Here is a 57,671-nt window from a genome sequence, read left to right on the forward strand (position 1 = left end):
GAGTCCATATAAATATAGAACTCAGGTTACTTAGTTGTGCTTTTTGAATACAGTCTACTTGACAGGGGTCACTTCAAAAGTAGGGGATTTTCTTATTTTTTCATTGTTTACGTCTTTTTCGTACATATGGTTGTCAAGGAGAACAAGGAGAGGGAAAAGGTGGGGGCTTGCTGCCTGCAGATAGCGGGATAAATTGGATGTTCAATACCTTTGTTGTAATAGAAACAAGAGGTTCACCTAGTAATAATATAAAATCACTATTTATTTGGGTTAGTGCCAGATACTGCCGTAGTAAAACGATTTATAAAAGGAAACGTATTATTTTAGTAGATAGAGAATATTAGAAGTCTGGGAATTTATATTTTTATAATATGTAAAAAACACAATTCTTTATTAATATCATTCGGTTATCATATAATAATGCTTGATAGATAAATAGATAAAGAGAAGGGGAAAGTGAATCTATGAAAAAGAATATGAAAGTTTTAGCGATGGCAGTTGGTCTAACAATTATGGGATCAACGACAGCTGCTTATGCAAGCCCTGGTGGATTGGACAAAAATGGTGGACATACTTGCCGAACAAACTGTGGGAAATATGGGCTTGAAACAGGAGAATACCATTATCATAACAATTGGAAACAAGATAATGGAAAGTGGTATTTCTATGATCAAAATGGAACGAAAGCGAAAGGTTGGAAGGAAATTAAGGGTACATGGTACTATTTTTATGGTAATGGCCAAATGGCAGCTAATACAACGATTGACGGTTACAGACTTGGTGCTAACGGTGCGATGCAACAAGGTCAAACAGTGCAAACAGGTTGGAAACAAAATGGATCTGTATGGAATTACTACAATACAAACGGCGTGAAGCAAACGGGTTGGCAACAAGTAGGAGGCGTATGGTACTACTTCAACGGAAGCGGAGCAATGCAAACAGGCTGGCAGTCAATTAACGGTGCTTGGTACTACTTCAACGGAAGCGGAGCAATGCAAACAGGCTGGCAAGCAATTAGCGGCACATGGTACTACTTCAACGGAAGCGGAGCAATGCAAACAGGTTGGCAAGCAATTGATGGAAAATGGTACTACTTCAACGGAAGTGGGGCAATGCAAACAGGTTGGCAACTCATTAAAGGAGTAAAGTACTATTTCGAAAGTAATGGTGCTTGGAATCCGAATAAATAGTAAAATGAATATGGAAGATTAACGGAAAAATAAAATAGCACCTATCTTATTTTTATAAGATAGGTGCTATTTTTTATTGGATTTTTGCTTTTTCAGATTCAATAGGTTGTCTTTTTCGATAAATAACATAGCTACGGCGTAAATATTTTACTGGAACGCTAAAGACATGTACAAGTCTTGTAAATGGCCATGTTGCAAAGAGCCCCATCGCTGCAATGATATGGATTTTAAACCAAATAGGTACTTCTGCCATATATTCTGCTTTCGGCTGGAAAACAAAGAGGCTGCGGAACCATGGGCCAATTGTTGTTCGATAATCAAATCCTTTTGCATCAATATTGAAAAATGTAGAGGATAGACCTGCTAACATTACAATGAACAAGAGGACGAGGGCGACATAATCTCCTTTTGTACTTGTTGCGATAATGCGTTTTACTGTAAAGCGACGATACATTAAAATCACTAAACCAACAATTGAAGCAATTCCTGCAGGAAGACCGAAGCCGATAGCGACCATATGATACATATGCTCAGAAATACCGAAAGAGGTATATACAGATTCTGGTATTAATATTCCCATGATGTGTCCACCGATTACGAACATAATGCCAAAGTGAAAGAGTAAACTTCCGATTCGGAGCATTTTCTTCTCTAATAGTTCGCTAGATTTTGATGTCCAGCCAAATTGATCATAGTTGTATCTGAAAATGTGTCCACCGATAAAGATTGCGAAAATGATATAGGGGAACAGCACCCATAAAAATTGATCCATCATTTTGACGACACTCCTTTCTAATTCGCTTGTACTCCCCAGGCATCGATGGCGAGGAGAATGGCAGCAAGAATTGGTTCGTACATACAATTTGCTTCTTTTAACTGTCCGTGTAATGCTTGTATATCTTTCGTGTATCTACTCATAATTGGTTCGCTATCTTCTTCATTTGCGTTTGCGAGAAACTCAAGTAGAAGCGGTAGATAATCAGGTAGTTCTTTATCTGTTACCGCAAAGCCAGCTTTTTGATAGTGTTGTTTTAGCTCTAATAATTCAATTCCACGCTCTCTTTGTTCACCTGTGTTCATGTAAGTGAGATACATATTTGTTTTCTTTCCAAAGTCGAATGTATATACGTAAGAATCAATGAGTTGATCGTTTGTTTTTTCTTGAGCTTGTTTGATGAAAGCTGTAAGCAACGTGTGAATTTCTTCATGTGTAATCGTATCAATTGTTTCTTGTAGTTCTGGTAAAGCTTCTCTCCATCCTGTTTCAGGATAGGAGAGAAGGAAGGAAGCACAAGAAAAAGCAGTTTGTAAACCTTGTTTCATAGCTATTACCTCCTTAGTTTAAGAGAGTGTCATACAAGAACCTGGGCCGCCTGTGAAGGAAAGGCCGCAGCTTCCTTGTTCACTATATAAATCTGCAACTTGTTCACGGTGAGATGTAGGGATAACGAAACGGTCTTTATATTTTGCAATCGCAAGAAGGCGATACATATCTTCTACATCTTCTTTCGTTAAACCGAGTTCTTTTAATACAGCTTCATCTGGTTCTTTATTAATTTGCAGTGCTCTCATATGAGTTCGCATAACAGCCATTTTTTTCAATGTAAGACGAATATGTGATTCATCTCCTGCAGTAAGTAAGTTAGCTAAATATTGAATTGGAATACGCATATTATCAATAGCAGGGAAAATTTCTTCTGCTTGCCAGTTGCTTCCTTTCCCTTCCACCATATTCATAATCGGGCTAAGCGGTGGAATATACCAAACCATCGGCATTGTCCGGTACTCTGGGTGAAGAGGAAGGGCGATTTTCCAATCAATAATCATTTTATAAATTGGTGATTCTTGAGCCGCTTTAATCCATTCTTCAGGAATACCTTGTTTTTTTGCTTCCGCAGCTACTTCTGGATCATTTGGATCTAAGAAGACAGTAAGCTGAGATTCATATAAATCTTTTTCGTTTGGTGCAGAAGCGGCTTCCTTTACTTTGTCAGCGTCATATAACATTACCCCAATATAACGAATACGTCCTACGCATGTTTCAGAGCAAATCGTTGGCATACCAGCTTCGATACGCGGGAAGCACATTGTACATTTTTCTGCTTTATTTGTTTGCCAGTTAAAATATACTTTTTTATATGGACAAGAAGAAACGCAGAATCGCCAAGCGCGGCATGCATTTTGATCAACAAGGACAATCCCGTCTTCTTCACGTTTATACATCGCTCCAGATGGGCAAGAAGAAACGCAAGATGGATTCATACAATGTTCGCAAATGCGAGGCAGATACATCATAAAGACATTCTCGAAATCTGTTTTAATATCTTCTTCCATTTTCTTGACGTTCGGATCTTGCAAGCCTGTTATATGTCCGCCTGCTAAATCGTCTTCCCAGTTTGGGCCCCATTCAATTTTGTCGATAAACTCTCCAGTAATTGCTGATTTTGGGCGAGCTACCGGTTGATGTTTTCGCTGCGGACTATTTGTTAATGTTTCATAATCATAGTTCCAAGGTTCAAAGTAATCATCGATTGTAGGTTGATCTGGGTTATGAAAAATGTTCATGAGACGTTTCATTTTCGAACCGGATTTTAGCTGGATTTCACCGTTTTTTAATTCCCAGCCGCCTTTATATTTTTCTTGATCTTCCCACTGTTTTGGATAACCAATCCCAGGTTTTGTTTCCACGTTGTTGAAATACATATATTCAGCACCTGGACGATTCGTCCAGGTGTTTTTGCACGTTACGCTACAAGTATGGCAGCCGATGCATTTATCTAGGTTCATTACCATTCCGACTTGCGCTTTAATCTTCAAGCCAATCTACCTCCTTCAGTTTGCGGATCACGACGTTTAAGTCACGCTGGTTACCAGTTGGACCGTAGTAGTTAAATCCATAGCTTAATTGACCGTATCCACCAATCATATGTGTTGGTTTTACATGAATGCGGGTTGGGCTATTATGCGTTCCTCCGCGGTTGCTCGTTAATTTTGTACCAGGCACGTTAATATGACGGTCTTGTGCGTGGTGCATAAAGGCCATTCCTCTTGGTATGCGGTGCGTTACAACGGCACGTGCTACGACAACGCCGTTACGGTTAAAGCATTCGATCCAGTCATTATCACTAACACCAGCTTCGGCGGCGTCATCTTTGTTCATCCAAACAGTTGGACCACCACGGAACAGCGTTAACATCGGTAAGGAATCGAAGTACATACTATGAATCGACCACTTATTATGCGGTGTTAAATAGTTTAGTGTAATTTCTTTTCCTTCTACCTCAGGGCGTGATTTACGGAACGGTTTATGTTGCAAGATTGGCTTGAATGTTGCCATTGTTTCACCGAATTCCTTCATCATATCGTGATCTAAGTAGAACGATTGTCGTCCAGTTATCGTTCTCCAAGGGATAAGGCGCTCAACATTTGTTGTAAATGGTGAGTAACGGCGTCCCCCTTTTTCAGAACCAGTAAAGGCAGGGGAAGTAATCACCGTTTTTGGCTGCGCAGTAATTTGTTCGAATGTAAAGCATTCTTCTTCGCGTTCTTCTGCTAAATCGCGCAGATGTAAATCTGTTTGTTTTTCAAGAGCTTCCCATGCTTTTACAGCCATATGACCGTTCGTTGTAGAAGAAAGGGTTAACACCGCTTCAGCAGCATTGATTGCTTCTGTTATATCAGGGCATCCTTTGGCGATAGAGTCAGTGCGAATAACGCCTAATCGACTCTTTAATTGTTCATATTCTTTTTCTGCAGACCAAGAAATCCCTTTCGTACCAATTGGCTGCTTCCCAGTGTTTGGTCCAAGCGCTGTCATCTTGTCATAAATTGTTTTATAATCTCGTTCTACAACATGAATTTGCGGCATTGTCTTTCCTGGTATTGGTTCACACTCACCTTTGCTCCAATCTTTAATCTTGCCAAGCGGCTGTGCCAATTCTTGCGGTGTATCATGAAGAAGTGGTGTTGCCACAACTTCTTTCATCGGATCAAGATCAAGTTCTGTTGCTAAATCAGAGACTGCTTTAGAAAGGGAACAGAAAATATCCCAGTCAGAGCGTGCTTCCCACGGTGAACCGATTGCCGGATTAAATGGATGTACGAACGGATGCATATCTGTACTACTTAAATCGTGTTTTTCATACCAAGTTGAGGCAGGAAGGACGATATCAGAATAAAGTGCTGTTCCAGCCATACGGAAATCTAAGTTAATCAGTAGATCAAGCTTTCCTTCAGGTGCTTCTTCATGCCACTTTATTTCTTCTGGTCGTAATGAATCGCTATCGTCATTCATTAATCCGTTTGTTGTACCTAATAAATGTTTTAAGAAATACTCGTGCCCTTTACCAGAACTTGAGATTAAGTTTGCGCGCCATACGAATAAATTGCGCGGGAAGTTATTTTTGTTATCTGGGTCTTCAATTGCAAATTTAAGTTCTTTTTCTTTTAGCTTTTGCGCAACATATTTTCCGATTTCTTCTCCCGTTGTTGCGCCACTAGCGACAGCTTCTTTATATAGTTCAATTCCATTCTTCTCGAATGTTGGATAAGAAGGTAACCAACCAAGACGAGCAGCTAACACATTGTAATCACCGTGATGTTGATAGCGTGAGTTGCCGACAACTGGCGATGCTAAATGGCCAACTGGTGTATCTTCATAGCGCCACTGATCTGTTACAAAATAGAAGAAGGATGTACTGTTTTGTAATTTCGGCGGACCTTGCCAGTCTTTTGCCATTGCAATTGTTTGCCAGCCTTCTGCCGGACGTAATTTTTCTTGCCCAACATAATGCGCCCAACCGCCACCGTTTACACCTTGTGCACCAACGAGAAGAACAAGATTTAGAACCGCGCGATAAATCGTATCAGAGTTAAACCAATGGTTAATACCAGCGCCGACAATAATCATCGAGCGTCCATTTGTATCAACAGCATTTTGAGCAAACTCACGAGCGATTTGAATAATCAGTTCTCGTTTTACTCCGGTCACTTTTTCTTGCCATGCTGGTGTAAATGGAACATCATCATTGAAGTCTTTCGGTTCTTGCCCGCCAAGTCCGCGGTTGACACCGTAGTTTGCTAACGTTAAGTCGTACACAGTTGTAACGAAAATGTCGCCTTTTTTTGTTGCAATTTTTTTCACTGGAATTGTTCGCTCTAATATTTTGTTTCCGTCATCGGAGAAGTATGGAATTTGTACAGTTTCAACTGCATCTTCCATGCCAAGTAAAGAAAGGCGTGGATCAATTTTTTCGCCTGTTTGCTCGTCTTCTAAACGTAAGTTCCATTTCTTTTCGTTATCCCAGCGTGACCCCATTGTGCCATGAGGCGTTGCAAAATTATTGGTGTTTTCGTTCCAAAGAACAGGTTTCCATTCGCCAAGCTTTGTTTCACGACCAATATCATTCGCGTTTAAGAAACGATCTGCAACAAATTGGTCTCCTTGTTGTTTTAATGTGACAAAGAACGGAAAATCAGTATATTGTTTTGCATAATTTGTGAAGTATTCCACTTGGTTGTCTACGTAAAACTCTTGTAAGATGACGTGTCCCATTGCCATCGCAAGCGCACCGTCTGTACCTTGTTTTACGCTAATCCAATCATCAGCAAATTTTGTGGATTCAGCAAAGTCAGGACTTACGGAAACGACTTTCGTTCCTTTATAACGTACCTCCGCTAAGAAATGGGCATCTGGTGTTCTTGTCATTGGTACGTTTGAACCCCATGTCATAATGTAACCAGAGTTGTACCAATCACTACTTTCAGGTACATCTGTTTGATCACCCCAAATTTGCGGAGAAGCTGGTGGTAAGTCAGCGTACCAATCGTAGAAGCTGAGCATAGGTCCACCCATGAGCTGCATAAAGCGGCTACCAGCAGCGTGACTTAACATCGACATAGCTGGAATTGGTGAGAAACCAACATTTCGGTCTGGACCATATTTGATCACTGTGTATAGTAAGGAAGCAGCGACTAGTTGTAATACTTCATCCCAACTAGCACGAATGAATCCGCCTTTACCACGCGCCTCTTTATAAGTACGTGCTTTTTCAGGGTTTTCCACAATGCTTTTCCAAGCGTCTAGCGGTGATTTGTGATTTTGAAGTTCCTCTTGCCACATATTCCAAAGGACACCACGTACATATGGATATTTCACGCGAAGTGGACTATAAATGTACCAAGAAAAACTTGCTCCACGCGGACATCCACGCGGTTCAAAATCTGGCATATCAGGGCCGGTAGAAGGATAGTTCAGTTCTTGACCTTCCCAAGTTACAATTCCATCTTTCACATAAATATTCCAGCTGCAAGAACCAGTGCAGTTAACGCCGTGTGTAGAGCGGATTACTTTATCGTGTTGCCATCGTTTTCTATACACGTTTTCCCATTCACGGTCTTCATATGTTTCTTGTGTATGATTGTCGTTATAGCGATCTATCGGAGAAAAATATTTTAAACGTTTCATTAATGCTGAAGGTTTCTTTTTCATACTGTTCACTCCTTTATTGCGTCTCTCTTGCTTATTTTCACTATAAGAGAGCATGCAAAATAGAGATGTGATATCTATCACAGTTCAACAGATTGTCAAAAATCAGATTGATATTAAAAAAAATTCCGAAAAGTTGTGACATTTTGCACAGTACAGAGAGAGTTTTTTATGTAGAGTAAAGGAGAAAGAAAAAAGAGTAGCATCTCAAATAGAGAGGCTACTCAATGCTACAAATAGAGGTAGGGCAATCTTCACAAGCAATTTCACATTTTAAAAATTGTAAATTATGAATGGTAATCTTTCCTTTATGGATAGAAATAATTCCTTGTTTTTTTAAATCGTTTAACATACGGTTTACACTTTCACGTGAGGTTGCACAGAAATTCGCAAGCTCTTGATTTGTTAAAGGTAGATCGATAAGAATACCATTCTCTTTTAATATGCCATAACTGTTTGTCATGCGAATGAGCGTGGAATAAAGAGCTCCTTTTTTTCCATGTAACACTAAATCACGGAATTTTGTTTGCATTCTTCGTAAATGTTCACTAATCCATTTCATAAATTCAAATGCAAGAGCAGGTTTTTCAAGCAATGCCTTTTCTAAAGCATCTCGTTTAATGACTCCAACTTCAACATCTTCCAGGCATTTCGAATTTAATAAATATTTTGCATTGTCCGTAAATAATGTCAACTCCCCGATAATATCGTGTTTTGAACAAATGCGAAGTGTTAACTCTTGTCCGTCAGCACTAATTTTACTAATCTGTACTTTTCCAGAGCGGACGATATAGAGTTCTTTTGCCTCCACACCTTCTTGGAAAATATAACTTCCTTTATTAATCTGCATTTTATATTCAACAGATGCAAGTAATTCCTTTAAGTCTTCCGATAATGCCGTACGGTTTGTCACAGCAATCACCTTTCTTTTTAAAGCAGTCTATTTCTTATTTTGGATGTAAATATGGTGAAAATGCAAGAAATATCTTTTTATTATAAGTAATAAGTTTATTTTTAGCAGTGAACAAGCGCACTTTTCACAATGAAAAAAAGAGTGTCCTTTGTAGACACTCTTTTCTTTTACATTACTTAATCCATTCAACAACCATATCCATTGTTTGACGAGTTTTATCACGTTTTGGTTCTTCCGCTCGATAACCAAAAGCAACTAAAACAGACACACCAAATGTATCACCTGAAACAATTCCCTCTTCTTTTAAAATCGCTTCTACTTTTTCTTGATGGAACCCTTCAATTGGGCAAGAATCAATGCCGATTTGGGCAGCTGCAGTCATCATATTACCAAGAGCGATGTATGTTTGTTTAGAAGCCCAATCAAACATGGCACGGTCGCTTTCTAATAATTGAAAATCAGTTTCTTGAAACGCCTTATAAAAACCAAGCTTCATCGTTACGACTTCCTCGGGAAGCTGCTGAATATTTTTCATGAAGTTAGAAATATAGGAAGAGTCATAAATCATATCTTCTTTTTTACGAGCTAATATAACGACAAAATGGCTCGCTGTTGGTAATTGTTTTTGAGCTCCCCAAGCCACAGGGAGAAGTTTGTTGCGAATATCTTGATTTTGAATCACAACAAATTTCCAAGGTTCAAAACCAAATGAACTTGGAGAAAGTCGACCAGTTTCTAAAATAAAATGAAAATCTTCATCAGAGACTTTTTTATTTACATCAAATTCTTTACATGCATGTCTAAATTGATAAGCTTTTAAAATTTCTTCTTTTGTATGTTCCATTTAAATAACCACCTTTTAATTATTTACTTTTTTATAGTAAGTTGATTACAAAATCGATTCTACAATAGTACAATGAATGATATAAGTACGCACATTTTTAGCATATAGTATCAATTTGTATACTAATGGAGAGTGATAAAATGGAACAGAAAGATATAAATCGTTGTTCAGTGGAAGTAACGTTAGATGTAATCGGTGGAAAATGGAAAGGAGTTATCTTATTTCATTTAATGAATACCAAAGAGATTCGCTTTAATCAATTTTTGCGATTGATGCCTGGCATTACGCAGCGTATGTTAACAAGGCAGTTAAGAGAACTTGAGGCCGCTGGAGTAATCCACCGGGAAGTATATAAAGAAGTTCCGCCAAAAGTGGAGTATTCTTTAACGAAATTCGGAAAATCTCTTACACCAATTATTACACTTATGCGTGAGTGGGGAGAGGAATATCGGACACAAATAAAGTAATTTTAACTGAAATGTGAACAAAATTCGAACGGATTTGTGAAGAATTTTTGAATGGCAGGTACGATGTGAGAAATATCACAACGTATATCCTGCTTCTTTTTTATGATGGAGGCAAATAAAAAACATGGAAAATCAATAAAGAGCTCGAGCAAAAACATCGCAGTTTAAAAATATATTATAATAGAATGAAGACAGATAGAATTTAGCAGAAAAGGAGGGGTGACGATGCGCGAGAAGATTAGAGATTCTTTAGGGCGTCCGCTTCAAGATTTACGCATCTCTGTCATTGATCGTTGTAACTTTCGGTGCACATATTGTATGCCGGCAGAAGTATTCGGGCCTGATTATGCATTTTTACAAGAAGAATTTTTGCTTACATTTGATGAAATTGAAAGATTAGCAAAATTGTTTGTAGGTATGGGTGTAAAAAAAATTAGGCTTACAGGCGGTGAACCATTACTACGTAAAGAGTTGCCAAAGCTTATTGAACGGCTCGCGAAGCTGGATGGCTTAACAGATATTGGACTAACGACAAATGGCATTCACTTAACAAAGCAAGCAAAGGCGTTAAAAGAAGCAGGGTTACACCGAGTGAATGTTAGTTTAGATGCGATAGAGGACGATGTGTTTCGCAAAATTAATGGCCGGAATATTAGTACAAAACCTGTGCTAAAAGGGATTACGGCAGCAAAAGAAGCTGGACTTGATGTGAAAGTGAATATGGTTGTGAAAAAAGGGATGAATGATAGTCAAATTATTCCAATGGTTGCTTATTTCAAAGAACAGGAAATTCCGCTTCGCTTTATCGAGTTTATGGACGTCGGCAGTACGAACGGATGGAATTTTGAACAAGTAATTAAGAAACAAGAATTGATTGAGAAGATTAGCGGAGTATATTCGATTGAGCCTGTAGATCCTCATTATTTTGGAGAGGTTGCTAAGCGTTATCGTTACGTGGACAGTGATGCGGAAGTTGGATTTATCACTTCAGTTTCTGAATCTTTCTGTTCTTCTTGTACAAGAGCACGGATTTCGGCAGATGGTAAATTTTATACGTGTTTGTTTGCAACGAAAGGAACGGATTTACGGAAGCTCCTTCGAGAAGGTATTTCTGATCCCGATTTATTAAAGGTAGTGCAAGATGTATGGGAATATCGAGAAGACCGGTATTCTGATGAGCGGACTGAAGAAAGTGCAAATAACCGTCCGAAAATTGAAATGTCTTATATCGGAGGGTAAGAAGGGGGGATGTCGCGTGCAGGAGCGTTATTCAAGACAAATGTTATTTTCCGGGGTTAGCGAAGCAGGCCAAAGGAAAATAAGAGAAAAGCATGTACTCATTATAGGTGCCGGTGCACTAGGAGCAGCAAGTGCAGAGGCGATTGTCAGAGCGGGAATTGGAAAACTGACGATTGCTGACCGTGATTATGTCGAGTGGAGTAACTTACAGCGGCAGCAGTTATATACAGAAGAAGATGCAAAGCAGTATAAGCCGAAAGCAGTCGCAGCATTCGAGCGTTTAAGGCAGATTAATTCTGAAGTAGAAATTGTACCAGTTGTAACAGATGTAGCGGTGCAAGAAATGGAAGAGTTAATTAAGAATGTGGATTTAATATTAGATGCGACTGACAATTTTGAAGCGCGTCTTCTTATTAATGACATTTCGCAAAAATACAATATTCCTTGGATATATGGAGGATGCGTTGGAAGCTATGGCGTCACATATACAATTCTTCCGGGAAAAACACCATGTTTTCGCTGTTTGATGGAGCATCCATCTAGTGGTGCAACGTGTGATACGGCAGGAATTATACAGCCAGCTGTACAATTGGTTGTTGCGCATCAAGTGACAGAAGCACTTAAAATATTGGTAGAAGATTTTGGAGCGCTTCGTGAAACGATGCTGTCATTTGATCTTTGGAACAATCAGCACATGGCGTTTAAAGTGAATAGGCAGAAAAAAGACAAATGTCCATCTTGCGGAAAACTGCGCACGTACCCAAGTTTAACGTTTGAATCACAGATGAAAACAGAGGTTCTATGTGGGCGAAATACAGTTCAAATCCGTCCAGGGGCGCCGCAACTTCTTAATTTAGAAGAAATTAAAAAGCGCTTACAAAAAAGTGTGGATGTGCAAACGACACCATATTTACTATCGTTTCGTGTTGATGAATATCGTTTCGTGTTATTTACAGATGGCAGGGCATTTATTCATGGGACAAATGATATGAAAGTGGCGAAGCGATTATATGCAAGATATATAGGCTGAACCTAAAGGTTGTCCTTTAGGTTCAGGGGACTAAATTAGGATTGTGAATTTCTAATATAATCTCCACTTTTTCCGCCTGTTTTTTCAAGTAAATATGTTTCGCCGATAATCATACCTTTGTCAACAGCTTTACACATATCATACACGGTAAGAGCGGTCGCAGAAGCTGCTGTTAAGGCTTCCATTTCAACGCCAGTGCTACCTTCTGTTTTTACTTTTACTTCAATTCGTAAACGGTATTGCCCTTTCGCCGTTTCCCAATCGAATGAAACATCTACTCCTTTTAGAAGTAAAGGGTGGCACATCGGAATAATATCAGAAGTGCGTTTAGCAGCCATAATACCGGCGATTTGTGCGACGGCTAATACATCGCCTTTCCCAATTTCATTATGAGAGATTTTATCATAAATTTCTTTCGTAACAAGGATGCTAGAGCAAGCAATTGCTGTTCGCACTGTCACTTTTTTATCGCTAATGTCGACCATTTTGGCACGGCCTTGGTCGTTAAAGTGAGTGAATGAAGACATGGAATTCCTCCTTGAAGTAATTGCTATTATAATTAGCATTGTACAATATAAAGTGTAATCAAGATGTGATATTTTGCAAATATGGGGTGAAAACAATGTTAGAAAAACGAGTACCAATTCCAGTTGCTGAAGCAGTGGCGCGAGTTATGACATATGCACACCAAGGTGGAATGGAAAAAGTTTCTATTACCGAAAGCTACGGAAGAATTCTTGGAGAAGATGTTGTGGCAGATCACGATGTTCCGCATTTTGACCGCTCTCCATATGACGGATTTGCGATTCGGGCAGAAGATACGAAAGAGGCGGGGAACGAGCATCCAATTGAGTTTGAAGTGATAGGAGAAATAGGAGCTGGTTCTGTTTTTACAGACGAGGTAAAGGCCTTCGAAGCGGTTCGAATTATGACAGGAGCAGCGATTCCAAAAGATTGTGATGCGGTAGTTATGTTAGAGCTTACGGAAGGATTTGAAAGAAACGGAAGAACGTATATGAAGTTAAAGCGTTCTTTTCAAGTAGGTGATAATGTTTCATTCAAAGGTGAAGATGTAAAACAAAATCAAATACTTGTGAAAAAAGGTACGAAGATTAATCCAGGTGTAGCAGCACTTCTGGCGACATTTGGCTACAGTTCAGTAAACGTTATGAAACAGCCTATTGTCGGGATTGTAACGACGGGAAGTGAGTTGTTAGAAGTACATGAACCACTTGAACCAGGAAAAATTAGAAATAGTAATTCCTATATGATCGCAGCTCAAATTGTTAGAGCTGGCGGGAAAGTACGATATTATGGACAACTTGCTGACGATTTAGAAGCTTGCTATGAAGCAGTGAAAGCCGCGGTGGATGAAGTAGACATTTTAATCACAACTGGTGGTGTTTCGGTAGGTGATTACGATTATTTGCCTGCTATTTATAAAAAATTAAATGCCAATGTTCTTTTTAATAAAATAGCGATGCGACCAGGTAGTGTCACAACTGTAGCTGAAGTAAACGGGAAGCTGTTGTTTGGGTTATCTGGTAACCCGTCTGCTTGTTATGTCGGATTTGAATTACTCGTTTATCCAGTTATTCAAGCATTCCTTCATGCGAAAGAACCACATGCATATCGTACAGATGCTATATTGCAGAAAGATTTTCCAAAGGCAAACCCATTTACACGATTTGTAAGGGGGAAAGCAACGTTTATCAATGGTCAGCTGCAAGTTATACCAGTAGGGCTCGATAAATCAAGTGCGATTTCTTCTCTTGCAGATAGCAATGCTTTGATTGTATTGCCAGGAGGAACAAGAGGATTTGAAGCAGGAATGACAGTTTCGGTGTTATTACTAGAATCAAGCCAAGGAAGTGAGTGGCCGTGGGCAGAACCGCTCCAATCTTACAAATAGTTGGCTATCAAAATAGCGGAAAAACGACGCTCACGGAGAAGATGATTCAAGCTTTTTCGGATGAAGGTATGAAAGTTGCCACAATTAAGCATCACGGACATGGTGGCTACCCGGAAGTACCTCAAAAGGATAGTGAACGTCATAGGCGAGCAGGCGCTGCCGTAAGTGCTGTAGAAGGAGCAGGATTATTATCACTTTCTTCTCTTCGGGATGAATGGTCTTTACAGGAAATCATTCGACTATATGAATTTTTTGAAGTAGATCTCATTTTGATTGAAGGATATAAAAAAGAAAACTATCCAAAAGTGGTTTTGCTTCGGAGAAATGAAGATATTGCTTTACTAGATAAAATGGAGAATGTAATAGCGGTCATTATATGGAAAGAGGTTACACAAAGTTTACCAAAAGCGTATAAAACATTTCATATAACAGAGGAAGACGCATACATGGATTGGTTTACACAAACGATGAGAGGTGCACGATGACAATTTCACATTATGAAGTAGTAGATACACCAATTTCGATTGAAGAGGTTACAAATAAAGTGATTCGCCGTGAATGTGGTGCTGTGACAACTTTCACTGGTACTGTAAGAGAATTTACGAAAGGGCGTCGCACGTTATATTTAGAGTACGCAGCCTATAAGACAATGGCTGAAAAAATGCTTGCGAAGATTGGAGATGAAGTGAAAGAGAAGTGGCCTGGGACACACGTTGCGATTACACATCGCATCGGTACACTTCAAATTTCTGATATTGCCGTTGTTGTTGCTGTATCAACACCACACCGAAAATCGGCATATGAAGCAAATGAATATATTATGGAGCGCATCAAACAAATTGTTCCGATTTGGAAAAAAGAGTTTTGGGAAGATGGTGACTCATGGATTGGTGATCAATTAGAAAAAATACCGTATCCAGACGGGGAGCCTGGAAGGGAGATGAAAAAATGATTCGGGTGTTATTATTTGCGCATTTACAAGAAGATGCGGGGACAAATGAGTTAAAAGTAGATTGTGAAAATATTACTGTTGCAGAATTAAAAAATATTATTACGAAAGAACATCATATCGCAGTTTCAGAGCAGATTATGGTCGCTATCAATGAAGAATATGCAAATGAAGATGACAAAATAAAATCTGGTGATATTGTGGCATTGATTCCCCCAGTGAGCGGTGGTTGATTTTTTCCAGTCTAATCACGGAAGTACGTGATTAGACTGGAGGGAATTAATATACATTGTGAAAAAATGAACAAAATAGGAGGCGAAAAGGATGAAAAGTCAGAATTTTCAGTTATGTTTACAAACTTCTAATCTTATTATTGGTTTTATGGTGTGGGTGATTTTATCTTCACTAATGCCATTTATTAAAGTAGACATTGCGTTAACAGCAGGACAAATTTCCCTTGTCACAGCAGTACCTGTTATTTTAGGGTCGGTGCTTCGAATACCAATTGGTTATTGGACTAATCGTTACGGAGCGAGAAAATTATTCTTTATAAGCTTTATTATGTTATTATTCCCTGTCTTTTATATTAGTATTGCGAATTCTATGATGGATTTAATTATCGGCGGTTTATTTGCAGGGATTGGCGGAGCTGTATTCTCTGTAGGTGTAACGTCTCTGCCGAAATATTATCCGAAAGAGCGTCACGGTTTTGTAAATGGTATTTACGGTGTAGGTAATGCAGGAACAGCAGTTACATCTTTCTTAGCACCTGTGATCGCGACTTCATTTGGCTGGAGAGCAACTGTGCAATCCTTTTTAATCTTACTTGCTATTTTCGCACTTCTAAACTTTTTACTAGGTGATCGTAATGAGCGAAAAGTGAATACACCATTAATGGAACAGTTAAAAGGTGTATACAAAAATGAAAAACTTTGGTTCTTATGTATTTTCTATTTCTTAACTTTTGGATCGTTTGTTGCATTTACAGTATACTTACCAAACTTCTTAGTATCTCACTTTGGATTAGAAAAAGTAGATGCAGGTATGCGAACAGCTGGATTTATCGTCTTAGCAACAGTTATGCGCCCAATTGGTGGGTGGCTTGGTGATAAATTTAATCCATTTAAAATTTTAATCTTTGTATTCATCGGTTTAACACTATCTGGTATTATTTTATCGTTTATGCCAAGTATGAACGTGTATACATTTGGTTGCTTACTAGTCGCATTTTGCGCTGGAATTGGAAATGGAACAATCTTCAAACTTGTACCGATGTACTTTTCTGAGCAAGCAGGGATTGTAAACGGACTTGTTGCAGCTTTAGGCGGCTTAGGGGGCTTTTTCCCACCGTTAATTTTAACGTTACTATTCCAACTAACTGGTCATTATGCAATTGGATTTATGGCACTTTCAGAAGTAGCGCTTGCTTGTTTAATTATTACAGTGTGGATGTATAGTCAAGAAAAGTTGTTAGTGATGTTAAATAACAAATAGAGGGAACAATTACACTGTTTCTTAAAACAATCGAAAAATAAAGCAGCATGATTCTAGTTCTTGTACTGGAGTCATGTTGCTATTTGTATTGGTTTGAAGGGAAGAGTACAAGGTGACCGTTACTTGTTTTCTCCTTTTGTTTTTACTTGGCATGGGGCAGGCAGAGGGTCTGACCGCTTCTATGCATGGCTCCGGATGCATTCTCTCACCAAAAAAGAAAGGTTGTATGTCAGTTTTTCAATTTGTATTTATGCAAAAAAAAAATAGCGGTCAGCTATTTTCAATTTGAATATATATTTTTAGATTAATGATTGATGGTATCTTGTAGGATATAAGTTGCTTGATTTTCTGAAACATTTTGCACAAGTGCAACTTCACTAATTAAAATTCTGCGCGCGTTGTCTAGCATCTGTTTTTCACTCGCATTTAATGCTCTTTCTTTATTGCGGCGAATTAAATCGCGAACAACTTCAGCGCCGTCTAGAAGATTCCCGTTTTTCATTTTCTCCATGTTCATGGTATATCTTTGTTTCCATGAGAGTGAGTGGTCAGCTTCACCATTATGAATGTCAACTAATACATCGTTTAATGTATTTTTGTCAACAACATAACGTATGCCTGAATTTTCTACTTTATCCATAGGAATCATCACTTGCATATCGCTAATAACCATGTGTATTACACAATACTGACGTATTTTTCCTAACACTTCTTTATCCTCAATCGCTTCGATTATTCCTGCTCCGTGCATAGGGTAAACAATTTTATCACCAATTTGAAACAAATCATCCACCTCCATATGTGGTAACTATATGTAATGATAACACATATGGATAAAAATATCAAATTTATTATATTACCATATGTTATCTATCTGTGTCAATGATTTTAGTTCGTTTTTTAAATCTTGTTTTTAGTTGAAAAATCACAACATTTTTTTGAAAGAACTGCAAGTGAAAAGGGATAATATTCTGAGGAACTCTCACAGAAAAATACAAGGCATATCCACTCTTTTTTAATCATAAAATACAAAATCGTTAATACAATATACCTAAATCCGTTCTTTTTAAAGGAGGGAGAGATGGTGGGACGCACAATTAAAATTGATATTACGAATAAGGTAGTAGCAAGATTTAAATCGAATTATTTAGAATTATATACAAGTAAATTTATGATAGGTAAGTTTTATGTCTATACTGAAGATAAGCAATATGTGTTAGAAGACGGATATGTATATGAAGATGGTAAGTTTTATCGCATCATAGATACGCACCGTGGCAATAATCGAGCGGCGGAGAGCTGTGATCTAGGATGGTGTTAACATGATTCGTGTTAAGGTGTTTGATGAAAGTCATGAAAAGGACTTGGAAGACTCCGTAAATGTGTTTCTAAAGAAGCTGAATGACGAACAGCTTGTAGATATTAAATATCAAGTTGGTGTATCCATTAATGACGATGAAAATCAAATTTATTGTTTTTCGGCGATGGTTATCTATAAAACATAAAAAAGAGCTGGGGAACCAGCTCTTTTTTATGTTTTTAAGTAGAAATTATATGAGTTGGTAAAGCATTCATAATGGATTGTGGTGCCAGGTTTTCTTTTGTAGATAGAACTTTTTCACCAGTGGTAGCATCTTTACACATACCGAGATGGTAGCGTTCACCTAGGAATGGATCAATATAAAAACCATTTTTGAAGACTCGATCAGTCAAACCTCTTTCATGATGAATTTCAGAGCAATGAATGCAGTAATACATATCTTTCATCTCCTTTTATTGTTAAAAATTTTTAAAGAAAAAGAGTGAGTAGGTAGTCAGTTTATTGTTTTTGAAAATCGCCACCTGCTCAAATTACATTGCGTATACATATCTCGTTTATATCAATGTGTTTTTTAAATAAATCCCAAGGGAAGGAGGGAGGCTAAGGATTGAGATGTGTTTGCTTTTGTGAATATATTATGACGAAATGTTGCACTGGTGTTTGTCCTGTTGAAAAAATGTTGAGAATTTCTCAACAGGCAAATGGAGATTTCTTGACGTGAAACCAAAAGGTGTTATATTATAAAACAAAACCAAAAGGTGTTACATTGTAACGGCCTATATAAAGGAGAAATAGTATGGATCAGCAAAATACATTACAAGATATTAAACAAACAGTTATTTTTGAAGCGCCTATTCAAAAAGTATGGAATGCAGTATCGACTTCAGAAGGGATTGCATCTTGGTTTATGCCAAATGACTTTGAACCTAAGGTAGGGCATAAGTTTCATGTGCAATCACCTTTTGGACCATCTCCGTGTAAAGTGTTAGAAATTGATGAGCCTCATCGTTTATCTTTTTCATGGGATACAGATGGTTGGGTCGTTTCATTTATTTTGAAAGATTTAGGAGGTAAAACGGAGTTTATTCTTATTCATGGTGGTTGGAAGCAGGCTGATACAATTCTTCCGAAAGCAAACGAGAAAAGTTCTGTTATTCGCGATAGAATGGCAGGTGGCTGGGTAGCAATTGTAAATGAAAAACTGAAAAAGGTTGTTGAAGGATAAGTGTCCTCATCAGCAGCGAAATACGATGTCTTTCAAGCAATTGCTGATCCAACACGCCGCGAAGTACTCCGGTTATTAACTGAAAAAGAATTGCCAATTTCTAAAATAACAGATCATTTTCCAATGAGTCGTACAGCTGTAGCGAAACATCTTCACATTCTTTCAGAAGCGAAATTAGTAAGCGGAAGAAAAGTTGGGAGAGAAAAGATATATCGGCTGCAGCCTGAGCCGTTGGCCGAATTACAGCAGTGGCTTTCCTATTATGAACAGTTTTGGAATAATAAATTGTCTATGCTCAAATATGTGGTGGAACATGAAGAGTAAGTGTTGTCACGTATTGTCGAAGCGCCGATATATCGTGAGAAATGGTCGATATATTTAAAAAGTCGCCGATATATAGAAAGAGGATGATCGCTATGAACGATCATCCTCTTTTTTACTGTTCAGTTGTTTGCGTAGCTGGCTTTAATAGAAGCCACCCGATAAATAGTGTAAGTAGTGCGAGTGCAAATGTACTCATATAAATGATGTGTACGCTCGAAGCTAATACTTCTTGTGATTTTGTTACTACATTTGTTGTACCGCCATGTCCACCTGAGACAAGATCAACATTTTGCATGCCTTGTGCATGAATCATCGTATTAAAGATTGTTCCGAAGATAGCGGCACCTAATGTTTGGCTAAATGTATTAACAAATGTGTTTAAACCAATTACTGTTCCGCGTGTATGTGCAGGGACAGCTGCTTGAATGGTTACCATATAAATTGGTGTAATAAGTCCCATTCCTAAGCCGAATAGTCCGACCGCAACATAAATTAGAAATGCTGGTGAATGAGTTGATAATATGAATAATAAGAAGGTAGCGACTGATAAAATGCTAGCTCCAAGTAAAATGATTTGTTTCGTTTGTAACTTACCAACTAAATTCCCAGAAAGAATCGCACCAAATGTCCACATAACAGGAATTGGCATCAGAATAAGTCCAGCTTCTGTAGCATTTTTGCCTAATACCCCTTGGCTCCAAATTGGAAGGTACATTGTAATACTAATAATCATGGCGCCAGCAATAAGTGTTAGGACGTTTACAGTTGATAATGTACGGTTGGAGAAAAGTGCTAACGGAATTAATGGCTCCGGAGATTTTTTCTCAAAGAATAAGAAAATAATGAATGAAACAGCTGCAAAGATTAAGAGGCCGATAATTGTAATGTCGCCCCAGTTTTGCTTGCTGCTTCCTGTTAAGAGTGCATATAGTAACGCAATTGTACTTAATGAGAAGATAATTGCACCAGGATAATCGATATGGTGTTTTGCTGGTTTGATTGACTCTTTATAAGAAATTGCAATCATCGCACAAGCAAGAATTCCAAATGGGACATTTAAGAAGAAGATGTAGCGCCAAGAAAGAGAATCGACTAAAAATCCACCTACTAGCGGCCCAACAACACCAGAAACGCCCCAAACAGCACTCATCCAGCCTTGTGCTTTTGCGCGATCTTTCGCTTCACTATATAAGTCTCCGATAATCGTCATTGTAATTGGCATAACAGCGCCGGCACCTATACCTTGAAGAGCGCGTAAGACGATTAATTGTTCCATCGATGTCACGACTCCGCATAATGCAGAACCGATTAAAAAGATGGCTGCGCCGATGAGCAGTACTTTTTTACGTCCGAATAAATCTGCTAGTTTTCCGTAAATTGGAGTCGAGACAGCAGTTGCGAGCATATAAATTGCATACACCCAACTAACAAGTTCAACGCCAGATAAATCACTCGTTATACGAGGGATTGCCGTACTAACAATCGTTCCTTCCACAGCGGAAAGAAACGTCATTAACATTAAAGATATCATGACTTTTTTTCTCATATGTTTTCCCCTTTATAATATTCAACAATATAAAATATAAAGCTACTAAGCTATATAAGGCAACAAAAAAGAAACAGGAGGGGAAAGAATCCACCCGTGTTTCTTTTTTAGTACTGCACTTTTGCGTTTTGTCCTGCAGTTGTTCCGGCGATTCGCCCTGTGACAAGAGCGGAAGTGATATTGTAGCCGCCTGTATAGCCATGAATATCAAGAACTTCTCCGCAGAAGTATAGACCATTCATTAATTTAGAAGCCAATTCTTTCGGATGAATTTCTTTAACAGAAACGCCGCCGCCTGTAACGAATGCTTTTTCAAGTGGCTGTGTGCCGTTTACTGTTACTTTAAACTCTTTGAAGTCTTTCACAAGTGCACGGATTTTTTCGTGTGAAACTTGCCCAGCTTGTTCGCTACCGTCAATTTCGTTTCTTTCTAATAAGAATAGGAAATAACGTTCAGGAACATATCCTTTTAACACATTTTTGATTCCTTTTTTGGGTTCTTCTTTCATTTGTTTCATCATGCGTTGGAAGAGCTGTTCGCTATTTTCTTCTGGCAGTGCATCGATGCTCATTTCTACTGCGCGCATTTTAAATTTTTTCATCGTTTTTACAACGAATTGGCTACAGCGAAGAGCGGCTGGGCCAGAAATACCAAAGTGGGTAAAGAGCATGTCCATTTTATGAGAAATGACAGCTTTTCCTTTTGGATTTAATACGCTTAAGTTTACATCGCGTAAAGCAAGGCCTTGCAATGTACGGTCACGAATAAATGGTTCGTTTGAAGTAATTGGGACTTCCGTTGGGAAAAGTTCTGTAATTGTATGTCCCGCTTTTTCAGCCCAAGCGTAGCCATCCCCAGTTGAACCAGTGTGAGGGACAGATTTTCCGCCAACAGCAATTACAACATGATTTGTTTCCAAAACTTCACCTGTTTTGAGAATAACGGCTTTTGTTTGTCCGTTTTCATATTCTACCGTTTCAACTGGTGTGTTCGTACGCATTTTAACGCCTAGTTCTTTTAATCGTGTTAATAAAGCATCGACAACAGATTGCGCTTTATTTGATACAGGGAACATGCGCCCATGATCCTCTTCTTTTAGCTTTACACCAAGCTTTTCGAAGAATGTAATAATATCTTCATTATTAAAGATGGAAAAAGCACTGTATAAAAAGCGACCGTTTCCTGGTATATGTTTCACAATTTCATCAAGCGGTAAGCGGTTTGTTACGTTGCAACGCCCACCGCCAGAAATCGCAAGCTTACGTCCTAGTTTATTTCCTTTATCAAGAAGCAAGACGCGTGCGCCTTCTTCAGCAGCACCGATTGCGGCCATTAATCCTGAAGGGCCTCCTCCGATGACAATCACATCATAATGCATAGTATATCGACCTCATTTTCTACATTTCCTGCCTAAAAGAATAGCATGTTTTCATAGAAAAGAAAAATTCAGTGATATACTGTTTCGCTGAAGAATTGTGGTACAATACAAAGGTTAGAGTTCAGCGTTATATATGTAGGAGGATCATCTATGTCCGATTCAAAATTTCTGCGCGGAACGCTTATTGTGACGTTAGGAACTTTTTTAGTTAAGTTTCTAGGCATGATTTATGTCTTTCCATTTCATGCCTTAGTTGGCACAGAAGGCGGAACGCTCTATACGTATGGATATATTCCATATACGATCTTTTTAAGTATTGCAACGGCGGGAGTGCCGCTTGCTGTTTCAAAGTTTGTTTCTAAATATAATGCGCTTGGAGATTATAAGACGAGCCGGAGAATGTTCCGCTCGGGAATGGTTATGATGATTGCAACAGGAATCCTTTCCTTCTTAGTTCTTTACATGTCTGCGCCATTATTTGCTGAGGCAATGCTTGGTAAACAAAGTGTACGCAATAGTATAGAAGATGTTACGATGATTATTCGCCTCGTAAGTTTTGCGCTTATTGTTGTACCAGTAGCAAGTTTAATTCGTGGTTATTTCCAAGGTCATCAATCGATGGGACCGACTACGGTATCGCAAATTATTGAACAAATTATTCGCATTGTCTTTTTATTAGCGGGTAGTTTTATTGTCATTAAAGTAATAGGTGGATCAGTAGCAGCAGCAGTTGGAGTGGCAACTTTCGCAGCGTTTGTTTCAGCTGTGGGAGCGCTTGGTGTGTTAATATGGTACTGGTTAAAACGCAAAAAGCATCTCGATCAATATTTAATTGAACAAACTGTACCAGAATCAACAGTAAGTACAGCTCAATTATTTAAAGAATTATTTGCATATGCAATTCCTTATGTTGTTATTGGATTAACAATTCCTTTATATCAACAAATTGATACATTAACATTCAACTCTATTATGCAAGCGATTGGACAAGGCGATATTGCAGAGCGAGCACTCGGCATTTTTACGATGTGGACGCATAAATTAATTATGATTCCTGTGTCACTTGCGACGGCGTTTAGTTTAACTCTTGTTCCAGCAATTACAAAATCATTTACAGAAAAACAATTTCGCTATTTAAAACTACAAATTACACAAACATTCCAGGCAAATATGTTCTTGACATTACCAGCGGTAGTTGGTATTTCGACGCTTGCGTATCCGATTTATACAGCGTTTTATGAAAAGGATCCATTAGGTGGACAAGTATTGATGTGGTATGCGCCAGTTGCGTTATTATTCGCGTTATTTACAGTGACTGCAGCGATATTGCAAGGGATTAATCAGCAGAAGCATGCGATTATTGCGCTTGGCATGGGCGTTATTTTGAAGTTTTTATGTAATGTGATTTTAATTCGTTACTTCGGTACAGTTGGAGCTGTTTTAGCAACAGGTATTGGATTCCTAGCTTCCATTTGGTATACGAATAAACAAATTCGAAAACATGCACACTATTCATTCGGTGTTGTATATAAACGAACATTCCAAATTGCAATATTAACAATTGTGATGGTCATTGTCGTAAAACTATCACAAGGAATTTTATCCTTTGTGATTTCGCCCGAGGGCCGATTTGGTGCACTGATTACAGTTGCGGTTTGTGCAGGTATTGGTGGCCTTACTTACGGATTGTTAGCGATTCGCACAGGTGTACTTGTAAGAGTATTTGGCGGAGAAGCTTTAGAAAAGATTCAGCGTAAGCTTGGCGGTAAGCTGAAAATAAAGATGAAATCAAAAGGGGCGTAATACACGTCCCCTTTTCTATGATAAATACAAGAAGGTGAAAGAATGAGATTAGATAAATTATTAGCAAATATGGGATATGGAAGTAGAAAAGAAGTAAAGAAGTTATTAAAGGATGGCGTTGTAAAAATTGATGGAATTTCAGTAAAAGATGCGAAGTTTCATGTGAATGTAGAAGAACAAGAGGTTACGATTCACGGTGAGATTGTTGAGTATAAGGAATTTGTATATTTAATGATGCATAAACCACAAGGGGTCATTTCGGCAACAGAAGATGATAATCATGAAACAGTTGTTGATTTATTGGAATTAGAAGATGCAATCTTTGATCCGTTTCCAGTTGGAAGACTTGATATTGATACAGAAGGCTTCCTATTATTAACAAATGACGGGAAGCTTACGCATCAGTTATTATCTCCGAAAAAGCACGTTCCGAAAAAATATTATGCACACGTAGCTGGAGTTGTAACAGAAAAAGATGTAGAAGAATTTGCAAAAGGTGTTATTTTAGATGATGGCTATGAAACGAAGCCAGGTGAACTTACAATTTTGAAAAGCGATGATGTGTCTGAAATCGAGCTTGTCATTACAGAAGGGAAATTCCATCAAGTAAAGCGCATGTTTGAAGCGGTAGGGAAAAAGGTTGTCTACTTAAAGAGAACGGAGATGGGACCTTTAGTGTTAGATGAAGAATTAGAACTTGGTCAATACCGTGAATTAACAGATGAAGAAGTGGAAATGTTAAAAACGTATCAAGTTCAAACAGAGAGTCAAGATTGAGACCGATTCTAAAAATAGAAAGAACCCCTTTCTGTGAAATCAGAAAGGGGTATGTATTATATTTTAGATACAATTGTTTTCGTTATGAGGTCATTCTCACTTTCTTTCCTGTTGTTGTCCACTTACCGCGGCAAGGGCTATACACGAGTTCATTAAATTGCAACACATTCAGATCACGTTGTATTGTTCGCGGTGTGATCCCGAACTCATCTACAAGGTCTTTCGTCGTTACCGTACCATTCTCATTGATGTACATATAAATTGATTTAATGCGTGTTAGCATACGAGTAGTCGTAGGTTTCAAGAGAAAACCACTCCTCTACTAGTTTTTTTGACCCCATTCAGGAAAGAAGGTCCTTACTTCCATTGTACTCCACTTGACAAATTTCATGCTTTAACCTAGTTAAATTTTACAAAAGTTTAACAAATAATAAAATATAAAAATATTGGTAGTTGACATTCTATGTCTCTTCTATCAACTACCACATAAATTTCTACGTAAACCGTCAAATTCCTGCAAATTTTTTTAGAAAAATAAAAGAAAAATTAATGTGAAATATCTGAAATATTATAATCGTTCGTTATTTCATCTTCTCTTATTGGCATATCGGATTTTCGTTTGCTATGATGAAAGAGAGAATATAGAAGAGGTGAATGAGTTATGTCAGCAATTAATTGGACAGAAGAAGTTGAGAAAAGAAAAGATGAATTAATTCATGACACGCAGCAATTCCTGCAAATTAAAAGTGTATGGGAAGAAGAAACAGCAAAAGAAGGTGCACCGTTTGGAGAAGGTGTAGCGAAAGCACTATCCTTCATGTTACATAGAGGAGAAGTTGAAGGATTTACTTCTAAAAATTTAGAAGGGTATGCAGGACACCTTGAAATGGGACAAGGAGAAGAATTGGTGGGTATTCTTTGTCACGTTGATGTTGTGCCAGAAGGAGATGGATGGACAACACCTGCATATAGCGCTGATATTCGTGACGGAAAGATTTTTGCACGCGGTGCAATTGATGATAAAGGGCCGACAATGGCTGCTTACTATGCAATGAAAATTGTAAAAGAATTAGGATTGCCGCTTTCAAAACGCGTACGCATGATTTTAGGAACGGATGAAGAAAGCAACTGGAAATGTGTCGATCATTATTTCAAAAATGAAGAAATGCCAACGATGGGGTTCGCACCAGATGCAGATTTTCCTATTATTAATGCGGAAAAAGGGATTTCTGATATACAAGTTGTGCAAAAGAATAGCGAAACAGAAGGCGGGGAATATGAGCTTGTTTCATTTGCTTCAGGTCGCCGTTTAAATATGGTTCCTGATTTTGCGGAAGCAGTGATTACGACGGAAAAAGCAGAGGAACTCAGAAATGCTTATGAACAATACTTACAAACTGTGAAGAAGACAGGTAAAGCAAATGTAGCAGGAAATACCGTGACACTACAATTAGAAGGAGTTTCAGCTCACGGTTCTACTCCTGAAAAAGGTGAAAATGCAGGACTCTTATTAGCGAACTTTTTAACAACGATTGCTCTTGACGGTAAAGGAGCCTCATTTGCGGCATTTGTTACAGAAACATTTACGAATGATACGCTTGGAGAAAAAGCAGGAATCGCTTATAAAGATGAAATTAGCGGACCGTTAACAGTCAATGTAGGTCGTCTTTCTTATACGAAAGAAGAAGGCGGAAACTTAGGTTTAAATGTGCGGTATCCAGTAACAACGAATTTTGAAGAGACAGTGCAGAAATTAAAAGACTATGTCGGCAACAAAGGCTTCCAAGTAGCTGATTATTCTAACTCACGTCCGCATCACGTTGATAAAGATCATGTTTTAATTCGTACATTACAACGTGTGTATGAAGAACAAACAGGAGAGAAAGCGGAGCTATTAGCAATTGGTGGCGGTACATATGCTCGTTCATTAAAAGCTGGTGTAGCATTCGGTCCGCTTTTCCCTGGAAAAGAAGAACTTGCTCATCAAAAAGATGAGTATATTGAAATAGAAGATTTACTAAAAGCAACAGCAATTTATGCACAGGCAATTTATGAATTAGCGAAATAGGTTGATTTTACTGTGATATATGACCGCTCTCTATCTTAGGGAGCGGATTCTTTTTATCCAATTGAATGAGATACAAAAGAAAAGCAACAATAACAAGAAAGGAGAAGATACAAATGGTACCACATTATTTTTTAGCAGTTACCCTGCCGGATCATATAAAAGAAATACTTGAAAATTACAAAGAAGAAATGAAGGACAGGTTGCCATTTCGCTCATGGGTATATAAGGAAGACTATCATATTACACTTGCTTTTTTAGGGAGTGCGACGCAGGAACAATTGCAAGGAATAGAGAAAGGATTACAACTCCTTACAAATAAAACGGAATTAGATCTCACGCTGCAAAATTTTTCTATATTTGGCCTAGTAGAGAGCCCACGTATATTTTGGGCTGGATTAAAAGAAAATCAAGCGTTATTTGATATGCAAAAACAGGTGCATGCTATTTGTGAAAGAAACGGTTTTTCGCTTGAAACACGTCCCTATCATCCGCATATTACTGTTGCTCGTAAGTGGATGGGAGAAGAAACATTTAATCTTAAAGATCTGAAGCAATTAGATGCGATAGTGTTTCAGGCTGATACGATTACATTGTATGAGTCTCACGTCCATCAAACTCCAAAGTATAAGTCAGTTTATGAAATAAAGTTACAGAATCTTAAAGTGTGAAAACGTTTCTTATGAATGTGAATATACTATAGAAAATAGTAAGTTTGTGTAACATCCCATTTATCCTGTTATTTTCGGGCAGTAAGCCCCCCCACCTCAATATTCAGAGAGAAACAAGGGAGATGGGTGGAAGATGAAGAAAACCCCCACTGATGGAAGTTTCACTTTATCTTTAGGGAATACCTATTTCTTACAGATATATAAAACCATTTTGATTTTTCAACATAAAATCCCCTGTTATGTAAAGCAAAAAGTGATCGCTACTTGTTTTCTCTCTTTGTTTTAACGTTGCACGGGGCTGGAAGAGGTTCTGACCGCTTTTATGAATGGCCAGTTATTCTCTCCCACCTAAAGATTGGGTTTTATGTCGGTTTTTCAAATTGTATTCATATAGTTTCATTTTAATTTCGAGAATGATGGTGATTTTTTATGCTGAAAGTAAAGCGTCCATTTGAAGCCTATTTAGATGAAATGAATAAAATTACAATTTTGCTCCCGCATACGTATGGAACAAGCCGGACATTTTTTATGCAGGAAGGAAATCATGTATGGGAGCTTAAGGTTGCTCAAATTATTTCCCTTGCAGATGTAACAAAGTATGAATGTTATATAGAATATCCACTTGATGTGGGGAAGTATTATACAGTGCGGGATGAGCGGAATGAAGAAACAGATTTACAAATTGGAGCGGTTATTCGAACGGCTGTATTTGATGAAAAATATTATTATGATGGTAGCGATTTAGGGGCTTGTTATAGAAAGGAAAAAACAACTTTTAAAATGTGGGCACCAACTGCAAGACTTGCGAAAGTAAGAATTTATAAAAATGATAAAGAGTATACGGATTATGAGATGCAAAGAGAAGAGAATGGTGTTTGGTCTCGTATTTTACAAGGAGACTTTGAATTAGCAAGGTATACATTTCTCGTTTGTATTAATTTAATATGGAATGAAGCTGTAGATCCATATGCAAAATCGGTATCGGTGAATGGTAAGTATGGAATTGTAATTGATCTTGCGAAGACATATGTAAAAGAACAAACTTCATTACCTAAACTTGAATCTTTTACGGATGCAATCCTTTATGAATTGCATATTCGTGATGCCACTATGCATCCAAATAGTGGTGTGGAAAAAAAGGGGACATATACTGGATTAACAGAAGAGAATACGAAGGGGAGACTTGGGACAGAGACGGCCTTTTCTTATATAAAAGGATTAGGAGTTACACATGTTGAGCTTTTACCTCTTCATCACTTTGCTGGAGTAGATGAAACGACCCCTTTTGTAACGTATAACTGGGGCTATAATCCATTATATTACAATGTTCCAACGGGAGTGTATGCAAGTGATCCTACCGACCCTTATAACCGAATCAAGGAATGTAAACAACTTATTGAAAAGTTTCATGAGCATGGACTCCGCGTTATTTTGGATGTTGTATACAACCATGTATATGAAAGAGAAACGTCATCTTTTGAAAAGCTTGTACCAGGATACTATTTCAGACATGATGAAAATGGCATGCCATCAAATGGAACTGGAGTTGGGAATGATCTAGCATCAGAGCGAAAAATGATGCGGAAATTTATTATTGATTCTGTTTTATATTGGCTTACTGAATATAACGTGGATGGTTTTCGATTTGATTTAATGGGAATTTTAGATGTAGAAACGATGAATGAATTAGAAAAGGAAATAAGGAAAAGAAAAAAGGATGCACTGTTATTAGGGGAAGGCTGGGATTTACAAACACCACTTCCGGCAGAAGAGAAGGCAACGCTTAACAATGCAAACAAAATGCCACAGATCGCGCAGTTCAACGATCAATTTCGTGATGGGATAAAAGGTAGCACGTTTGATGTAAGTAAACGTGGTTTTGCATTTGGAGGAAGTGTAGACCCCGCGCATTTGCAATATGTGTTATCAGGAAGTCTTGTAAATGAAAAAGGAGACGGGTTATTTTTAGAACCCATTCAAAGTATTAACTATGTGGAATGTCATGACAATATGACGATGTGGGATAAACTCGTGCGTAGCAATCAGGAAACGGAAGAAGTGCAAAAAAGGCGTCATCGTTTAGCGACAGCGATGACATTACTCTCACAAGGAATTCCATTTTTACATGCAGGACAAGAGTTTTATCGTTCTAAGAAAGGAAATGAAAATAGTTATAATGCGCTTGACGAAATTAATCAACTCGATTGGGATCAAAAAGAGAAAGAAATAGAAACAATTGCTTATATACAAGGCTTGATTGCGATTCGTAAGGCACATAGAGCGTTTCGCTTACAGTCAGCGAATCTTATAAAGGAGCATATGACATTTTTACAAACATCTCCTACTGTTGTTGCTTATCATTTGCAAAATATAGGAAAGTTCGGTCCTTGGAAGGAAATTGTGGTGTTGTTTCATAATGGTGTGCAATTAGAAACGATTTCACTGCCGAAACACGAAATGTGGTACGTATTAGCAGACAGTGCAAAAGCGAAAGTACATCCGATTTCTTCATTTCAAGGAAGTGAACTTCAAATGGTTCCGATTAGCTCGTATATATTGGCGATAATGTGACAAATCGCTACTTGACGATGAGAATATAATAAATGTAGAATTGACAAAGGTGACGATTTCGATAAGTTGTCATTGTATTATTGGTTTTGTAAAATATAAAGAATAGACGGTTAGTTTGTCTTGATTTCTTGGCCCATGCCAAGTTTTCTTTTATCAAAAAAAAGCAAGAAAACTCCACCTTCAAGGAATATGCCCAGTATAGTCTTTGAGGATGAAGATGAATTGCTAGTAACTGTCTTTATACAATATATTAAAACAGTAGTTCCAGGGGCGTTTGCCAATGGAATAGAGGGGTTGTGCATCAGGCAGCTGTGTCAACTTCACTCGTGTTAATCATCTGTTAGAGAAGATATACACGAGAAACCCCTACTTCAAGAGTCAAAGGAGCTAAGTAGCGGGAGTTTTCATATGAATCCATAACATCTTCAAAAGGTGTTGCGGTTTTTCTTTTCATAACTATAAAAGATAAGGATTTGTTAACGGGTAATGAATATGGAATGGTTGGAACAATTATTAGGAGAAGAGTGGAGTCTTATACCAGCTGGTGGGGCAACAGGCGATGCATATATTGCGCAAAATGGACAACAAAAGCTATTTTTAAAGCGGAATACATCGCCTTTTTTAGCGGTATTGTCGGCAGAAGGAATTGTTCCAAAATTACTTTGGACAAGAAGAGTGACGAACGGTGATGTGATTTCAGCTCAAAAGTGGCTTCCAGGACAAAAGCTAGAGCCAGAGGATATGAAACTTGAGTGTGTTGCGAAGCTTTTAAAAAAAATACATTCATCTAAAGCGCTTGTGCAGATGATACAAAGGCTTGGAAAACAGCCGCTCTATGCGCAGGAGTTATTGCAACAATTGTATTTTGTTTTAAGAGGAGATTTAAGAACGGATGAAACGATTCAGACAGGGCTACGATATTTAACAGCCACACTGAAAGATGTTGAATATGATGAGTTTGTCGTGTGCCACTGTGACGTCAATCATAACAATTGGTTATTATCGGACGAAGATGAATTATTTTTAATTGATTGGGATGGAGCGCTTATTGCGGATCCTGCTCTTGATCTTGGCATGTTATTATATTGGTATGTTCCGCGTCACGAATGGGACGAATGGTTAGCGTATTATGGAATTGAAATGAATGAATCATTGGTTCATCGTATGAAGTGGTATGTAGTGGCACAAACTATTTTATCTGTTCAATGGCATACAACAAAAAAACAGCAAGCAGAAGCTGAATATTGGCATCAATATTTACAGCAACTACTTGCTTCAGAGTAATAAATAATTTAAGAGAAATTGTCCATTCCAGAAATCCATTGCGTGAGTTGCTCTTGATTATTGGAAATATGATTGTCTAAATCAGGAGAATATTTACCCGATTGACTATAGTAATATACATCGTTTAGCATTGTTTTTACATCGCTGTTCACACTATCGTTTGCAAGCAATGATTGAATGAGCCGTTCTAATTGTTCGCACTCAGAAACCGTTCCACAGCAATCGCTTTGGTGATTGACTAGAATATCTTTTAAAATTTCTAATTGATGTTGTTGATTAATCGGCATGATTGGATCATCCTTTCGATTGTTGTTCAATTTGAACAAGTAAGAGAAATTTTCTATTTCGTCATGGAGTAACTAATCATTGGCTAACGAAACGTTTCTACAGGAGAGTTTCGTTCTATGCTCTTTGTAGTTTGTATCAAAATGGAACACCTTATACTTGAAAGAAACGGACCGAGTGCTCGTACGTACTTGGTTTTTTGTTTGATAGATTGATTAAAAAAGAAAGAAGGAATAAACCTTCTAAAAATAGTCTGGTAAAGAGAGGAAGACATCTATGCGTTTAAGACATAAACCATATGCAATGGATCGAATTAATGAGTATTCACAGTTTGTAATTGGAAACCCAGAGGAGCGTTGTGGCAATTGGAAAGAAGTGTTTGGAAATGACCATCCGATCCATATTGAAGTAGGAACAGGTCGTGGTCGTTTCGTTTATGAGATGGCAAAAGCGAATCCGCATATTAACTATATCGGAATTGAAAAATTCACAAGTGTTATCGTAGATGCGCTTGATAGGTTAATTGAAGAAGAAGTACCAAACTTAAAATTAATTAATAAAGATGCTGAAGATTTAACAGTTTTCTTTGCGGAAGGCGAAATTGACCGTGTGTATTTAAACTTCTCAGATCCATGGCCAAAAAATCGTCACGAGAAGCGTCGTTTAACGTATAAAACATTTTTACGCAATTATGAAGAAGTGTTAGTAACAGGCGGAGAGATTCATTTTAAAACGGATAACCAAAGTTTATTTGAATACTCTCTTATGAGTATGGCTGAATATGGCATGCTACTCACATTCCTTAGCTTAGATCTTCATAACAGTGATTTCGAAGGTAACATTATGACGGAATACGAAGAGAAGTTTTCTAGTAAAGGACATCGTATTTATCGTGTTGAAGCGAAATATCGAACAGAACCTGCGCAGTAATGCGCAGGTTTTTTTGTTGTGAAAAAACATTCTGAATTTTGTGTTAGAATAAAGAGAAACTGTAATCAGTGGGGGGCTTTTTCATCCCCCACTGATTATCAGCCCGCACCAATCGGGCTTTTACGGGCAGTTGATTCCCCGACTAACTTCTTTGCTTTTGCTGCATTTTGAGGTGGGAGTCTTACTGCACACGAATAGCGGGGGAAAATGGAAAAGGGGGAATGTGGAATGGAATCTTTAAAAATCGGAGAAATAAAAGTGACATGGCTCCGCGGAGGGAACACTCATTTAGATGGGGGAGCGATGTTTGGTGTCGTACCAAAAATCTTATGGTCACGCAAATATAAACATAATGATACAAATCATATTTATTTAAGAACAGATCCGTTGCTTGTACAAACGAAAGAAGGAAATATGCTCATTGATTCAGGAATTGGAAATAATAAAATGAATGAAAAAATGAAGCGGAATCAAGGGATAACAGAAGAATCGTCAGTTGAACATTCTCTAGCGGAACACGGTCTAACAGCTGAAGATATTCATTATGTATTAATGACACACCTTCATTTTGATCATGCATCAGGATTAACAAAATCGGAAGATGGTGAGCTTGTTCCGACGTTTCCAAATGCAAAAGTGTATGTATCAGAAATAGAATGGAATGAAATGAGAAACCCTAATATCCGCTCTCGTAATACATATTGGAAAGAAAATTGGGAGCCAATTGTAGAGAAAATTGTCACTTTCAAAGACGAAATACAAATTTCAGATGAAGTCAGAATGGTACATACAGGAGGGCATAGTGATGGTCATGCTGTAATTGTTCTTGAAAGTAAAGGAGAAACGATGCTTCATTTAGCGGATCTCTTGCCAACGCATGCTCATCAAAACGTATTATGGGTGATGGCATATGATGATTATCCAATGACTTCAATTGAACATAAGCAAAAATGGATGAAGTATGGCACAGAAAAGAAAGCATGGTTCACCTTTTATCATGATGCCTATTATCGCGCTGTGAAGTGGGATGAGGAAGGGAATATGGTTGAGAAGGTAGAACGAAAAGAGGAAAATGTATCAAGTGAAGTGTAAGAAAGATAGAAGTATGGAGTGGAGGGTCACCCCCTCCACTAAAAAGTGAATTTTTTATGCTCTTGTTCAACTACAAACACATTGCAAGGATTTGTCGAAAGAAATACTGTTAAAATATTCTGAAAATTGTTATAATATCTCTGAGTTACTGCATTATGACATGCTCTATATGAGAAGCTTTTTATTCGAAAGGGGGAAATATATTGCATATAACGATTGGAATTTTACTTGAACTGACTACTGGAAATTATCCAAATAAAGAAGCGATTGTTGAACCGAAAAAAAATATTCGCTGGACGTATACAGAATGGAATGAACAGGTGAATAAGCTAGCTCATGCGCTCCAAAAAAGTGGTATACAAAAAGGTGACCGTGTCTCGACTTTTCTCTTTAATAGTAGTGAACTAGCAACTACATGTTTCGCTTGTGCAAAAATTGGCGCCGTATTTAATCCGATTAATTTTAGATTAAAACCACAAGAACTCAGTTATATATTAGAAGATGCTTCTCCAAAAATCGTACTTTTTGAAAAGCAATTATCCTCCCAAATACAAAGTATTCATAAACAATTTCCTCATATCCAGTTCTGGTACATTGACCAAAATCATCCACCGTTTTCTATTTCATATGAAGAAAAACTATCAAATGCATTACCGGATTTTGAAACAGTAGGAGTAAAAGAAGATGATATTTGTTCCATTATGTATACAAGTGGAACAACCGGTTATCCGAAGGGAGTACTTCACCGTCACCGAGAAATTATCGATCAAAGCTTGATGGGAATCGCATATTTACATTATACCGAGAATAGTCGTGGTCTTGTAACAGCACCGATGTTTCATTGTGCTGAGCTGCACTGTTGCTTCGTTCCAAGGGTACATAGCGGCGGGGCGAATATTATTCTGCACCATTTCGATGCAAAGAATGTGCTCGAAACGATTGAAAAAGAGAAGGTTACTGTTATGTTCGCGGCACCTACGATGTGGAATATGATGTTGCAGGAAGACTTAATGCAGTATGATTTATCTTCTCTTAGGTACGGTTTATATGGAGCAGCTTCAATGGCACCGGCACTTGTAAAAGCTTGTGATGAAAAATTGAATGTTTCATTAGTACAAGCCTATGGTATGACGGAAATGGGACCGGCAGTTACTTTTTTACGAGAGAATGAGCAACTTACTAAAGTAGGTTCTGCAGGAAAAGCTGCCTATAATCATGAAATTCGTGTTGTCCGTCCAAATGAAGAAGGGCCATCTGAGCCGAATGATATATTACGACCGTATGAAATCGGAGAAATTATTATGCGAGGTTCCTGTTTGATGAAAGGGTATTACAACAATGAAGAGGCAACAGCAAAAGCATTATATAAAGGATGGTACCATTCAGGAGATTTGGGGTATGTAGATACAGATGGTTATTTATACGTTGCGGATCGCGTTGACGATATGGTTGTTAGTGGTGGAGAAAACATTTACCCACGTGAGGTCGAGGATTTTTTGTATACACATGAAAGTGTTTTAGATGTTGCGGTGCTTGGAGAGAAAGATGAGCTTTGGGGAGAAAGTGTTCTAGCATACATCGTTTCAAAAGATGAGTCTCTTACCGAAGGGATATTAGATGAGTATTGCAAAGTAAGTGATAAGCTTGCTGATTATAAACGTCCACGTCGCTATGTGTTTGTTGAACAACTGCCAAGAAATACAAGCGGTAAAATTCAAAAGTTTATTTTGCGTAATGCAGAAACGGAAGCTAAGGGGAGGATATGATGAGGCATAAATATTTACAGGAGGAGCATCACATTTTTCGTGATGCTTTTCATAAATTTTTAGAAAAGGAAGCATATCCATACTATAACGAATGGGAAAAAGAAGGAATAATTCCTCGTGCTTTTTGGACAAGTATGGGGAGTAAAGGTTTTCTTTGTCCAATGGTAGGTGAGCGGTATGGTGGAGCAGGTGCTGATTTTGGATATTCGGTTGTCATTAACGAGGAACTTGAAAAGGTTGGATCAAGTTTAATCGGAATTGGTTTGCACAATGACATTGTCGTTCCATACTTCACGCAGTATGGAACAGAAGAACAAAAGAAACGTTGGTTACCAAAATGTGTAAGCGGTGAATGTATAACTGCAATTGCGATGACGGAGCCAGGAGCAGGTTCGGACTTGGCGAGTATTCGAACAACTGCAAGAAAAGAAGGTGATTATTATGTCGTGAATGGAGAAAAAACATTTATTACAAATGGTATTCATGCAGATTTAGTTATCGTTGTTTGTAAGACAGACACAAATATTAAACCGGCTCATAAAGGCATGAGTCTACTTGTTTTAGAAAGAGGAATGGAGGGATTTAAAAGAGGAAAAAAACTAAAAAAAATCGGCTTACATAGTCAAGACACAGCAGAACTTATTTTTGAAGATGTAAAAGTGCCTGTTTCGAATTTGCTAGGGGAAGAAGGAAAAGGTTTTTATTATCTCATGGAAAAGTTGCAGCAAGAACGTCTCATTGTTGCAATTGCAGCTAAAACAGCCGCGGAAGTGATGCTACATATAACGAAAAACTATGTCCAAGAGCGAAAAGCATTTGGGAAAAGTATAAGCGATTTTCAAACAGTACAGTTTCGATTAGCAGAGATGTATACGGAAATTGAAATTGGTAGAACATTTGTCGATGACGAAGTGGTGGCTGACAGATCTTGCAAAAAAAGTGTCAGCAGAGTGCATACAACTGCACGGTGGATATGGATATATGGAAGAATACGAGATTGCGCGGCGTTATCGTGATATCCCAGTAAGCGCGATTTATGCTGGTGCGAATGAGATTATGAAAAATATAATTGCAAAGGGTATGGGCTTATGATGTTGAAAGGAATAACAGTTGTTGATTTTTCTCATTACTTACCAGGTCCGTATGCAGCACTTCGCCTTGCTGATTTAGGTGCAGAAGTGATAAAGGTAGAACCGCTTTATGGTGATTTAGCAAGAGGGTTGGAATCTGGTAATCAGGCGTTTTTTTATGCGAATAATCGTAATAAGAAAAGTATTGCAATAAACGTAAAGCATCCAGAAGGAGTAGCGGTAGTGAAAAAACTTCTTCAAAAATCTGATGTTTTAATAGAAAGCTTTCGACCTAACGTAATGAACCGTCTTGGTCTTGGATATGAAGAAGTTAAACGGATAAATAAAAGTATCATTTATACTTCATTAACTGGATATGGACAAAATAAAGAACATTCGGATCTTGCAAGCCACGATATAAATTTTATGGCAGTAAGCGGCGTATTAGCACAGTTGAAAGATCAAGAAGGAATTCCGGTTCATCCCAAAATTACCCTTGGGGATGAGATAGGCGGAATGATGACTTCAGAAAAAATTATGGCAGCATTGTTTCAAAGAGAGCGAACTGGGGAAGGGAGTTATCTCGATATTTCTCTCACAGATAGCTTAATGATGTTAATGAACAATCATATCATGCTTGAAAAAATGTATAACAAACGTCATGGGCTAGATTTGCTTAGCGGTAAGATTGTTTGTTATTCCCTCTACGAAACGAGCGATGAAAGGTTTGTTGCGCTCGGAGCAGTTGAACAGAAATTTTGGCATTCCTTTTGTGAAGCGGTAGGAAGAGTAGAATGGGGGGATAAGCAATATGAACTAACTCAAGATGGTCAAATCATTTATGAGCAAATGAAAGCACTCTTTGCTAGTAAGCCATTGGCGTATTGGACGAAATTTGCGATGGAAGTGGATTGTTGTTTGGCGCCTGTTTTGGAGACAAATGAATTATCGTCGTCACCATTTACAAGGCATCTAGTAAATGAGAAAGGATATGTATTTACACATACGAGTCATACATTTGCGAATCCACCGAAGCTTGGTGAGCATACCGAAGAAGTGTTGCAAAAGCTTGGATTATCGAAGTTAGAGATTGGAACAATTAGATGTAATTGAGCGAGTTCGTGTATGAATAATTAGAGAGAAGATAGAGAATCAAGAGGACATTTATTTCTCGTAAATATGCAAGACTATTTCGGAAAGTATTGATTCGTTGTTGAAATGTATGTTGTGGAAATGAAAAGAAAATAATTAAAGGAGGAAAATAATGATTCAAAATATCGCAGTAATTGGTGCAGGAATTATGGGAAGTGGAATTGTCCAAGCGTTAGCGATGGGCGATAAACATGTGAAAATGTATGATATATCAGAAGAAAGTTTACAAAAAGCTTATGGAACTATCACCAAAAGCTTGGGTCGTTTCGTGAACGCAGGACGTATGACAGAGGAAGAAAAAAATGGAATTCTAGCTCATATTACTTCTACAGTTATATTGGAAGAAGCTTGCCAAAATGTAGAGCTTGTTATTGAAGCAGTACCAGAAATATTACAGTTAAAGAAGGAGATTTTTCAAAAGCTAGATTTGTATACATCGCAATCTACTATTCTAGCAACGAATACGTCTGAATTAAGTGTAACTGCAATTGCAAGTGTAACAAGTCGTCCAGAAAAAGTAGTGGGGATGCATTGGTTTAATCCCGCTCCTGTTATGAAGCTCGTTGAAATTGTACGAGGAGTGGTTACGGCAGAAAGTACGATACAAGCAGTAAGAACAGTCTCAGAAGGAATTGGGAAAGAAACGGTTGTTGTGAAAGATATGCAAGGATTTGTGACGTCGCGGGCAATTGCTATTCATATGTTAGAGTGCATGCGTATGTATGAAGAAGGAATTACAAGTAAAGAGGACATTGATAAGGCAATTAAGCTTGGTTTGAACTATCCAATGGGACCATTTGAATTAGCGGATTATGTAGGGCTAGACACGATGCTATTTGCGAGTACAGGACTAATGGAAGCATTTGGAGATAGGTTTAGAGCGCCGCAAACACTTGTGAAACTTGTAGAGGCAGGACATCTTGGAAGAAAGACTGGGAAAGGTTTTTATGATTATTCAAAAGGGAAAGTAGGCGAGAAAATATGAAGCGGGACGTTGTTATTGTTGAAGCTGTACGTACGCCAGTTGGTAAAAGAAATGGGGCATTTCGTTTACTTCACCCTATACAAGTTGCGGCAGTTGCACTGAGTGAAGTAACAAAACGGGGGGATATAGAAAAAGGACTTATAGAAGATATAGTTATGGGGTGTGTAACGCCAATTAACGAACAAGGTTTTAATATTGGAAGACTTTCGGCACTTGAAGCAGATTTTCCTATAACGGTTCCAGCAGTAACGATTAATAGGCTCTGTGGTTCAGGGCAACAGGCTATTCACTTTGCTGCGCAAGAAATTAAATCAGGGGATATGGACATTACGATTGCAGCTGGTGTTGAACATATGACAAAAGTTCCTATTTTAAGTGATGGAAATGAGCAGACGATCCCGAGTAGTCTTCACGAAAAGTATCAAATTGTGCATCAAGGTGTATCTGCTGAGATGATTGCAGAAAAATATGGTATTACACGTGAACAGTTAGATGCTTACGCGCTAGAAAGTCATAGACGCGCACTTCAAGCTATTGAATCTGGACACTTTCAGCGAGAGATTGTACCACTGCGTGGTGTAGATAAAGAAGGCAATGAAATATTAGTTGAAAATGATGAAGGTCCGAGAAGGGATACTTCTTATGAAGCGTTATCAAATTTAAAAACAGTGTTTAAAGAAAATGGAGTGATTACAGCAGGGAATGCAAGTCAAATTAGTGATGGTGCTGCAGCAATCTTGCTGATGGATAGTGAAAAGACTAAAGAGCTAGGTTGTAAAGCACCTGCTCGCATTGTTAATCAAGTGGTTGTTGGTTCTGACCCGACAACAATGCTTGATGGCGTTATCCCTGCAACAAAAAAAGTGCTACAAAAATCAAATTTAACAATTCATGATATGGATGTTGTAGAAATCAATGAAGCATTTGCATCGGTTGTTTTAGCATGGCAAAAGGAAATGGAATCGGATTTACAAAAGGTGAATGTTAATGGTGGTGCGATTGCGCTAGGTCATCCACTTGGGGCAACTGGTGCGAAATTAATGACTTCTCTTCTTCATGAATTGGAGCGGAGGCAGGGAAGGTACGGCCTACTGACAATTTGCATTGGACATGGGATGTCGACAGCGATGATAATTGAAAGAATGTGAAAAAGTGTGCAGAAATTCATCTGCACACTTTAATCTCACTACTCATGAGTGGTAGCCCTCACCTCAAAGTTATGCAAGCGGAGTATTATTGTCCGTAACAATCTAATTGGCCGGGAGTGAATAATCAATGTGGGAATGAAGCCTTCCACTGATCAAAGTTTCACTTTATGCTTTTTGATTTTCTGAGTTGTTTTAAGCAGCCGTTACTTCTAAAACGGTACCTGTTTTTGCATCTACTAAAAATTCAAATCGTTCTTGTATATCATTTAAAATTGTTGTAAGACCGCCGCGGTATACTTCGTACGCGACATCATATTTTTCAAACGTCTCTGGAACCATATGTACCCAAGAGCCAGTAATTTCGCCTTTATGACTTAATGCTTGTTTCACCATTTTTAATGCTTTCTCTGAAGAAATATGGGATTGTTCTTGAACTTTGTTTGCAACAAGATAACCAGCTGCAAAACCAACACCAATACCAGCTAGTAAACCTTTCCAGCGCATATATTCACCTCAATTCTATAAAGTAGTGTATTGATGATAATTATAATGCAATTTTAACGAAAAAAGAAGAAACTAGAAACATTTCGAAAATTTCGTTACAATAAAAGAGGTATTCTACTAAGGTTTGAAAGAAGGGAACTTCGTGAATAAAGAGACATTAGAATTATTTCGCACGTTAACAGAATTACAAGGTACATCAGGATTTGAGCATGATGTGCGCCGTTTTATGAAAGAGGAGTTAAGTAAATATGCAGATGAAATCGTCCAAGACGGTTTAGGTAGCGTGTTCGGTCTGAAAAAAGGGGATGAAAATGGCCCACGCGTACTTGTAGCTGGTCATATGGATGAAGTTGGCTTTATGGTTACGCAAATTACGAAAAACGGGATGATTCGTTTTCAAACGCTAGGCGGCTGGTGGAGTCAAGTGCTATTAGCACAACGTGTACAAATTATGACGAAAAACGGCCCAGTTGTTGGAGTTGTTGGTTCGATTCCACCTCATTTATTAAGTGATGCACAACGTGCGAAACCAATGGATATAAAAAATATGTTAATTGATATAGGTGCAGATAGTTATGAACAAGCGCTTGAAATTGGTGTGAAACCAGGGCAACAAATTGTTCCGATTTGTCCGTTTACACCAATGGCAAACGAAAAGAAAATTATGGCGAAAGCTTGGGATAACCGCTACGGCTGTGGTCTTGCGATTGAATTGTTAAAAGAATTAAAAGATGAAACATTACCAAACACGTTATACTCTGGTGCGACTGTACAAGAAGAAGTCGGTCTTCGCGGCGCACAAACAGCAGCTAATATGATTCAGCCAGATATTTTCTATGCGCTTGATGCGAGTCCAGCAAATGATGCATCTGGGGATAAAATGCAGTTTGGTCAATTAGGAAAAGGAGCACTTCTTCGCATTTATGACCGTACAATGGTAACACATAGAGGAATGCGTGAATTTATTTTAGATACAGCAGAAACACATAACATTCCGTACCAGTACTTTATTTCACAAGGTGGTACAGATGCAGGTCGTGTACATACGAGTAACTCTGGTATTCCGTCAGCAGTAATTGGTGTTTGCGCTCGGTACATTCATACTCATGCTTCTATTTTACATGTTGATGATTATGCAGCAGCGAAAGAATTGATTACAAAACTTGTGAAAGCAACAGATAAAACAACATTAGAAACAATTAAAAACAATGCTTAAAAGAAAGGGCCGGATTCGGCCTTTTCTTTTCGTATATGAAAAGAAATAAAAACACTCTTTTTAGATGGGAGAGAGCGTCCGCTCATGTATAGAAGCGGTCAGTGCTCTTTTTAGCCCCATACCATGTGAAACCAAAAAGAGACAATGAGTGGAGGTCTTTTTTTTGTTGCATAGCCGTAATGTATATGTTGGGAAATGGAAGAGGACATATGATGAAGAACTGATCAAAACACTCTTTTTTAGATGGGAGGGAGCGTCCGATCATGTATAGAAAAGTTTAGAATTTTTCCTATCCCATATAGAGTTAAAAACAAAGAAAGAACAAGAGTGTCAATTACCTTTTGTTCTTTGTAGCAATGACTTATATAGAGGTGAACAATATGAAAGTAGCAGTTGGCTCAAAAAATCAAACAAAAGTAGGAGCCGTACAAGAAGTATGGAAAGAGGTAAGTATTACTTCAGTTTCTGTTCCTTCAGGAGTTGCAGCACAGCCATTTTCTGATGAGGAAACGATGCAAGGCGCAATCAATAGAGCGAAGCGAGCACTAGAAGAAAAACAAGCTGACATCGGTATCGGACTAGAAGGCGGTGTAATGAAAACAGAGCACGGTTTGTTTATGTGCAATTGGGGTGCTTTGGCGACAAGCGCGGGGAAAGTATTTGTCGCAGGTGGGGCACGGATTATGCTTCCTGATGATTTTCTTTCTCCTCTTGAAGATGGAAAAGAGTTAAGTGAAGTAATGGAGGCATTTGTAAAACGAAAAGACATTCGTAGCCATGAAGGCGCAATCGGAATCTTTACAGATCATTATGTGGATCGTACACAATTATTTGTACATGTTGTAAAGCTGTTAATTGGGCAATATAAGTATGACGAAAAACAAGCATAAACCTTGCACCATACGTGATGTATGGTAGTATAAAAGAAGATTAGAGATGAAAAGATACACTTCGTTAGAGGAGGAAATATAGATGAAATCATTAGAAAGCATGGAACAATTTCAAGAATTAAAAAATGAAGAGAACGTCATTTTTATGTTTTCAGCAGAATGGTGCCCAGACTGCCGTTTTATTGACCCATTTATGCCAGAAGTAGAAGAAAAATATAGCGATTTCTCATTTTACTATGTAGATCGTGACGAATTTATTGACCTTTGCGTGAAATTAGACGTATTTGGCATTCCGAGCTTTGTAGCGTACAATAAAGGTGAAGAAACTGGACGCTATGTAAACAAAGATCGTAAAACACAAGAACAAATCGAAGCGTTTATTGAAGGGTTAAAATAAGGCGATCTCGCCAATTAAATTGTAAAAACAACCTCTACCTTCGCGGGGGAGGTTATTTTTTTGGAAGGGAGGCAAACGAAATGAAAATGACAAGCAAAAAGATGAAAGACGAGTTAATGACTAGATTAGCTCGTCCAGAGTGGGAATTTCATTATGATAGCGAGAAGGATACGCTCCGTATTGAACAAAAAGATACGAAAAAGGGAATTAATGTTTCGCTTCCAGGAGTTGTAGCGAAATGGGAAGTGAAGAAGGAAGCAGCGATTGAAGATGTTGTGTATTATGTACAAGAGGCGCTACTTGCGATGCATAAAGAAGAAAGCGGCGCGGCAAAAATTTTACCGGTTATTCGATCCACTTCTTTTCCAAAGCAAGCTGAAGAAGGAAACCCTTTCGTAATGACAGATCATACAGCAGAAACGCGCATTTATTATGCATTAGATTCCAATAAAACATATCGATTAATTGATGAACGTTTGTTACAAAAACTAGGACTTACAGAGCAGCAAGTACGTGAAATGGCATTGTTTAATGTACGTTCCTTAAGTCATTCATTTAAACAAGATGAAGTGGCGGGGAATACATTTTATTTCTTAAACACAAATGATGGCTATGATGCGAGTCGTATTTTGAATGAATCATTATTACAATCGATGCGTGAAAAGATTTCAGGTGACATGGTTGTAGCTGTTCCGCACCAAGATGTATTAATTATTGCTGATATCGTGAACGAAATCGGTTATGATATTATTGCACAAATGACAATGAAGTTTTTTGCCGAAGGTCATGTTCCGATTACATCACTTTCATTCGTATATGAAGATGGGGATTTTGAGCCAATCTTTATTTTAGCGAAGAATCGGAAGAAGACAAATGGAAAAGAGAAAGGATGAACAAAGTGAACGTTTTTTACAACCTTGAAGGAATTGGCGACACATTAATCGTTGCCTTACAAGATATCACATTAGAAAACCGTACATTTGACCGCAAAGGAGATGTTGCACGCGTTTATGATCGTGAAAGCAACGTAACAGGAGGATTCAACATCTTTAATGCGTCTTCTTATGTAGAAGTAAAGGAAACAGGAAACATTACTTTAACAAAAGAGCTTGTTGAAAAAATCAATGACATTTTAGCAAAGAATGGCTTTGAAGAAAAAGTAGAAGCAGACCTCACGCCGAAATTCGTCGTTGGCTACGTAGCTGAAAAAGAAAAGCATCCAAATGCAGATAAACTAAACATTTGTAAAGTAGAAATCGGTACAGATACACTACAAATCGTATGTGGTGCACCAAACGTTGATGCAGGACAAAAAGTTGTTGTCGCAAAAATCGGTGCTGTAATGCCAAGTGGTATGTTAATTAAACCAGCTGAGCTTCGCGGCGTTCCATCTTCTGGAATGATTTGTTCTGCACGTGAATTAGAGCTTCCGGATGCTCCTCAGGAAAAAGGTATTCTTGTATTAGAAGACAGCTATGAGGTTGGACAAGAGTTCAAATTTTAATTGATATATAATTACAAATTGAAAACCCGACATAAAACCCAATCTTTAGGTGGGAGAGAGCATCCGGCCATGCATAGAAGTGGTCAGATCCTTTTCCTGCCCCATGCCAAGTGAAAACAAAGGGAAAAAACAAGTAGCGACCATCTTTTGTTCCTCGTAGTAGCGAACGATATGCCGGAAAATTAAAATAGAATTATATAGAAAAAATAGTCTCATGATAAAATGAGGCTATTTTTTTATTTACATGTCTTTATATTGTAACGCTTTTCTCAAAATCTATATTGTATTTCAAAAACAAATTAGTTAAAATTTAGAAAAATATATAAATGCAAATTGAAAACCCGACATAAAACCTTTCTTTTAGGGTGGAAAAGAGCATCCAGCCATGCATAGAAGCGGGCAGCCCCTTTTCTTGCCCCATGTCAAGTGAAAACAAAAAGAGAGAACGAGTACAGTACAGGTCACCTTTTGCTTTTCATAGCAGCGACTTATATGTTGAAAAATTAAAATGGAGTTATATAGAAGGAGATAGGAACATATGAGACAATTTCCAAAAGTGAAAGAGCTTCTGGGGCTTATCGAAACTTCGAAGAAACATGATATTGAATTACAATCATTTGAAATATATTTATTGCATGAAAATGAATTGGAAAAGGGACAAATTGGATATCGATATGATAAAAACAAAAATTCACTCATGAGTGGGAAAAAGGGAGATTGGCAAGAGAGTTGGATTGTTATTGGATATGATACAGATATGGGTGATCCTATCTTTGTTGATATAGATAATCCACTCCATCCGATCTACACAGCTGAACAAGGATCGGAAATATGGGAACCAGTTTGTATAGCACGTAGTATAGATGAGATTATGAAACAGTTAAAAGAAATTTAGGGTTTTTTTATATAAATGCAAATTGAAAACCCGACATAAAACCCAATCTTTAGGTGGGAGAGAGCATCTGGCCATGTATAGAAGCGGTCAGTCCCGCTTTCAGCCCCATGCCAAGTGAAAACAAAAAGAGAGAACGAGTACAGGTCACCTTTTGTTTTTCATAGTAGCGACTTATACACTTGGAAACCAAAATGGATATATAAATAGAGTATGCGCAAAGTAGATGGGAGGAGGAAGCTATGAAATATATAAAAATGATGTGTGCAGTTGTATTACTTGGAATATATATGGGAGCGTGCTCGAAGGAACAAGAGAAGAAAATACCATCTACTGTGCAAGAAGAGAATAAAAAGGTTGTAGAACAAACGAAAGAAACGCCACCAGAGAAGCAAGCGGAAAAAGAGAAGAAAATAGAAGCTGAATTACCAGTGGAACAAAATGGAGAACAAGAGAAAAAAATTGAACAAGAACCATCCGTGGAGCAAGATGAAAAACAAGAGCTAAAGGTGGAGCAAGTACCACAGGCTGAGGAATCGGCCAAAACCCTTGAGGTAAAAGCAAATGCTGAGCAAAAACAAGCAAAATTTCTTGTTGTAATTGATCCAGGGCATCAAGAGAAAGCAAATTTAAATTTAGAACCAATTGGCCCGGGGGCAACTGAGCAAAAGTATAAAGTGACTGATGGAACGACAGGTGTTGTGACGAAAAAAAGAGAATCTGTTCTTGTATTAGAAGCTGCTGTCATATTGAAAGAGAAGCTCGAAGCAAAAGGTATGCAAGTACTTATGACAAGAACAACACATGATGTTGATATAAGTAATAAGGAGCGAGCGACATTTGCGAATGAGCATCAAGCAGATTTATTTTTACGCCTTCATGCGGATGGTTCAGAAAATCGAGCACAAAAAGGGTTTGCTGTGTTGACGCCAGCGGAAGGGAATACATATACAAAAGGAATCTATGCAGAAAGTTTACAAGTTTCTCAAATAATCGTAAAGAAAATGAAAGAAAACAGCCAGGTAAAAGTAAATGGAATCAAGTTTCGAGATGATCTTTCTGGATTTAATTGGTCGAAAATTCCAGGCGTTTTACTTGAGCTTGGATTTATGTCGAATCCTGAAGAAGATCAGAAACTATCAGACACACAATATTTAGACTCTTTACTGCAAAGTGTAACCGAGAGTGTAGAAGAATATCGGAAGAGTAAAGCTTAAACGGCAGTCTTATATATGAGGCTGTTTTTTTATGTATAAATACAAGTGAAAACCTTTCTTTTTTGGTGGGAGAGGGGGGACCGGCCATGTATAGAAGCGGTCAGGTCCTTTTTGAGCCCCGTGCCGGGTTTAAAACAAAGGGAGAAGGAGAGAGTAGGCCCTCTTTTGTGTTCATAGCAGCGACTTGTATGTTGAGAATCTATTGTACTTACTGAAGATTTGAATATGGTAGACAAAATACAAGAGCGTAATTTTACCTGCACTTTTTGCCGAATGCTGATACAATAAAGGATGTTACTATTTAGTAGAAAGAGTGGTAAACATGTTAGATTGGATGAAAAAGCTGTTTAACAAAGAGGAACATCAGGAAGAAAAAGCAGCGATAAATAAAGCAGTACCGAAGAACACTGAAAGTAAGCCGAAAACTCCTCGTGTAAACCACTACACTGAAGCAAGAGAAGCACAAATGGCTAGTCGGAATTTAGGTGTGAAATGCCGATTTCCGTTAATACCTGATGATGGATTTGATGAGGAGAATGTGGAAGAATCAACACATTTTGAGCAGCAACCTCTGCCAAGGGTAACGAACATGGAGAGACGCAGGCCAAGATATGTAGAAGAACCAGTTCATACATTTGCCCCGCCACAAGCCCAACAAGAAATTGAGCCAGAGCCTATCTTGCCAAAAAAATCTGTGCCAGTACAAGAAAGCCATCGAAGACCATTTCGCCCGACAGAAATGATTTCGCCTATCTTTGGATATAAACGTCCTTCGAGAGAGAAACAAGAAGTTAAGACGGAAGAAAAAGGGCAGGAAGATCTTGAAATATCCTTTGAAGGAAAATCTGTCGTCGATGCTTGGTTGGAGAAAAAAGGATACTCTCTTTCGAATTTCTCAGACGAATCCTTTATTCCTTCTAAGAAGCAGGAGAAAAATCTGGAGCATACTGGACAACAAGAAAGCCCAAAAGAGGAAAAATCAGTTGTTGATCAGTGGCTAGAGAAAAACGGTTACGATTCTGAGCGTTCATTCACTTCGTTAGAGGGGCAAGAAAAGGTAGATGCTATTTCAGACTCTCTTCCATTTGCAACTGATAACTTTTTACATAAATCAGTTGGACAGGATAATAAGAAAGAAGAGCATACTGTTGAAATCGTACAGGTATTTGAGCAAGAACCAGATGTAGTGGCGTTATCACAATATGATAACGAAGCGAAGGAAGAAATCTTGCAAGATGAGTTGCTAGATTCTACTGTAGAGAATATGGATACAACGTCAACAGAAGAAAATGAATATAAGAAAGAAATAGAAGAAGAACAGCTAGTGGAGAAAACTATTTTAGAAGAAAATATTGTTGAAGAAGTGGAAGAAGCTGAAGAACCAAGGCTGGAAGTTGAAGCGGTGGAAGAAGCTGAAGAACCAACGCGGGAAGTTGAAGAAGTGGAAGAAGCTGAAGAACCAACGCGGGAAGTTGAAGAAGTGGAAGAAGCTGAAGAACCAACGCTGGAAGTTGAAGCAGTGGAGGAACCCGAAGAAACGCTGGTAGCAGAAACATTTGAAGAAGCAAAAATTGCCGAAACAGCGAAAGAGTCTGCAGAAGAAACGGCTCAAGTAGTAGTTGGAAAAACGACAGAACAAGAGAATTTGGTTTCTAAAGCGGAAAACAATGTTTCAGAAACATCTTCAGCAGCAGACGAGCACACGAAGGAAGCAGTTCAAAACTTTGCAAATGTATTAATCGAAGAGGCAGAAGAAAAGCAAGAAGTTGCTGTGGAACAGCCTGTTAAGCAAAAAGAAGAACCGAAACGTGAGAAAAAGCGTCATGTGCCGTTTAATGTTGTGATGTTAAAACAAGATAGAAGAAAGTTAATAGAGAGACATGTGGCAGGAATGAAAACGCCGCAGACTCCTATAAAACAAGCTGAAGAACCAGTAAAGGTGCACGAGCAGCCTGTACAACAAGTGGAAGAAGCACCACAAGGAAAAGCGAAAACTGCACAGCAAATTATAGTGGAAACTCAAGTGGAAGAGAAACCAGTAGAACAAGTTATAGTGGAAACTCGAGAAGAAGAGAGACCAGCACAGCAAGTAGTGGTGGGAACTCAAGAAGAAGAGAAACCAGTAGAACGAGTGGCAGTGGAAAATCAAGTAACAGAGGAGCCAGTTCAACAAACGGAAATGAAGGCACCTGTTGCAAGTGCAGGAGTACAAGAGAAAGCATACGTTATAGCGCGAAGAGAGAATGATATGCGTAATGTACTGCAAACACCGCCTGAATATGCTATGCCACCATTAACACTATTGACGATTCCAAGTCAGTCGACATTAGATAATACGGAATGGTTAGAAGAACAGAAAGAATTATTAGATACGACGTTTAATAATTTCCATGTTGGGGCTCATGTTATCAATGTTTCACAAGGACCAGCTGTAACGCGCTTCGAAGTACAACCTGATCCGGGTGTGAAAGTAAATAAAATCACAAATTTAAGTGATGATATTAAGCTGAGTTTAGCTGCAAAAGATATTCGAATTGAAGCACCGATTCCAGGGAAGAGTGCCATCGGAATTGAGGTTCCGAATAAAGAAAGTAAGCCTGTATTCCTGCGAGAAATTTTGAGAAGTCCTGTGTTCACGAAAAGTGAATCACCGCTTACAGTTGCGCTTGGACTTGATATTTCTGGTGCTCCAATTGTAACGGATATAAGGAAGATGCCGCATGGACTGATCGCTGGTGCGACTGGTTCAGGGAAAAGTGTCTGTATTAACGCGATTTTAACAAGTATTTTATATAAAGCGAAACCACATGAAGTGAAGCTGATGTTGATTGATCCGAAAATGGTTGAGCTTGCACCATATAATTCTATTCCCCATCTTGTAGCACCTGTTATTACAGATGTGAAAGCAGCTACAGCAGCGTTAAAATGGGCTGTAGAAGAGATGGAACGCCGTTATGAATTGTTTGCGCATGTTGGTGCACGTGATTTAACTCGTTATAATATCATCGTAAGTAGCCGAGAAATCCCAGGTGAAGCATTGCCGTACATTGTTATTGTAATTGATGAGTTAGCCGATTTAATGATGGTTGCTCCTGGTGATGTAGAGGAAGCAATTTGCCGCATTGCACAAAAAGCACGTGCTTGTGGTATTCACTTATTAGTTGCAACGCAGCGTCCGTCTGTGGATGTTATTACAGGATTGATTAAATCAAACATTCCAACGCGTATTGCGTTTACAGTATCATCTCAAGTAGATTCACGTACAATCATTGATATTGGAGGAGCGGAAAAATTACTTGGTCGCGGTGATATGCTATTTTTAGGAAACGGTACGTCAAAACCCGTCCGTGTACAAGGGGTATACGTATCGGATGATGAAATTGAAAAAACAGTTGAACATGTGAAAAAGCAAATGAAGTCGAACTATTTATTTAAGCAAGAGGATTTATTGGCGAAAACAGAACAACATGAAGCCGAAGATGAACTGTTTTTTGATGCATGTCAATTTGTTGTAGAACAAGGGGGAGCGTCCACATCTTCTGTACAGAGAAAATTCCGCATCGGTTATAATCGTGCGGCACGTCTTATTGAAGAGATGGAAGCACAAGGAATTATATCTGAAGCACGGGGAACAAAACCGAGAGATGTCCTTATTTCAGAGGATGAATTTGCTGCTATGCAGGAAACGAATGTATAGGAAGCGGTTTTGCTGTATACTAAGAGAAAATGTTGGATAGTAAAGTAGGGAGTAAACGACATGAAAGAAATTGAATTAAAATTAAAAGGTGAAATCAATCGACTAACAAATAAAACATTTAAATTTGATGAACGAGTTGGGGAAGGTTGGTTCTCTGCCGTTTACTTTTTAAAAACTCGTGACATTATTCAAGAATTTCGCCCGAAAAGTGTTGTGACAATGCAATTTTTCCAAAAGGAACATGCGATACTTTGCGGAACAGATGAAGTATTAGCATTGTTACAAACATTTGCTGAACATCCGGAAGAGCTTGAAATCCATTCTTTAAAAGATGGGGACAATATTAATCCATTTGAAACAGTTTTAACAATCTCTGGACCTTATGAATATTTCGGGTTTTTAGAAGGTGTAATCGATGGGATTTTAGCTCGTCGTACATCTGTTGCAACAAATGTATATAATGTTGTACAAGCTGCTCGCAGCGGTGAAAAAGAAAAACCGGTTATTTTCATGGGAGACCGTGATGATCATTATACACAGCAAGCTGGTGATGGATATGCGGCGTATATTGGTGGTATGAGTGCACAAGCAACGCATGCAATGAATGAATGGTGGGGCAAGAGTGGAATGGGGACAATGCCTCACGCATTGATTCAAATGTTTAATGGAGATGTTGTAGAAGCTGCAAAAGCGTACTATAAAAAGTTTCCAGAGGATGATTTAGTTGTACTGATTGACTACAATAATGATGTGATTACAGATGGTCTTCGTGTTGCACGTGAATTCGGCTCAGAATTAAAAGGTGTACGCATTGATACATCACGTACAATGATTGATCAGTATTTCATTCGTCATCCAGAAGTACTTGGCACATTTGACCCTCGTGGTGTAAATCCATCCCTTGTTTTCGCGCTCCGTAAAGCGCTTGATGAAGAAGGGTTCCAGCATGTAAATATTGTTGTAACTGGTGGATTTGATGAAAAACGTATTCATGAATTTGAAGCGCAAAATGTTCCTGTAGATCTATACGGAGTGGGCAGCAGTTTATTAAAAATGAACATTGGTTTTACAGGTGATAATGTAGAATTAAATGGAAAACCAGAAGCGAAAGCTGGACGTAAATATCGTCCAAACCCACGTTTAGAGCGTGTTCAATTAGAAAAAAGAGAAGATATGTAAGAAGAGGAAAAACTGATAGGGAATTGACCCTATCAGTTTTTCTGTTATCATAGTATAACGGATTGTTTTTTGCTATAATAAGTTTGTTATGGACATATAAGAAGTACGTACGTGTTTATCCCGATTGGTGAGAGCTAATGAAAGTTCCGCTGTATCGAGAATGTATGATGATTACCAAAATAAGAAAAGATTCATATACTGTCTTATAGATAGGCCGTTGTATTAGTTCGAAATGTTGGAGGTTCTTTAAGATGACAGTTTACCATTTTGTAGGAATTAAAGGAACAGGAATGAGTTCATTAGCACAAATTCTTCATGACATGAAGCATACTGTTCAAGGTTCTGATTTTGAAAAACGTTTCTTTACACAAGTAGCTTTGGAAAAGCGTGGTATCTCCATCCTTCCTTTTGATAAAAATAATGTAAAAGAAGGACAAGTGATTATCGCAGGAAATGCGTTCCCTGATACGCATGAAGAGATTGTAGCAGCGAAAGAGTTAAATATCCCAGTACACCGTTACCATCATTTTTTAGGGAATCTTATGAGTAAGTATACAAGTGTTGCTGTAACAGGTGCACATGGAAAAACATCAACAACCGGCTTGTTAGCCCATGTAATGCAAGGTGCACACCCAACGTCTTACCTTATTGGAGATGGAACAGGGCATGGGGTAGAAAATAGTAAGTATTTTGTGTTTGAGGCATGTGAGTACCGTCGTCATTTCTTGTCTTACTATCCAGACTATGCAATTATGACAAATATTGATTTTGACCATCCGGATTACTTTACAGACATTAATGATGTATTTAGTGCATTCCAAGAGATGGCACTTCAAGTGAAAAAAGGAATTATTGCATGTGGTGATGATGAAGAACTGCAAAAAATTCAAGCGAAAGTACCTGTTATTTTCTATGGATTTGGTGAAGATAATGATTTCCAAGCACGTAACATCCAAAAGAGAACAGATGGTACTGTATTTGATGTGTTCGTTCGTAATACGTATTATGAAACATTCAAAATTACAGGTTACGGCAATCACAGCGTATTAAATGCATTAGCAGTTATCGCGCTTTGTCACTATGAAAATGTTAATGTAGAAGCAGTAAAACATCAATTAACAACGTTTGGAGGCGTAAAACGTCGCTTTAATGAAAAACCGATGGGAGAACAGGTCATCATCGATGATTATGCACACCATCCGACAGAAATTAACGCAACGATTGAAGCTGCTCGTCAAAAGCATCCAGAGCGTGAAATTGTCGCTGTATTCCAGCCACACACATTCTCACGTACTGAAAAGTTCTTAGATGAGTTCGCGGAAAGCCTAAGCAAGGCTGATCAAGTATACCTATGTGATATTTTCGGATCAGCACGTGAAAACAAAGGTGACTTAACAATTCAAGATCTGCAAAAGCGTATTGATGGTGCAGAATTGATTACCGATACAACAACGAATGTATTAAAGAAACATAAAAACGGCGTTCTTATTTTCATGGGCGCAGGTGATATTCAAAAATTCGAAGCGGCTTACGTGAAAGAAGTGCAAGTTGCGGAGAAGTAATAAAGCGAAGACGTGCAGCGGTGGCTGCACGTCTTTTTTATGTCAATTGTTGTAGAATGGTCGCTATATGGTGTACTAGGTAGAAAATTTATTAAAGTTGGTAGTCCAGGACAAACAACGACATATACAATGACTGTTGGAGCGCTTGCTTTCATTATTGTGTCCTTTATGCAACAGAGTGTAGTAGCGATTCCAGAAATTCCTCTATTAGCATGGTTATCTATTTTATTTATGGCAATTGGAATGAGCGTGCTTGGTTATCTTTGGTGGAATAAAGGAATCGCCCAAATTGGGGCAGCAAAAACCTCTTTGTTCTTTAACTTAGTTCCCGTTGTTACAATGCTTGTTTCTTTTGTAGAAGGAGTGAGTATCACAATCTCGCAATGTTTAGGGATGATTTTAGTCATTACAGGTGTTCTATATTCTTCCGGTTTTCTTGCTATAAAATCCAAAAAAGAAAGTGTGAATATATAACCCTTAACATTTTATAATTAGAAATGTTAGAATAATAAGAAAAAGTATTAGAGGGGATAGAGCAATGTTTACACTTCGAGTCGATGATGACATCAAACTTCAATTGTTAGAAAAACATCATAAAGAAGAATTGTATCAATTAGTAGATCAAAACAGGGAGCATTTAAGAAAATGGCTTCCATGGGTAGATGGGACAAAATCTGCTGATGCATATGACGAAATTCTTCCGATGTGGCTAAAGAAATATGCGGATGGAAACGGTTTTGAAACAGGTATACGTTATAAAGGAAAGCTCGTTGGAATGGTCGGTATTCACGAGGTGAACTGGGCTAAGAAAGCAACAAGTCTTGGATACTACCTTGCAGAAGAAGCAGGTGGAAAAGGAATTATGACAAGGAGTGTAAAAGCGGTGCTTCGCTATGCGTTTGAAGAACTAAAATTGAATAAGATAGAAATCCGTTGTGGGGTAGAGAATCAGAAAAGCCGTGCGATTCCGGAGCGACTTGGCTTTAAGTTAGATGGAGTTATGCGTGATGAAGAGTGGCTTTATGACCATTTTCATGATCTTACTGTGTATAGTTTACTAGCTTCAGAATGGAAGGAGATTCGATGAGCGATACGATTTGCATTCAGTCATATGAAAGTAAGTACCAATCTGAAGTAGTCGATTTAATTATTCACATTCAGCAAAAAGAATATAACGTACCAATTACAAAGGAAGAACAGCCAGATTTACAAGAAATTGAGCAGTTTTACCAAAGAGATAACGGAAGTTTCTGGGTAGCAACACATGATGGGAAAGTAGTTGGAACTGTAGCCTTATTAGATATTGGGAATCAACAAGTGGCCTTGAGGAAAATGTTTGTGAAAAAAGAATTTCGGGGCAAGGTGTGGAATACCGCGAGCATGTTACTCCAAACAGCTATCTCTTGGGCAAAAGAAAGAGAATTAGAAGGAATTTATTTAGGAACAACAGTACAGTTTTTAGCGGCACATCGCTTTTATGAGAAAAATGGATTTCAGAGTATGAAAGTGGAAGAGTTACCAGGGAGTTTTCCGGTGCTGCAGGTGGATAAGAAATTTTATAGGTATGGTTTGTGAAGAATAGAGATCATTCAAATCGAGAATGATCTCTATTTTTTTTGTTAAGGAAAATGGAAATGATGGTATAATTTAGGTGAGAGGTGATGGTATGAAATTTCCTATCCAAAGAAGCACACCAATTATGATTTTTGTAAGTGCAATGTTGATCCTTATGGTTGTTTGGCCAAGCGGAATGCTGATTATAGACAATGGAAACTGGGGATCAGCACTGATTGGGATGGCAATTTGCCTCATTGTAAATGTCCCTCTTGTTTGGGATGTATTCATTAAGAAACATACAGTCGAAAATGGTGTATTGAAATATGGCATATTGAACGAAGACGTTACACTATCTGATATAAGAATGGTGCGTCAAGTTGGAAAATCACTCGAAATTACAACGAACCGATACAAAGTCCATATGATTGCTATGCCAACAGATAAAGAAAAGTTGTTGTCACTCATTCAAGAAGCGAACCCACATGTGAAAATAGATCTAAAAGCATAATGGAGGACGAGGAATGAAACATTTTCGGCTGTTATTTTGTTTTGAATTATTGATGGTACTGGTCGTTTGCGTTAGAGGGTATGTTCGTTGGGAGTGGCCGTTGTATTTGTCGATAGGTGTAGGCATTTTAGCAGTTGTACTTTTGTTTTATTACCATTCTCGTCAAATCAGAAACAAAGGACAGAAAGTGGAGAAATAATATTGACCGTCCGACAAAACGAGACGTACCAAAAGAGCTCTCCCATCAAAAGGAGAGCTCCTTCACATTTTATTTTAAGTTCTCAGGATTTAAAGCTTCTAATTCAGGTACAACGAAGCGACCGTCTTTACGGATTAATACGTCGTCGAAGTAAATTTCACCGCCGCCGTATTCAGGGCGCTGGATGCATACTAAATCCCAGTGGATGTTAGAGTTGTTGCCATTCCATGCATCGTCATAAGCTTGTCCAGGTGTAAAGTGGAAGCTACCGTCGATCTTTTCATCAAATAGGATATCACCCATTGGATGTAAGATGTATGGGTTTACGCCGATTGCAAATTCACCAACGTAGCGTGCACCTTCATCTGTATCGAAGATTTTGTTAATGCGTTCTGTATCGTTTGCAGTTGCTTCAACGATTTGACCGTTTTTAAATGTAAGCTGTACGTTTTCGAATGTATAGCCGTTGTAAGGTGATGGCGTGTTATAAGAAACTGTACCGTTAACAGAATCGCGAACTGGTGCAGAGTATACTTCACCGTCTGGAATGTTCAAATGACCAGAGCATTTAATAGCTGGAATATCTTTAATGGAGAATGTTAAGTCAGTTCCAGGACCAGCAAGGCGAACTTTATCTGTTTTGTTCATTAATTCAACAAGGTTATCCATTGCTTTATCCATTTTGCCATAATCTAAGTTACATACTTCGAAGTAGAAGTCTTCGAATGCTTCTGTGCTCATTTTTGCAAGTTGTGCCATAGATGCATTTGGGTAGCGAAGAACAACCCAGCGTGTTTTTGGAACACGAATGTCTCTATGAACTTTTTTACCAACTGTTTGACCGTGGATCTTCATGCGTTCACTTGGAACGTCGGCTTGTTCGTTAATGTTATCGCCAGAGCGAAGACCGATGTAAGCGTCCATATCTTTCATTACGCTTGCTTCATATGCAGCGATTTGCTCGAAGTGTTCTTCAGTAGCGCCCATTAATAATGAGCGATCGACTTGATGATCTTTCAATGAAACAAATGGGAAACCACCAGCTGCATAGGCTTCTTTTACAAGTGCAGTTACAAGTTCTTTTTGCAAGCCAAAGTTTTCAATCAATACTTTTTCGCCTTTTTGTAAGCGGATTGAGTAGTTAATTAAATTGTGTGCTAAAGTTTCAATACGTGGATCTTTCATATGTAAAGCCTCCCTACTAATTATGTATCCTTCCTTATTGTACCCTACTTGCTGGAATTTGTTTAATGATTTATGGTACATTTGACGAACAAGTGTGAAAATTCTAATGAAATCACAAGGATTAGAACGAAACGGAAAATGATTGTATAATAGGAGAAAGTATGAAAAAGATAAAGGAAGTGATGAAATGCAAGTTCTTTTATACGTAAGTGCAGCTATAGCTGCCGTTGCTTTTGCAATTTTAGTGATATATACATGTAGAACATTATTATCATTGCAGAAGACGTTAGAAAATGTTGCAAGTACATTAGAAGGCTTAGAGAAGCAAATGCAAGGGATAAGCGTAGAGACAGAACAATTATTACATAAGACGAATGCATTAGCTGATGATATTCAGCAGAAATCTCAGTCATTAAATAAAGTAGTAGAAGGCGTAGATGGAATTGGAACAACAATTCATTCTTTAAATACGAAACTTCGCAATGTATCAGATTCTGTAACAAATGAAATTGAAAATAATGCAGACAAAGTTGCACAAGTTGTACAATGGAGTAGTGCAGCGATTGAAGTGTATAATCATTTTCGTGCTACTAGACAAGAGAAGAAATTAGAAAAAGCTGAGAAGAAGCTAGAGAAGGAAGAGAAAAAAGAGAAGCGCTCTAGACTTCCAATTCGTATGAGAGGTGAATAAAGTGAGCATGACAAAAATCGAAACAATGGAAGAGTTTGAAGCATTATTAGAAACAGCGGAACCATATATTCTTTTTAAACATAGTACAACATGTCCAATTAGCCAAGGAGCCTACGCAGAATTTGAGGCATATTGTCAAGATACAAAAGAAACACCTACTTATTATTTATACGTACAAGATGCAAGAGATGTTTCGAATCGTATTGCAGAGCACTTTGGTATTAAACATGAGTCGCCGCAAGTGCTATATATAAAAGATGGGGTAGCGGTATGGCATACATCCCATTGGAATATTAAGAAGCAAACTTTAGAAGAGAATGTGAAGTAGGGAGAAGTAAGCGGAGACGCTTGCTTCTTTTTTTAGGATTCATGAACTATGTAAATACAGATTGAAAAACTGATAGAAAACTGTTCTTTTTAGGTGGAAGAGAGGATCTACTCATGCATAGAAGTGGTCAGAGCCTCTTCTGCTCCCATGCCAAGTGAAAACAAAGAGAGAAAACGAGTGAAGGTTGAGTATGCTTTGTGTAAGTGAAAGGCAACAATATATATTT

Annotated in this window: 57 protein-coding genes and 1 pseudogene; 43 read left to right on the forward strand and 15 right to left on the reverse strand. The window is 38.2% G+C overall.

Annotation, left to right across the window (positions count from 1 at the left end; genetic code table 11):
- The first annotated feature begins 464 nt into the window (after window positions 1–464).
- A complete protein-coding gene (locus JDS96_RS32785; protein WP_199666732.1) occupies window positions 465–1,190 on the forward strand; it encodes a YHYH domain-containing protein in 726 nt (241 codons plus the stop codon).
- A 73-nt stretch (window positions 1,191–1,263) separates the two neighbouring features.
- Here the strand turns inward: JDS96_RS32785 and narI are convergent, their stop codons facing one another.
- The 6 genes from narI to JDS96_RS10345 form a co-directional block, all read right to left on the reverse strand.
- A complete protein-coding gene (narI, locus tag JDS96_RS10320) occupies window positions 1,264–1,965 on the reverse strand; it encodes a respiratory nitrate reductase subunit gamma (protein ID WP_006096259.1) in 702 nt (233 codons plus the stop codon).
- Between the two features lie 17 nt (window positions 1,966–1,982).
- Window positions 1,983–2,513: a nitrate reductase molybdenum cofactor assembly chaperone gene (gene narJ / locus JDS96_RS10325; protein WP_003201180.1), complete on the reverse strand. Its 531-nt coding sequence runs from the start codon at window positions 2,511–2,513 to the stop codon at window positions 1,983–1,985.
- Window positions 2,514–2,531: 18 nt separating this feature from the next.
- Window positions 2,532–4,007, reverse strand: coding sequence for a nitrate reductase subunit beta (gene narH / locus JDS96_RS10330; protein WP_018764557.1), 1,476 nt, complete (start codon window positions 4,005–4,007; stop codon window positions 2,532–2,534).
- The gene (locus JDS96_RS10335; RefSeq protein ID WP_199666733.1) at window positions 3,997–7,680 is read right to left on the reverse strand and encodes a nitrate reductase subunit alpha; all 3,684 of its coding nucleotides are present in this window, start codon (window positions 7,678–7,680) and stop codon (window positions 3,997–3,999) included. Before JDS96_RS10335 ends, narH begins: the two co-directional genes overlap by 11 nt.
- Window positions 7,681–7,897: 217 nt before the next feature.
- Entirely contained in the window at window positions 7,898–8,590 is a 693-nt protein-coding gene (locus JDS96_RS10340) for a Crp/Fnr family transcriptional regulator (RefSeq protein WP_016116713.1), read from the reverse strand.
- Window positions 8,591–8,762: 172 nt separating this feature from the next.
- The gene (locus JDS96_RS10345; protein ID WP_199666734.1) at window positions 8,763–9,434 is read right to left on the reverse strand and encodes an NAD(P)H-dependent oxidoreductase; all 672 of its coding nucleotides are present in this window, start codon (window positions 9,432–9,434) and stop codon (window positions 8,763–8,765) included.
- A gap of 140 nt (window positions 9,435–9,574) precedes the next feature.
- Between JDS96_RS10345 and JDS96_RS10350 the strand changes: the two genes are divergently transcribed.
- The 3 genes from JDS96_RS10350 (at window position 9,575) to JDS96_RS10360 (ending at window position 12,170) form a co-directional block, all read left to right on the forward strand.
- Entirely contained in the window at window positions 9,575–9,901 is a 327-nt protein-coding gene (locus tag JDS96_RS10350; RefSeq protein WP_018764554.1) for a winged helix-turn-helix transcriptional regulator, read from the forward strand.
- Window positions 9,902–10,126: 225 nt separating this feature from the next.
- Window positions 10,127–11,140 carry a GTP 3',8-cyclase MoaA gene (moaA, locus tag JDS96_RS10355; protein ID WP_199666735.1) on the forward strand — a complete coding sequence of 338 codons (1,014 nt, stop codon included), beginning with the start codon at window positions 10,127–10,129 and terminating at the stop codon, window positions 11,138–11,140.
- Window positions 11,141–11,156: 16 nt separating this feature from the next.
- A complete protein-coding gene (locus JDS96_RS10360) occupies window positions 11,157–12,170 on the forward strand; it encodes a molybdopterin-synthase adenylyltransferase MoeB (protein WP_016116709.1) in 1,014 nt (337 codons plus the stop codon).
- A 35-nt stretch (window positions 12,171–12,205) separates the two neighbouring features.
- On the opposite strand, the gene moaC is transcribed toward JDS96_RS10360, so the two are convergent.
- Window positions 12,206–12,697: a cyclic pyranopterin monophosphate synthase MoaC gene (moaC, locus tag JDS96_RS10365; protein ID WP_018764551.1), complete on the reverse strand. Its 492-nt coding sequence runs from the start codon at window positions 12,695–12,697 to the stop codon at window positions 12,206–12,208.
- 95 nt (window positions 12,698–12,792) lie between these two features.
- Here moaC and JDS96_RS10370 point away from each other — a divergent pair, with 95 nt between their 5' ends.
- From JDS96_RS10370 to JDS96_RS10390, 5 genes are all read left to right on the forward strand, one after another.
- A complete protein-coding gene (locus tag JDS96_RS10370; protein WP_097786676.1) occupies window positions 12,793–14,082 on the forward strand; it encodes a molybdopterin molybdotransferase MoeA in 1,290 nt (429 codons plus the stop codon).
- Complete coding sequence (mobB, locus tag JDS96_RS10375; RefSeq protein ID WP_016116706.1) at window positions 14,046–14,567, forward strand: molybdopterin-guanine dinucleotide biosynthesis protein B; 522 nt, start codon at window positions 14,046–14,048, stop codon at window positions 14,565–14,567. Before JDS96_RS10370 ends, mobB begins: the two co-directional genes overlap by 37 nt.
- Window positions 14,564–15,034, forward strand: a complete 471-nt coding sequence (locus JDS96_RS10380) for a molybdenum cofactor biosynthesis protein MoaE (RefSeq protein ID WP_033796478.1) — start codon at window positions 14,564–14,566, stop codon at window positions 15,032–15,034. Before mobB ends, JDS96_RS10380 begins: the two co-directional genes overlap by 4 nt.
- The gene (moaD, locus tag JDS96_RS10385) at window positions 15,031–15,264 is read left to right on the forward strand and encodes a molybdopterin converting factor subunit 1 (RefSeq protein ID WP_018782818.1); all 234 of its coding nucleotides are present in this window, start codon (window positions 15,031–15,033) and stop codon (window positions 15,262–15,264) included. The genes JDS96_RS10380 and moaD overlap by 4 nt, the downstream gene beginning before the upstream one ends.
- 91 nt (window positions 15,265–15,355) lie before the next feature.
- Window positions 15,356–16,525, forward strand: a complete 1,170-nt coding sequence (locus JDS96_RS10390) for a nitrate/nitrite transporter (protein WP_199666736.1) — start codon at window positions 15,356–15,358, stop codon at window positions 16,523–16,525.
- 304 nt (window positions 16,526–16,829) lie between these two features.
- Here JDS96_RS10390 and JDS96_RS10395 read toward each other — a convergent pair whose 3' ends face one another.
- Window positions 16,830–17,324, reverse strand: coding sequence for a CarD family transcriptional regulator (locus tag JDS96_RS10395; RefSeq protein ID WP_003201207.1), 495 nt, complete (start codon window positions 17,322–17,324; stop codon window positions 16,830–16,832).
- 285 nt (window positions 17,325–17,609) lie between these two features.
- On the opposite strand from JDS96_RS10395, the gene JDS96_RS10400 reads away from it, so the two are divergent.
- Both JDS96_RS10400 and JDS96_RS10405 read left to right on the forward strand, forming a co-directional pair.
- A complete protein-coding gene (locus JDS96_RS10400; RefSeq protein ID WP_029427646.1) occupies window positions 17,610–17,846 on the forward strand; it encodes a DUF2553 family protein in 237 nt (78 codons plus the stop codon).
- A gap of 1 nt (window position 17,847) precedes the next feature.
- Window positions 17,848–18,030: a sporulation protein Cse60 gene (locus tag JDS96_RS10405; RefSeq protein ID WP_003201211.1), complete on the forward strand. Its 183-nt coding sequence runs from the start codon at window positions 17,848–17,850 to the stop codon at window positions 18,028–18,030.
- A gap of 34 nt (window positions 18,031–18,064) precedes the next feature.
- On the opposite strand, the gene JDS96_RS10410 is transcribed toward JDS96_RS10405, so the two are convergent.
- Window positions 18,065–18,283 (reverse strand): DUF3973 domain-containing protein, encoded by a 219-nt coding sequence (locus JDS96_RS10410; protein ID WP_018764542.1) that lies wholly within the window; start codon window positions 18,281–18,283, stop codon window positions 18,065–18,067.
- Between the two features lie 359 nt (window positions 18,284–18,642).
- On the opposite strand from JDS96_RS10410, the gene JDS96_RS10415 reads away from it, so the two are divergent.
- Window positions 18,643–19,071 carry an SRPBCC family protein gene (locus tag JDS96_RS10415; RefSeq protein WP_199666737.1) on the forward strand — a complete coding sequence of 143 codons (429 nt, stop codon included), beginning with the start codon at window positions 18,643–18,645 and terminating at the stop codon, window positions 19,069–19,071.
- Complete coding sequence (locus JDS96_RS10420; RefSeq protein ID WP_003208744.1) at window positions 19,072–19,395, forward strand: ArsR/SmtB family transcription factor; 324 nt, start codon at window positions 19,072–19,074, stop codon at window positions 19,393–19,395.
- A 112-nt stretch (window positions 19,396–19,507) separates the two neighbouring features.
- Here JDS96_RS10420 and JDS96_RS10425 read toward each other — a convergent pair whose 3' ends face one another.
- Together JDS96_RS10425 and JDS96_RS10430 are read right to left on the reverse strand one after the other, a co-directional pair.
- Window positions 19,508–20,941 (reverse strand): MDR family MFS transporter, encoded by a 1,434-nt coding sequence (locus JDS96_RS10425; RefSeq protein WP_199666738.1) that lies wholly within the window; start codon window positions 20,939–20,941, stop codon window positions 19,508–19,510.
- A gap of 107 nt (window positions 20,942–21,048) precedes the next feature.
- Complete coding sequence (locus JDS96_RS10430) at window positions 21,049–22,320, reverse strand: BaiN/RdsA family NAD(P)/FAD-dependent oxidoreductase (RefSeq protein ID WP_199666739.1); 1,272 nt, start codon at window positions 22,318–22,320, stop codon at window positions 21,049–21,051.
- A gap of 150 nt (window positions 22,321–22,470) precedes the next feature.
- Here JDS96_RS10430 and JDS96_RS10435 point away from each other — a divergent pair, with 150 nt between their 5' ends.
- Both JDS96_RS10435 and JDS96_RS10440 read left to right on the forward strand, forming a co-directional pair.
- The gene (locus JDS96_RS10435; RefSeq protein ID WP_199666740.1) at window positions 22,471–24,123 is read left to right on the forward strand and encodes a putative polysaccharide biosynthesis protein; all 1,653 of its coding nucleotides are present in this window, start codon (window positions 22,471–22,473) and stop codon (window positions 24,121–24,123) included.
- Window positions 24,124–24,165: 42 nt separating this feature from the next.
- The gene (locus JDS96_RS10440) at window positions 24,166–24,900 is read left to right on the forward strand and encodes a pseudouridine synthase (RefSeq protein WP_003201223.1); all 735 of its coding nucleotides are present in this window, start codon (window positions 24,166–24,168) and stop codon (window positions 24,898–24,900) included.
- A gap of 82 nt (window positions 24,901–24,982) precedes the next feature.
- Here JDS96_RS10440 and JDS96_RS10445 read toward each other — a convergent pair whose 3' ends face one another.
- Window positions 24,983–25,204, reverse strand: a complete 222-nt coding sequence (locus JDS96_RS10445) for a DeoR family transcriptional regulator (RefSeq protein WP_000805512.1) — start codon at window positions 25,202–25,204, stop codon at window positions 24,983–24,985.
- A 357-nt stretch (window positions 25,205–25,561) separates the two neighbouring features.
- On the opposite strand from JDS96_RS10445, the gene pepV reads away from it, so the two are divergent.
- The 4 genes from pepV (at window position 25,562) to JDS96_RS10465 (ending at window position 31,491) form a co-directional block, all read left to right on the forward strand.
- The gene (gene pepV / locus JDS96_RS10450) at window positions 25,562–26,968 is read left to right on the forward strand and encodes a dipeptidase PepV (protein WP_006096242.1); all 1,407 of its coding nucleotides are present in this window, start codon (window positions 25,562–25,564) and stop codon (window positions 26,966–26,968) included.
- 113 nt (window positions 26,969–27,081) lie between these two features.
- Complete coding sequence (gene thpR, locus JDS96_RS10455; RefSeq protein ID WP_033796476.1) at window positions 27,082–27,636, forward strand: RNA 2',3'-cyclic phosphodiesterase; 555 nt, start codon at window positions 27,082–27,084, stop codon at window positions 27,634–27,636.
- A gap of 429 nt (window positions 27,637–28,065) precedes the next feature.
- Entirely contained in the window at window positions 28,066–30,207 is a 2,142-nt protein-coding gene (pulA, locus tag JDS96_RS10460) for a type I pullulanase (protein WP_098125301.1), read from the forward strand.
- A 486-nt stretch (window positions 30,208–30,693) separates the two neighbouring features.
- Window positions 30,694–31,491, forward strand: a complete 798-nt coding sequence (locus tag JDS96_RS10465; RefSeq protein WP_199666741.1) for a phosphotransferase family protein — start codon at window positions 30,694–30,696, stop codon at window positions 31,489–31,491.
- A gap of 8 nt (window positions 31,492–31,499) precedes the next feature.
- Here the strand turns inward: JDS96_RS10465 and JDS96_RS10470 are convergent, their stop codons facing one another.
- Entirely contained in the window at window positions 31,500–31,778 is a 279-nt protein-coding gene (locus JDS96_RS10470; RefSeq protein ID WP_003201233.1) for a YtzH-like family protein, read from the reverse strand.
- A gap of 274 nt (window positions 31,779–32,052) precedes the next feature.
- Here JDS96_RS10470 and trmB point away from each other — a divergent pair, with 274 nt between their 5' ends.
- The 7 genes and pseudogenes from trmB (at window position 32,053) to JDS96_RS10505 (ending at window position 39,919) form a co-directional block, all read left to right on the forward strand.
- Window positions 32,053–32,706, forward strand: coding sequence for a tRNA (guanosine(46)-N7)-methyltransferase TrmB (gene trmB, locus JDS96_RS10475; protein ID WP_003201235.1), 654 nt, complete (start codon window positions 32,053–32,055; stop codon window positions 32,704–32,706).
- Between the two features lie 228 nt (window positions 32,707–32,934).
- A complete protein-coding gene (locus tag JDS96_RS10480; RefSeq protein ID WP_199666742.1) occupies window positions 32,935–33,798 on the forward strand; it encodes a YtnP family quorum-quenching lactonase in 864 nt (287 codons plus the stop codon).
- Window positions 33,799–34,001: 203 nt separating this feature from the next.
- Complete coding sequence (locus tag JDS96_RS10485) at window positions 34,002–35,564, forward strand: fatty acid--CoA ligase (protein ID WP_199666743.1); 1,563 nt, start codon at window positions 34,002–34,004, stop codon at window positions 35,562–35,564.
- A pseudogene (locus JDS96_RS10490) lies at window positions 35,564–36,656 on the forward strand (acyl-CoA dehydrogenase family protein). The gene JDS96_RS10485 and the pseudogene JDS96_RS10490 overlap by 1 nt, the downstream one beginning before the upstream one ends.
- Window positions 36,653–37,747, forward strand: a complete 1,095-nt coding sequence (locus JDS96_RS10495) for a CaiB/BaiF CoA transferase family protein (protein WP_242479887.1) — start codon at window positions 36,653–36,655, stop codon at window positions 37,745–37,747. The pseudogene JDS96_RS10490 and the gene JDS96_RS10495 overlap by 4 nt, the downstream one beginning before the upstream one ends.
- Window positions 37,748–37,898: 151 nt before the next feature.
- On the forward strand, window positions 37,899–38,771 hold the full coding sequence (locus tag JDS96_RS10500) for a 3-hydroxyacyl-CoA dehydrogenase family protein (protein ID WP_003201245.1): 873 nt from the start codon (window positions 37,899–37,901) through the stop codon (window positions 38,769–38,771).
- Complete coding sequence (locus tag JDS96_RS10505) at window positions 38,768–39,919, forward strand: thiolase family protein (RefSeq protein WP_199666744.1); 1,152 nt, start codon at window positions 38,768–38,770, stop codon at window positions 39,917–39,919. The genes JDS96_RS10500 and JDS96_RS10505 overlap by 4 nt, the downstream gene beginning before the upstream one ends.
- A gap of 192 nt (window positions 39,920–40,111) precedes the next feature.
- On the opposite strand, the gene JDS96_RS10510 is transcribed toward JDS96_RS10505, so the two are convergent.
- The gene (locus tag JDS96_RS10510) at window positions 40,112–40,423 is read right to left on the reverse strand and encodes a PepSY domain-containing protein (protein ID WP_199666745.1); all 312 of its coding nucleotides are present in this window, start codon (window positions 40,421–40,423) and stop codon (window positions 40,112–40,114) included.
- A gap of 142 nt (window positions 40,424–40,565) precedes the next feature.
- On the opposite strand from JDS96_RS10510, the gene JDS96_RS10515 reads away from it, so the two are divergent.
- The 15 genes from JDS96_RS10515 (at window position 40,566) to JDS96_RS10585 (ending at window position 55,241) form a co-directional block, all read left to right on the forward strand.
- Complete coding sequence (locus tag JDS96_RS10515) at window positions 40,566–41,639, forward strand: M42 family metallopeptidase (protein WP_199666746.1); 1,074 nt, start codon at window positions 40,566–40,568, stop codon at window positions 41,637–41,639.
- Window positions 41,640–42,019: 380 nt separating this feature from the next.
- The gene (locus tag JDS96_RS10520) at window positions 42,020–42,529 is read left to right on the forward strand and encodes a DUF84 family protein (RefSeq protein ID WP_003201255.1); all 510 of its coding nucleotides are present in this window, start codon (window positions 42,020–42,022) and stop codon (window positions 42,527–42,529) included.
- A gap of 82 nt (window positions 42,530–42,611) precedes the next feature.
- Window positions 42,612–42,926 carry a thioredoxin family protein gene (locus JDS96_RS10525; protein ID WP_003201257.1) on the forward strand — a complete coding sequence of 105 codons (315 nt, stop codon included), beginning with the start codon at window positions 42,612–42,614 and terminating at the stop codon, window positions 42,924–42,926.
- Between the two features lie 80 nt (window positions 42,927–43,006).
- Window positions 43,007–43,819 carry a DUF1444 domain-containing protein gene (locus JDS96_RS10530; RefSeq protein ID WP_003201259.1) on the forward strand — a complete coding sequence of 271 codons (813 nt, stop codon included), beginning with the start codon at window positions 43,007–43,009 and terminating at the stop codon, window positions 43,817–43,819.
- The gene (ytpR, locus tag JDS96_RS10535) at window positions 43,816–44,430 is read left to right on the forward strand and encodes a YtpR family tRNA-binding protein (RefSeq protein WP_018764527.1); all 615 of its coding nucleotides are present in this window, start codon (window positions 43,816–43,818) and stop codon (window positions 44,428–44,430) included. Before JDS96_RS10530 ends, ytpR begins: the two co-directional genes overlap by 4 nt.
- Before the next feature lie 538 nt (window positions 44,431–44,968).
- A complete protein-coding gene (locus JDS96_RS10540) occupies window positions 44,969–45,325 on the forward strand; it encodes a hypothetical protein (RefSeq protein ID WP_003201263.1) in 357 nt (118 codons plus the stop codon).
- Between the two features lie 239 nt (window positions 45,326–45,564).
- Window positions 45,565–46,539 carry an N-acetylmuramoyl-L-alanine amidase gene (locus JDS96_RS10545; protein ID WP_003201267.1) on the forward strand — a complete coding sequence of 325 codons (975 nt, stop codon included), beginning with the start codon at window positions 45,565–45,567 and terminating at the stop codon, window positions 46,537–46,539.
- A gap of 322 nt (window positions 46,540–46,861) precedes the next feature.
- Window positions 46,862–50,236: a DNA translocase FtsK gene (locus JDS96_RS10550; RefSeq protein WP_199666747.1), complete on the forward strand. Its 3,375-nt coding sequence runs from the start codon at window positions 46,862–46,864 to the stop codon at window positions 50,234–50,236.
- Between the two features lie 60 nt (window positions 50,237–50,296).
- Window positions 50,297–51,415 carry a nicotinate phosphoribosyltransferase gene (locus JDS96_RS10555; protein ID WP_006096096.1) on the forward strand — a complete coding sequence of 373 codons (1,119 nt, stop codon included), beginning with the start codon at window positions 50,297–50,299 and terminating at the stop codon, window positions 51,413–51,415.
- A 251-nt stretch (window positions 51,416–51,666) separates the two neighbouring features.
- The gene (murC, locus tag JDS96_RS10560; RefSeq protein ID WP_199666748.1) at window positions 51,667–52,977 is read left to right on the forward strand and encodes a UDP-N-acetylmuramate--L-alanine ligase; all 1,311 of its coding nucleotides are present in this window, start codon (window positions 51,667–51,669) and stop codon (window positions 52,975–52,977) included.
- A 39-nt stretch (window positions 52,978–53,016) separates the two neighbouring features.
- The gene (locus tag JDS96_RS10565; protein ID WP_199666749.1) at window positions 53,017–53,451 is read left to right on the forward strand and encodes a DMT family transporter; all 435 of its coding nucleotides are present in this window, start codon (window positions 53,017–53,019) and stop codon (window positions 53,449–53,451) included.
- 64 nt (window positions 53,452–53,515) lie between these two features.
- Complete coding sequence (locus JDS96_RS10570; RefSeq protein ID WP_199666750.1) at window positions 53,516–54,064, forward strand: GNAT family N-acetyltransferase; 549 nt, start codon at window positions 53,516–53,518, stop codon at window positions 54,062–54,064.
- Window positions 54,061–54,552, forward strand: a complete 492-nt coding sequence (locus tag JDS96_RS10575; RefSeq protein ID WP_199666751.1) for a GNAT family N-acetyltransferase — start codon at window positions 54,061–54,063, stop codon at window positions 54,550–54,552. Before JDS96_RS10570 ends, JDS96_RS10575 begins: the two co-directional genes overlap by 4 nt.
- A 91-nt stretch (window positions 54,553–54,643) precedes the next feature.
- The gene (locus JDS96_RS10580; protein ID WP_033799127.1) at window positions 54,644–55,042 is read left to right on the forward strand and encodes a PH domain-containing protein; all 399 of its coding nucleotides are present in this window, start codon (window positions 54,644–54,646) and stop codon (window positions 55,040–55,042) included.
- A gap of 13 nt (window positions 55,043–55,055) precedes the next feature.
- Complete coding sequence (locus JDS96_RS10585) at window positions 55,056–55,241, forward strand: hypothetical protein (protein ID WP_199666752.1); 186 nt, start codon at window positions 55,056–55,058, stop codon at window positions 55,239–55,241.
- A 69-nt stretch (window positions 55,242–55,310) separates the two neighbouring features.
- On the opposite strand, the gene JDS96_RS10590 is transcribed toward JDS96_RS10585, so the two are convergent.
- Window positions 55,311–56,426, reverse strand: coding sequence for an aminopeptidase (locus JDS96_RS10590; RefSeq protein ID WP_033796453.1), 1,116 nt, complete (start codon window positions 56,424–56,426; stop codon window positions 55,311–55,313).
- 142 nt (window positions 56,427–56,568) lie between these two features.
- Between JDS96_RS10590 and JDS96_RS10595 the strand changes: the two genes are divergently transcribed.
- On the forward strand, window positions 56,569–57,117 hold the full coding sequence (locus JDS96_RS10595) for a DUF948 domain-containing protein (RefSeq protein ID WP_098206234.1): 549 nt from the start codon (window positions 56,569–56,571) through the stop codon (window positions 57,115–57,117).
- A 1-nt stretch (window position 57,118) separates the two neighbouring features.
- Entirely contained in the window at window positions 57,119–57,445 is a 327-nt protein-coding gene (ytxJ, locus tag JDS96_RS10600) for a bacillithiol system redox-active protein YtxJ (protein WP_033799128.1), read from the forward strand.
- Window positions 57,446–57,671: the final 226 nt, after the last annotated feature.

It is taken from the genome of Bacillus cereus group sp. N21 (assembly GCF_016483395.1).
Classification (GTDB): domain Bacteria; phylum Bacillota; class Bacilli; order Bacillales; family Bacillaceae_G; genus Bacillus_A; species Bacillus_A pseudomycoides.

Excerpts from the sequence above, each read along its gene's own strand:
- JDS96_RS32785 (WP_199666732.1), top strand. The coding sequence starts at position 465 with ATGAAAAAGAATATGAAAGTTTTAGCGATGGCAGTTGGTCTAACAATT.
- narI (WP_006096259.1), bottom strand. The coding sequence starts at position 1,965 with ATGATGGATCAATTTTTATGGGTGCTGTTCCCCTATATCATTTTCGCA.
- narJ (WP_003201180.1), bottom strand. The coding sequence starts at position 2,513 with ATGAAACAAGGTTTACAAACTGCTTTTTCTTGTGCTTCCTTCCTTCTC.
- JDS96_RS10335 (WP_199666733.1), bottom strand. The coding sequence starts at position 7,680 with ATGAAAAAGAAACCTTCAGCATTAATGAAACGTTTAAAATATTTTTCT.
- JDS96_RS10345 (WP_199666734.1), bottom strand. The coding sequence starts at position 9,434 with ATGGAACATACAAAAGAAGAAATTTTAAAAGCTTATCAATTTAGACAT.
- JDS96_RS10350 (WP_018764554.1), top strand. The coding sequence starts at position 9,575 with ATGGAACAGAAAGATATAAATCGTTGTTCAGTGGAAGTAACGTTAGAT.
- moaA (WP_199666735.1), top strand. The coding sequence starts at position 10,127 with ATGCGCGAGAAGATTAGAGATTCTTTAGGGCGTCCGCTTCAAGATTTA.
- moaC (WP_018764551.1), bottom strand. The coding sequence starts at position 12,697 with ATGTCTTCATTCACTCACTTTAACGACCAAGGCCGTGCCAAAATGGTC.
- JDS96_RS10370 (WP_097786676.1), top strand. The coding sequence starts at position 12,793 with ATGTTAGAAAAACGAGTACCAATTCCAGTTGCTGAAGCAGTGGCGCGA.
- JDS96_RS10380 (WP_033796478.1), top strand. The coding sequence starts at position 14,564 with ATGACAATTTCACATTATGAAGTAGTAGATACACCAATTTCGATTGAA.
- moaD (WP_018782818.1), top strand. The coding sequence starts at position 15,031 with ATGATTCGGGTGTTATTATTTGCGCATTTACAAGAAGATGCGGGGACA.
- JDS96_RS10390 (WP_199666736.1), top strand. The coding sequence starts at position 15,356 with ATGAAAAGTCAGAATTTTCAGTTATGTTTACAAACTTCTAATCTTATT.
- JDS96_RS10395 (WP_003201207.1), bottom strand. The coding sequence starts at position 17,324 with ATGGAGGTGGATGATTTGTTTCAAATTGGTGATAAAATTGTTTACCCT.
- JDS96_RS10405 (WP_003201211.1), top strand. The coding sequence starts at position 17,848 with ATGATTCGTGTTAAGGTGTTTGATGAAAGTCATGAAAAGGACTTGGAA.
- JDS96_RS10410 (WP_018764542.1), bottom strand. The coding sequence starts at position 18,283 with ATGTATTACTGCATTCATTGCTCTGAAATTCATCATGAAAGAGGTTTG.
- JDS96_RS10415 (WP_199666737.1), top strand. The coding sequence starts at position 18,643 with ATGGATCAGCAAAATACATTACAAGATATTAAACAAACAGTTATTTTT.
- JDS96_RS10425 (WP_199666738.1), bottom strand. The coding sequence starts at position 20,941 with ATGAGAAAAAAAGTCATGATATCTTTAATGTTAATGACGTTTCTTTCC.
- JDS96_RS10430 (WP_199666739.1), bottom strand. The coding sequence starts at position 22,320 with ATGCATTATGATGTGATTGTCATCGGAGGAGGCCCTTCAGGATTAATG.
- JDS96_RS10435 (WP_199666740.1), top strand. The coding sequence starts at position 22,471 with ATGTCCGATTCAAAATTTCTGCGCGGAACGCTTATTGTGACGTTAGGA.
- JDS96_RS10440 (WP_003201223.1), top strand. The coding sequence starts at position 24,166 with ATGAGATTAGATAAATTATTAGCAAATATGGGATATGGAAGTAGAAAA.
- pepV (WP_006096242.1), top strand. The coding sequence starts at position 25,562 with ATGTCAGCAATTAATTGGACAGAAGAAGTTGAGAAAAGAAAAGATGAA.
- thpR (WP_033796476.1), top strand. The coding sequence starts at position 27,082 with ATGGTACCACATTATTTTTTAGCAGTTACCCTGCCGGATCATATAAAA.
- pulA (WP_098125301.1), top strand. The coding sequence starts at position 28,066 with ATGCTGAAAGTAAAGCGTCCATTTGAAGCCTATTTAGATGAAATGAAT.
- JDS96_RS10465 (WP_199666741.1), top strand. The coding sequence starts at position 30,694 with ATGAATATGGAATGGTTGGAACAATTATTAGGAGAAGAGTGGAGTCTT.
- JDS96_RS10470 (WP_003201233.1), bottom strand. The coding sequence starts at position 31,778 with ATGCCGATTAATCAACAACATCAATTAGAAATTTTAAAAGATATTCTA.
- trmB (WP_003201235.1), top strand. The coding sequence starts at position 32,053 with ATGCGTTTAAGACATAAACCATATGCAATGGATCGAATTAATGAGTAT.
- JDS96_RS10480 (WP_199666742.1), top strand. The coding sequence starts at position 32,935 with ATGGAATCTTTAAAAATCGGAGAAATAAAAGTGACATGGCTCCGCGGA.
- JDS96_RS10495 (WP_242479887.1), top strand. The coding sequence starts at position 36,653 with ATGATGTTGAAAGGAATAACAGTTGTTGATTTTTCTCATTACTTACCA.
- JDS96_RS10500 (WP_003201245.1), top strand. The coding sequence starts at position 37,899 with ATGATTCAAAATATCGCAGTAATTGGTGCAGGAATTATGGGAAGTGGA.
- JDS96_RS10505 (WP_199666744.1), top strand. The coding sequence starts at position 38,768 with ATGAAGCGGGACGTTGTTATTGTTGAAGCTGTACGTACGCCAGTTGGT.
- JDS96_RS10510 (WP_199666745.1), bottom strand. The coding sequence starts at position 40,423 with ATGCGCTGGAAAGGTTTACTAGCTGGTATTGGTGTTGGTTTTGCAGCT.
- JDS96_RS10520 (WP_003201255.1), top strand. The coding sequence starts at position 42,020 with ATGAAAGTAGCAGTTGGCTCAAAAAATCAAACAAAAGTAGGAGCCGTA.
- JDS96_RS10525 (WP_003201257.1), top strand. The coding sequence starts at position 42,612 with ATGAAATCATTAGAAAGCATGGAACAATTTCAAGAATTAAAAAATGAA.
- JDS96_RS10530 (WP_003201259.1), top strand. The coding sequence starts at position 43,007 with ATGAAAATGACAAGCAAAAAGATGAAAGACGAGTTAATGACTAGATTA.
- ytpR (WP_018764527.1), top strand. The coding sequence starts at position 43,816 with ATGAACAAAGTGAACGTTTTTTACAACCTTGAAGGAATTGGCGACACA.
- JDS96_RS10540 (WP_003201263.1), top strand. The coding sequence starts at position 44,969 with ATGAGACAATTTCCAAAAGTGAAAGAGCTTCTGGGGCTTATCGAAACT.
- JDS96_RS10545 (WP_003201267.1), top strand. The coding sequence starts at position 45,565 with ATGAAATATATAAAAATGATGTGTGCAGTTGTATTACTTGGAATATAT.
- JDS96_RS10550 (WP_199666747.1), top strand. The coding sequence starts at position 46,862 with ATGTTAGATTGGATGAAAAAGCTGTTTAACAAAGAGGAACATCAGGAA.
- JDS96_RS10555 (WP_006096096.1), top strand. The coding sequence starts at position 50,297 with ATGAAAGAAATTGAATTAAAATTAAAAGGTGAAATCAATCGACTAACA.
- murC (WP_199666748.1), top strand. The coding sequence starts at position 51,667 with ATGACAGTTTACCATTTTGTAGGAATTAAAGGAACAGGAATGAGTTCA.
- JDS96_RS10565 (WP_199666749.1), top strand. The coding sequence starts at position 53,017 with ATGTCAATTGTTGTAGAATGGTCGCTATATGGTGTACTAGGTAGAAAA.
- JDS96_RS10570 (WP_199666750.1), top strand. The coding sequence starts at position 53,516 with ATGTTTACACTTCGAGTCGATGATGACATCAAACTTCAATTGTTAGAA.
- JDS96_RS10575 (WP_199666751.1), top strand. The coding sequence starts at position 54,061 with ATGAGCGATACGATTTGCATTCAGTCATATGAAAGTAAGTACCAATCT.
- JDS96_RS10580 (WP_033799127.1), top strand. The coding sequence starts at position 54,644 with ATGAAATTTCCTATCCAAAGAAGCACACCAATTATGATTTTTGTAAGT.
- JDS96_RS10585 (WP_199666752.1), top strand. The coding sequence starts at position 55,056 with ATGAAACATTTTCGGCTGTTATTTTGTTTTGAATTATTGATGGTACTG.
- JDS96_RS10590 (WP_033796453.1), bottom strand. The coding sequence starts at position 56,426 with ATGAAAGATCCACGTATTGAAACTTTAGCACACAATTTAATTAACTAC.